Origin of the sequence: Burkholderia metallica, assembly GCF_001718555.1 — a bacterium.
Classification (GTDB): Bacteria; Pseudomonadota; Gammaproteobacteria; order Burkholderiales; family Burkholderiaceae; genus Burkholderia; species Burkholderia metallica.
This window is the reverse complement of sequence record NZ_CP013401.1, coordinates 512,711-570,381: the sequence shown is the minus strand read 5'-3', so window position 1 is coordinate 570,381 and position 57,671 is coordinate 512,711. Positions and strand designations below refer to the sequence as shown.

General features: G+C 65.3%; 48 protein-coding genes, 1 tRNA gene and 2 rRNA genes (1 of these 51 cut by a window edge). 15 read left to right on the top strand and 36 right to left on the bottom strand.

Translation table 11 applies throughout. From position 1 onward, the window contains the following. The 4 genes from WJ16_RS02595 to WJ16_RS02580 form a co-directional block, all read right to left on the bottom strand. Nucleotides 1–2,040, bottom strand: partial view of a ribonucleoside-diphosphate reductase subunit alpha gene (locus tag WJ16_RS02595; protein ID WP_069255709.1) — the 5' portion only. 954 nt of this gene lie to the left of the window's left edge; 2,040 of the gene's 2,994 nt are visible here — the first part of the coding sequence; the start codon lies at nt 2,038–2,040; its stop codon lies off the left edge, out of view. A gap of 451 nt (nt 2,041–2,491) precedes the next feature. Further along, on the bottom strand, nt 2,492–3,082 hold the full coding sequence (ampD, locus tag WJ16_RS02590) for a 1,6-anhydro-N-acetylmuramyl-L-alanine amidase AmpD (protein ID WP_069255708.1): 591 nt from the start codon (nt 3,080–3,082) through the stop codon (nt 2,492–2,494). Then, complete coding sequence (locus WJ16_RS02585) at nt 3,079–3,396, bottom strand: PP0621 family protein (RefSeq protein WP_069255707.1); 318 nt, start codon at nt 3,394–3,396, stop codon at nt 3,079–3,081. The genes ampD and WJ16_RS02585 overlap by 4 nt, the downstream gene beginning before the upstream one ends. A gap of 13 nt (nt 3,397–3,409) precedes the next feature. Next, nucleotides 3,410–4,303, bottom strand: coding sequence for a cytochrome C assembly family protein (locus WJ16_RS02580; protein ID WP_069255706.1), 894 nt, complete (start codon nt 4,301–4,303; stop codon nt 3,410–3,412). A gap of 89 nt (nt 4,304–4,392) precedes the next feature. On the opposite strand from WJ16_RS02580, the gene ffh reads away from it, so the two are divergent. Further along, nucleotides 4,393–5,760: a signal recognition particle protein gene (gene ffh, locus WJ16_RS02575; RefSeq protein WP_069255705.1), complete on the top strand. Its 1,368-nt coding sequence runs from the start codon at nt 4,393–4,395 to the stop codon at nt 5,758–5,760. A gap of 94 nt (nt 5,761–5,854) precedes the next feature. After that, on the top strand, nt 5,855–6,406 hold the full coding sequence (locus tag WJ16_RS02570; RefSeq protein WP_069255704.1) for a hypoxanthine-guanine phosphoribosyltransferase: 552 nt from the start codon (nt 5,855–5,857) through the stop codon (nt 6,404–6,406). An 86-nt stretch (nt 6,407–6,492) separates the two neighbouring features. Here the strand turns inward: WJ16_RS02570 and WJ16_RS02565 are convergent, their stop codons facing one another. Further along, complete coding sequence (locus WJ16_RS02565; RefSeq protein ID WP_040126599.1) at nt 6,493–7,095, bottom strand: MarC family protein; 603 nt, start codon at nt 7,093–7,095, stop codon at nt 6,493–6,495. Nucleotides 7,096–7,116: 21 nt separating this feature from the next. Next, nucleotides 7,117–8,853, bottom strand: coding sequence for a proline--tRNA ligase (locus tag WJ16_RS02560; protein ID WP_069255703.1), 1,737 nt, complete (start codon nt 8,851–8,853; stop codon nt 7,117–7,119). Nucleotides 8,854–9,071: 218 nt separating this feature from the next. Here WJ16_RS02560 and WJ16_RS02555 point away from each other — a divergent pair, with 218 nt between their 5' ends. Further along, nucleotides 9,072–9,719, top strand: coding sequence for an RNA pyrophosphohydrolase (locus WJ16_RS02555; RefSeq protein WP_069255702.1), 648 nt, complete (start codon nt 9,072–9,074; stop codon nt 9,717–9,719). A 13-nt stretch (nt 9,720–9,732) separates the two neighbouring features. After that, nucleotides 9,733–10,341: a CNP1-like family protein gene (locus tag WJ16_RS02550; RefSeq protein ID WP_069255701.1), complete on the top strand. Its 609-nt coding sequence runs from the start codon at nt 9,733–9,735 to the stop codon at nt 10,339–10,341. Between the two features lie 91 nt (nt 10,342–10,432). Here the strand turns inward: WJ16_RS02550 and proB are convergent, their stop codons facing one another. From proB to rplU, 4 genes are all read right to left on the bottom strand, one after another. Then, nucleotides 10,433–11,551, bottom strand: a complete 1,119-nt coding sequence (gene proB, locus WJ16_RS02545) for a glutamate 5-kinase (RefSeq protein WP_069255700.1) — start codon at nt 11,549–11,551, stop codon at nt 10,433–10,435. Between the two features lie 90 nt (nt 11,552–11,641). Next, a complete protein-coding gene (gene obgE / locus WJ16_RS02540) occupies nt 11,642–12,754 on the bottom strand; it encodes a GTPase ObgE (protein ID WP_069255699.1) in 1,113 nt (370 codons plus the stop codon). Nucleotides 12,755–12,941: 187 nt separating this feature from the next. Beyond that, complete coding sequence (rpmA, locus tag WJ16_RS02535) at nt 12,942–13,205, bottom strand: 50S ribosomal protein L27 (protein ID WP_006476999.1); 264 nt, start codon at nt 13,203–13,205, stop codon at nt 12,942–12,944. Between the two features lie 24 nt (nt 13,206–13,229). After that, complete coding sequence (gene rplU / locus WJ16_RS02530) at nt 13,230–13,541, bottom strand: 50S ribosomal protein L21 (protein ID WP_006025184.1); 312 nt, start codon at nt 13,539–13,541, stop codon at nt 13,230–13,232. A gap of 210 nt (nt 13,542–13,751) precedes the next feature. Between rplU and WJ16_RS02525 the strand changes: the two genes are divergently transcribed. The 9 genes from WJ16_RS02525 to WJ16_RS02485 all read left to right on the top strand — a co-directional run bounded on the left by WJ16_RS02525 (nt 13,752) and on the right by WJ16_RS02485 (nt 21,663). Then, a complete protein-coding gene (locus tag WJ16_RS02525; RefSeq protein WP_069255698.1) occupies nt 13,752–14,747 on the top strand; it encodes a polyprenyl synthetase family protein in 996 nt (331 codons plus the stop codon). 176 nt (nt 14,748–14,923) lie between these two features. Further along, nucleotides 14,924–15,000: transfer RNA gene (locus tag WJ16_RS02520), tRNA-Pro, on the top strand. 142 nt (nt 15,001–15,142) lie between these two features. Further along, complete coding sequence (locus WJ16_RS02515) at nt 15,143–16,435, top strand: HlyC/CorC family transporter (RefSeq protein WP_069255697.1); 1,293 nt, start codon at nt 15,143–15,145, stop codon at nt 16,433–16,435. An 83-nt stretch (nt 16,436–16,518) separates the two neighbouring features. Next, nucleotides 16,519–17,796 (top strand): GspE/PulE family protein, encoded by a 1,278-nt coding sequence (locus WJ16_RS02510; RefSeq protein ID WP_069255696.1) that lies wholly within the window; start codon nt 16,519–16,521, stop codon nt 17,794–17,796. Continuing rightward, nucleotides 17,793–19,004: a type II secretion system F family protein gene (locus tag WJ16_RS02505; RefSeq protein WP_069255695.1), complete on the top strand. Its 1,212-nt coding sequence runs from the start codon at nt 17,793–17,795 to the stop codon at nt 19,002–19,004. The genes WJ16_RS02510 and WJ16_RS02505 overlap by 4 nt, the downstream gene beginning before the upstream one ends. A gap of 46 nt (nt 19,005–19,050) precedes the next feature. After that, a complete protein-coding gene (locus tag WJ16_RS02500; protein WP_069255694.1) occupies nt 19,051–19,962 on the top strand; it encodes a prepilin peptidase in 912 nt (303 codons plus the stop codon). Nucleotide 19,963: 1 nt separating this feature from the next. Then, nucleotides 19,964–20,572, top strand: a complete 609-nt coding sequence (coaE, locus tag WJ16_RS02495; RefSeq protein WP_069255693.1) for a dephospho-CoA kinase — start codon at nt 19,964–19,966, stop codon at nt 20,570–20,572. A 109-nt stretch (nt 20,573–20,681) separates the two neighbouring features. Beyond that, a complete protein-coding gene (zapD, locus tag WJ16_RS02490; protein ID WP_069255692.1) occupies nt 20,682–21,437 on the top strand; it encodes a cell division protein ZapD in 756 nt (251 codons plus the stop codon). A gap of 25 nt (nt 21,438–21,462) precedes the next feature. Beyond that, nucleotides 21,463–21,663 carry a DNA gyrase inhibitor YacG gene (locus tag WJ16_RS02485; RefSeq protein ID WP_069255691.1) on the top strand — a complete coding sequence of 67 codons (201 nt, stop codon included), beginning with the start codon at nt 21,463–21,465 and terminating at the stop codon, nt 21,661–21,663. Between the two features lie 60 nt (nt 21,664–21,723). Here the strand turns inward: WJ16_RS02485 and WJ16_RS02480 are convergent, their stop codons facing one another. The 4 genes from WJ16_RS02480 to secA form a co-directional block, all read right to left on the bottom strand. Then, on the bottom strand, nt 21,724–22,182 hold the full coding sequence (locus tag WJ16_RS02480; protein ID WP_069255690.1) for an NUDIX domain-containing protein: 459 nt from the start codon (nt 22,180–22,182) through the stop codon (nt 21,724–21,726). Continuing rightward, nucleotides 22,179–23,048, bottom strand: a complete 870-nt coding sequence (locus WJ16_RS02475; RefSeq protein ID WP_069255689.1) for an ATP-binding protein — start codon at nt 23,046–23,048, stop codon at nt 22,179–22,181. The genes WJ16_RS02480 and WJ16_RS02475 overlap by 4 nt, the downstream gene beginning before the upstream one ends. 19 nt (nt 23,049–23,067) lie before the next feature. Beyond that, nucleotides 23,068–24,309: a bifunctional glutamate N-acetyltransferase/amino-acid acetyltransferase ArgJ gene (gene argJ / locus WJ16_RS02470; protein ID WP_069255688.1), complete on the bottom strand. Its 1,242-nt coding sequence runs from the start codon at nt 24,307–24,309 to the stop codon at nt 23,068–23,070. Nucleotides 24,310–24,453: 144 nt separating this feature from the next. Continuing rightward, nucleotides 24,454–27,252, bottom strand: a complete 2,799-nt coding sequence (gene secA, locus WJ16_RS02465) for a preprotein translocase subunit SecA (protein ID WP_069255687.1) — start codon at nt 27,250–27,252, stop codon at nt 24,454–24,456. 255 nt (nt 27,253–27,507) lie between these two features. Here secA and WJ16_RS02460 point away from each other — a divergent pair, with 255 nt between their 5' ends. Next, a complete protein-coding gene (locus WJ16_RS02460; RefSeq protein ID WP_069255686.1) occupies nt 27,508–27,984 on the top strand; it encodes a DciA family protein in 477 nt (158 codons plus the stop codon). 80 nt (nt 27,985–28,064) lie between these two features. On the opposite strand, the gene lpxC is transcribed toward WJ16_RS02460, so the two are convergent. From lpxC to coq7, 18 genes are all read right to left on the bottom strand, one after another. Beyond that, the gene (gene lpxC, locus WJ16_RS02455) at nt 28,065–28,982 is read right to left on the bottom strand and encodes a UDP-3-O-acyl-N-acetylglucosamine deacetylase (protein WP_069255685.1); all 918 of its coding nucleotides are present in this window, start codon (nt 28,980–28,982) and stop codon (nt 28,065–28,067) included. A gap of 240 nt (nt 28,983–29,222) precedes the next feature. Beyond that, a complete protein-coding gene (locus WJ16_RS02445; protein WP_011544504.1) occupies nt 29,223–29,729 on the bottom strand; it encodes a peroxiredoxin in 507 nt (168 codons plus the stop codon). A gap of 188 nt (nt 29,730–29,917) precedes the next feature. Further along, entirely contained in the window at nt 29,918–31,111 is a 1,194-nt protein-coding gene (gene ftsZ / locus WJ16_RS02440) for a cell division protein FtsZ (RefSeq protein WP_069255684.1), read from the bottom strand. Between the two features lie 117 nt (nt 31,112–31,228). Beyond that, entirely contained in the window at nt 31,229–32,461 is a 1,233-nt protein-coding gene (gene ftsA, locus WJ16_RS02435) for a cell division protein FtsA (RefSeq protein WP_059500905.1), read from the bottom strand. A gap of 26 nt (nt 32,462–32,487) precedes the next feature. Beyond that, a complete protein-coding gene (locus tag WJ16_RS02430; protein ID WP_069255683.1) occupies nt 32,488–33,240 on the bottom strand; it encodes a cell division protein FtsQ/DivIB in 753 nt (250 codons plus the stop codon). Nucleotides 33,241–33,259: 19 nt separating this feature from the next. Continuing rightward, nucleotides 33,260–34,201: a D-alanine--D-alanine ligase gene (locus WJ16_RS02425; RefSeq protein WP_069255682.1), complete on the bottom strand. Its 942-nt coding sequence runs from the start codon at nt 34,199–34,201 to the stop codon at nt 33,260–33,262. Nucleotide 34,202: 1 nt separating this feature from the next. Next, nucleotides 34,203–35,600: a UDP-N-acetylmuramate--L-alanine ligase gene (murC, locus tag WJ16_RS02420; RefSeq protein WP_069255681.1), complete on the bottom strand. Its 1,398-nt coding sequence runs from the start codon at nt 35,598–35,600 to the stop codon at nt 34,203–34,205. 100 nt (nt 35,601–35,700) lie between these two features. Beyond that, nucleotides 35,701–36,804 (bottom strand): undecaprenyldiphospho-muramoylpentapeptide beta-N-acetylglucosaminyltransferase, encoded by a 1,104-nt coding sequence (murG, locus tag WJ16_RS02415; protein ID WP_069255680.1) that lies wholly within the window; start codon nt 36,802–36,804, stop codon nt 35,701–35,703. Next, nucleotides 36,801–38,084 carry a putative lipid II flippase FtsW gene (gene ftsW, locus WJ16_RS02410; protein WP_069255679.1) on the bottom strand — a complete coding sequence of 428 codons (1,284 nt, stop codon included), beginning with the start codon at nt 38,082–38,084 and terminating at the stop codon, nt 36,801–36,803. The genes murG and ftsW overlap by 4 nt, the downstream gene beginning before the upstream one ends. After that, a complete protein-coding gene (murD, locus tag WJ16_RS02405) occupies nt 38,081–39,595 on the bottom strand; it encodes a UDP-N-acetylmuramoyl-L-alanine--D-glutamate ligase (RefSeq protein WP_069255678.1) in 1,515 nt (504 codons plus the stop codon). Before murD ends, ftsW begins: the two co-directional genes overlap by 4 nt. A gap of 28 nt (nt 39,596–39,623) precedes the next feature. Next, nucleotides 39,624–40,793: a phospho-N-acetylmuramoyl-pentapeptide-transferase gene (gene mraY, locus WJ16_RS02400; protein WP_006477019.1), complete on the bottom strand. Its 1,170-nt coding sequence runs from the start codon at nt 40,791–40,793 to the stop codon at nt 39,624–39,626. Between the two features lie 16 nt (nt 40,794–40,809). After that, nucleotides 40,810–42,216 (bottom strand): UDP-N-acetylmuramoyl-tripeptide--D-alanyl-D-alanine ligase, encoded by a 1,407-nt coding sequence (locus tag WJ16_RS02395; protein WP_069255677.1) that lies wholly within the window; start codon nt 42,214–42,216, stop codon nt 40,810–40,812. Continuing rightward, nucleotides 42,213–43,751, bottom strand: a complete 1,539-nt coding sequence (locus tag WJ16_RS02390) for a UDP-N-acetylmuramoyl-L-alanyl-D-glutamate--2,6-diaminopimelate ligase (RefSeq protein WP_069255676.1) — start codon at nt 43,749–43,751, stop codon at nt 42,213–42,215. Before WJ16_RS02390 ends, WJ16_RS02395 begins: the two co-directional genes overlap by 4 nt. Continuing rightward, nucleotides 43,748–45,595, bottom strand: coding sequence for a peptidoglycan D,D-transpeptidase FtsI family protein (locus WJ16_RS02385; RefSeq protein ID WP_069255675.1), 1,848 nt, complete (start codon nt 45,593–45,595; stop codon nt 43,748–43,750). Before WJ16_RS02385 ends, WJ16_RS02390 begins: the two co-directional genes overlap by 4 nt. Then, nucleotides 45,592–45,933, bottom strand: coding sequence for a cell division protein FtsL (gene ftsL / locus WJ16_RS02380; protein ID WP_069255674.1), 342 nt, complete (start codon nt 45,931–45,933; stop codon nt 45,592–45,594). The genes WJ16_RS02385 and ftsL overlap by 4 nt, the downstream gene beginning before the upstream one ends. Then, a complete protein-coding gene (gene rsmH, locus WJ16_RS02375) occupies nt 45,930–46,871 on the bottom strand; it encodes a 16S rRNA (cytosine(1402)-N(4))-methyltransferase RsmH (protein ID WP_069255673.1) in 942 nt (313 codons plus the stop codon). Before rsmH ends, ftsL begins: the two co-directional genes overlap by 4 nt. A gap of 23 nt (nt 46,872–46,894) precedes the next feature. Further along, entirely contained in the window at nt 46,895–47,323 is a 429-nt protein-coding gene (gene mraZ / locus WJ16_RS02370) for a division/cell wall cluster transcriptional repressor MraZ (protein ID WP_069255672.1), read from the bottom strand. A gap of 386 nt (nt 47,324–47,709) precedes the next feature. Further along, complete coding sequence (coq7, locus tag WJ16_RS02365; protein ID WP_069255671.1) at nt 47,710–48,336, bottom strand: 2-polyprenyl-3-methyl-6-methoxy-1,4-benzoquinone monooxygenase; 627 nt, start codon at nt 48,334–48,336, stop codon at nt 47,710–47,712. A 276-nt stretch (nt 48,337–48,612) separates the two neighbouring features. Here coq7 and WJ16_RS02360 point away from each other — a divergent pair, with 276 nt between their 5' ends. Beyond that, nucleotides 48,613–49,764, top strand: a complete 1,152-nt coding sequence (locus WJ16_RS02360) for a porin (protein ID WP_069255670.1) — start codon at nt 48,613–48,615, stop codon at nt 49,762–49,764. A gap of 320 nt (nt 49,765–50,084) precedes the next feature. Here the strand turns inward: WJ16_RS02360 and WJ16_RS02355 are convergent, their stop codons facing one another. From WJ16_RS02355 to WJ16_RS02335, 4 genes are all read right to left on the bottom strand, one after another. Next, nucleotides 50,085–51,758 carry a long-chain fatty acid--CoA ligase gene (locus WJ16_RS02355; RefSeq protein WP_069255669.1) on the bottom strand — a complete coding sequence of 558 codons (1,674 nt, stop codon included), beginning with the start codon at nt 51,756–51,758 and terminating at the stop codon, nt 50,085–50,087. 136 nt (nt 51,759–51,894) lie between these two features. Beyond that, nucleotides 51,895–53,970 carry a molybdopterin-containing oxidoreductase family protein gene (locus WJ16_RS02350; protein WP_069255668.1) on the bottom strand — a complete coding sequence of 692 codons (2,076 nt, stop codon included), beginning with the start codon at nt 53,968–53,970 and terminating at the stop codon, nt 51,895–51,897. A 277-nt stretch (nt 53,971–54,247) separates the two neighbouring features. Then, nucleotides 54,248–54,360: ribosomal RNA gene (gene rrf / locus WJ16_RS02340) — 5S ribosomal RNA — on the bottom strand. A gap of 154 nt (nt 54,361–54,514) precedes the next feature. After that, nucleotides 54,515–57,395 (bottom strand): 23S ribosomal RNA (locus WJ16_RS02335). Between the last annotated feature and the right edge of the window lie 276 nt (nt 57,396–57,671).

Sequence of the window (57,671 nt, the reverse complement as noted above, 5' to 3'; positions counted from 1 at the left end):
CAGCAGGTGCAGGCAGTCCTGGAAGCCCATGATGCCCATGCCGACCGGGCGGTGCTTCAGGTTCGAGTTACGCGCCTTCGGCACCGCGTAGTAGTTGATGTCGATCACGTTGTCGAGCATGCGCATCGCGACGCTGATCGTACGCTTGAGCTTGTCGTGGTCGAGCGCGTAGCTGCCGTCGGCCTGCTTCACCAGGTGGGCGACGAGGTTCACCGAGCCGAGGTTGCACACCGCGATTTCGGTGTCGCTCGTGTTCAGCGTGATTTCCGTGCACAGGTTCGACGAATGAACGACGCCGACGTGCTGCTGCGGCGAGCGCACGTTGCACGGATCCTTGAACGTGATCCACGGGTGGCCCGTCTCGAACAGCATGCCGAGCATCTTGCGCCAGAGCTGCTGCGCCGGGATCTTCTTGAACAGCTTGATCTCGCCGCGCGCGACCTTGTCTTCGTAAGCCGTGTAAGCCTTCTCGAAGTCCGCGCCGAACTTGTCGTGCAGGTCCGGGCAGGTCGACGGCGAGAACAGCGTCCAGTCGGCGCCTTCCATCACGCGCTTCATGAACAGGTCGGGAATCCAGTTCGCCGTGTTCATGTCGTGCGTCCGGCGGCGATCGTCACCGGTGTTCTTGCGCAGCTCGAGGAACTCCTCGATGTCGAGGTGCCACGATTCGAGGTACGCGCAGACCGCGCCCTTGCGCTTGCCGCCCTGGTTCACCGCGACGGCCGTGTCGTTCACGACCTTCAGGAACGGAACCACGCCTTGCGACTTGCCGTTCGTGCCCTTGATATGCGAGCCGAGTGCGCGCACGCGCGTCCAGTCGTTGCCGAGGCCGCCCGCGAACTTCGACAGCAGCGCGTTTTCCTTCAGCGCTTCATAGATGCCGTCGAGATCATCGGCGACCGTCGTCAGGTAGCACGACGACAGCTGCGAGCGGTGCGTGCCCGAGTTGAACAGCGTCGGCGTCGAGCTCATGAAGTCGAAGCTCGACAGCACGTTGTAGAACTCGATCGCGCGCGTTTCGCGGTCGATCTCGTTCAGCGACAGGCCCATTGCGACGCGCATGAAGAATGCCTGCGGCATTTCGATGCGGGTGCCGTCGACGTGCAGGAAGTAGCGGTCGTACAGCGTCTGCAGGCCGAGGTAGCCGAACTGCAGGTCGCGGTTCGCGTCGAGCGCTTCGCCGAGACGCTTCAGGTCGAACTGCAGCAGCTTGTCGTCGAGCAGGCCGGCGTCGACGCCGCGCTTCAGGAACTGCGGGAAGTATTCCGCGTAGCGGGTCGACATCTCGGCCTGGACGACTTCCTCGCCGAGGATCTCGCGACGGATCGTGTGCAGCAGGATGCGGGCCGTGACCTGGCTGTAGGCCGGGTCCTTTTCGATCATCGTGCGCGCAGCCAGGATCGCCGAGTCGTAGACCTGGCTCATCGGCACGCCGTCGTACAGGTTCTTCACCGTTTCCGCGACGATCGGGTCAGGGTTAACCGCAGCGCCGAGGCCGTCGCACGCCGACACGATCAGTGCGCGCAGCGCGTTCAGGTCGAGCGGACGCGTGACGCCGTTGTCGACGACGTTGATGCCGGTGCTCGCGTCGCCGCCCGCTGCCGCGGCTTCCTCGCCCGCATGCTGACGCTCGAGGTGACGCTTCTCGCGATACAGCACGTACGCACGCGCGACGTTGTGCTCGCCGCCGCGCATCAGCGCGAGTTCGACCTGGTCCTGGATGTCTTCGATATGGAACGTACCGCCGTTCGGGCGGCTGCGCACGAGCGCGCGCACGACGTTGTGCGTCAGCTGTTCGACCTGCTCGCGTACGCGCGCCGATGCCGCGCCCTGCCCGCCGTTGACGGCCAGGAAAGCCTTGGTCACCGCGATCGCGATCTTCGAGGGTTCGAACGACACCACGCTGCCGTTGCGGCGGATCACCTTGTAGTCGGCGAACGTGGCCTGCGGCGCGAGCGCCTTCGCGCCCTGTTCGGTCCCGCCGAGCGGACGGCTCGAGGCGCTCTCGTACTGGGACGTCGCGTTGTCGGTGGTTTGCATGTGCAAAGCTCCTGGTGTTGGATGGTGCGGAGAGAACCGCGGATTAAAACGAACGCTGCGCAACGCGGTGCGCGAGCGGTAAGAGGCGAGCGATGCGCCGGGGAAGCCGGTTCGGTCGATGCGCGACAACCGATCCGGTCGTGTGCTTCGTCATGTATACCCTGCCCCGTCGATGTTCGCTGCGCTGATCGCGACGTCCGGACCGCCCGGCCTGACACGTCGCCCTGAGAACCCTGTCCGCCGGCGTTGGCCGCCGGCCGGCGCCGCTCGGGTTTCCCCTGCGACACACACTATATCTAGTACAGAACCGCTCAACTGGCACCAAGTATAGTGGACATTCGGACGAGGTCAAAACGGATAATTTGAGACGAAGGTCTTGACATCGCTCGCGCGCAGACACGGCAAGGCATTGGTCGGAGAAAAAAATTTCTCCGGTCAAAAAACCCCGTGATCAGTGCTGACGGAAAGGAAAGTATTCGGCGGAAAAACCGGCATCGCTCGCGAAGCGTTGCCAATCGAAATGCGGGCCCGGGTCGGTCTTGCGGCCCGGTGCGACGTCCGAGTGTCCCGCGAATGCGTCGACCGGATAGCGGGCGACGAGCGCGCGGGAGAGCGCGGCGAGCGTCGCGTACTGCGCCGCCTCGAACGGCACGTCGTCCGCGCCTTCGAGCTCGATGCCGATCGAGAAGTCGTTGCAGCGCGGCCGGCCGAAGAACTCGGACGAGCCCGCATGCCACGCGCGCTCGTCGCACGACACGAACTGCACGAGCTCGCCGCTGCGGCGGATCAGGAAGTGCGCGGACACGCGTACGCCGCGCAGGTGGCTCTGGTAATAGGGGTGCGCATCGCAGTCGAGGCGATTGAGGAACAGCGCCTCGATCGCGTCGCCGCCGAACTCGCCGGGCGGCAGGCTGATGTTGTGGACCACCACGAGCGTCGGCACCGCGCCCGCGGGCCGCACCTCGAAGTTCGGCGACGGCGCATGGCGCGCTTCGCGCACCCAGCCGTTCGCGTCGACCGACAGCGGCACCGCGTCGCTCATCGCGCGTCGCGACCGCTCGTACGCGCGGCGTGGCGCTGCGCGTGCTCGGCGCTGCAGAAGTAGTCGCCGCCCGCGGCGACGGCGTCGCCCTTCGGCGCATGCACGCCGCATTCGGCACAGCGCACCATCGGCTCGGGCAGCGAGCGCGTGCCGCCGTTCGGGCGCGCGGCGCCCGCGCTACCGGCGCCGGGCATGCCGTCGTCACCCGGGCCGCGGCCGGTGCGCGCCTGCGCGTGCTCCTGGGCCTGGCGCAGCTTGCGCGCGATCCACGAACCCGCGAAGAAAAGAAGAATCAGGAGAAGAATCTGTCGCATCGGAAACCTGCGGTCAAACCACGGAACGGTGCAGCAGCACCTCGAAAACGAACCGGCTGCCGACATACGCGAGCAGCAGCGCGGCGAACGACACGAGCACCCAGCGCGCCGCACCGCGGCCACGCCAGCCCGACGTCTTGCGAGCGACCAGCAGGCCGCCGAACATCAGCCACGACAGGATCGCGAAGACGGTCTTGTGGTCGAGCCGCAGCGCGCGCGCGTCGACCTGCTCGCTGAACAGGATGCCCGACGCGAGCGTCAGCGTGAGCAGCACGAAGCCGGCGCCGATCAGGCGGAACAGCAGCTTCTCGAGCGTGAGCAGCGGCGGCAGCGTTTCGAGCCAGCTCGCGATCCAGCCCGTCGAGCCTTCGCGCCCGCCGCTTCTCAGCGACTGCAGCCGCCGCTCGACCATCAGCATCAGGACCGCGTGCAGCGCGGCGATCGCGAACAGGCCGTACGCGATGTTCGCGATCAGGAAGTGCAGCTTGAACAGCGGCGCTGCGGCATAAGGAAGCACCCGCACGCCGCCGAACACGAGCGGCAGCAGCGACGCGCCGCAGGCGAGCGGCAGCACCAGCAGGCGCAGGCTGTCGAGCGGGAAGAAGAAGCTCTCGATCCAGTAGATGCCGGCGCCGAGCCAGAACATCGCGGACAGCGCGAACGCGAAGCCGAACACCATCGCGTCGTTCGGGAAAATCGTCATGTGGAGCAGCACGCCGTGCGCGACGAGCGCGGCAAACAGCAGCGCGCGGCCGGCCCCGCTCATCCCGGACGCGGCGGACGCGGGAACCGGCACGGCCGGCACGCTCGCGACGAGCGGCGTCGCGCCCTGGCGGTGCGTGCGCCAGCCTGCAACGGCGAGGCCGCCGTACAGGAATGCGGTGAGGGCATACAGTACAATATCCATGTTCGAAGTTTACACTAGGCCCCCTTCCCGCGACGGCTCCCTTTATTCGGTTCCGCCGCGCCTTCGGGCCCCACTGTCCATCGCTCCCCATGCTCGACAATCTCACTCAACGGATGGCGCGCGTCGTCAAGACGCTGCGCGGCGAGGCCCGGCTCACCGAGGCGAACACGCAGGAGATGCTCCGCGAGGTGCGTCTCGCGCTGCTGGAAGCCGACGTGTCGCTGCCGGTCGTTCGCGAATTCATCGCCAAGGTCAAGGAAAAGGCGCTCGGCGAAGAAGTGATCAGCAGCCTGTCGCCGGGCCAGGCGCTCGTCGGCGTGGTCCAGAAGGAACTGACCGCCGTGATCGGCGGCGACTACGAGGGCAAGGCCGCCGAGCTGAACCTCGCGGTCACGCCGCCCGCCGTGATCCTGATGGCCGGCCTGCAGGGCGCCGGCAAGACCACGACCGTCGGCAAGCTCGCGAAGCTGCTGCGCGAGAAGCACAAGAAGAAGGTGCTGACCGTGTCGTGCGACGTGTATCGCCCGGCCGCGATCATGCAGCTGAAAACGGTGAGCGAACAGGTCGGCGCCGACTTCTTCCCGTCCACGCCGGACCAGAAGCCCGTCGACATCGCGGTCGCGGCCGTCGACTGGGCGAAGCGCCACTACCATGACGTGCTGATCGTCGACACGGCCGGCCGCCTCGGCATCGACGAGGCGATGATGCAGGAAATCGCCGCGCTGCACGGCACGCTGAAGCCGGCCGAAACGCTGTTCGTCGTCGACGCGATGCTCGGCCAGGACGCGGTCAACACCGCGAAGGCGTTCAACGACACGCTGCCGCTCACCGGCGTCGTGCTGACCAAGCTCGACGGCGATTCGCGCGGCGGCGCCGCGCTGTCGGTGCGTCACGTCACGGGCAAGCCGATCAAGTTCGTCGGCGTCGCCGAGAAGCTCGACGGCCTCGAGGTGTTTCACCCCGACCGGATGGCGAACCGGATCCTCGGCATGGGCGACATCCTCGCGCTCGTCGAGGAGGCCCAGCGCGGCGTCGACGTGCAGGCCGCGCAGAAGCTCGCCGACAAGGTCAAGAAGGGCGGCGATTTCGACCTGAACGATTTCCGCGCGCAGATCTCCCAGATGAAGAACATGGGCGGCCTGTCGTCGCTGATGGACAAGCTGCCCGCGCAGTTCCAGCAGGCGGCGGCCGGCGCCGACATGGGCCAGGCCGAGAAGTCGATCCGCCGGATGGAAGGCATCATCAGCTCGATGACGCCCGCCGAGCGCGCGAAACCCGAAATCATCAAGGCGACGCGCAAGCGCCGCATTGCAGCCGGCGCGGGCGTGCCGGTGCAGGAAGTCAACCGGATGCTGAACCAGTACGACCAGATGCGTACGATGATGAAGAAGCTGAAGGGCGGCAACATGCAGAAGATGATGCGCGGCCTGAAGGGCATGATGCCCGGCATGCGCTGATTCCGCCCGTCGGCCGGCGCGCGGGTTTTTGCTGTAGCGCGCGCCCGCCGTTCTGCTTCATTCTTATTTGTATACCGACTGCCCGCCAGAACACATGAACCGCGAAGAAGCCCTCCACATTTTCAGCCACTCCGAAGAGATCGTCTCGGCGGACGCCGTCAACGCGTCGATCTCCAAGATGGCCGACGCGATCCGCGCCGAGATCGGCGACGCGTTCCCGCTCGTTCTCTCGGTGATGGGCGGCGCCGCGGTGTTTACCGGGATGCTGCTGCCGCATCTCGATTTCCCGCTCGAATTCGACTACATCCACCTGACCCGCTACCGCAACACGACGCAGGGCAGCCCGGAGATGCACTGGCGCGTCGCGCCGCGCGAATCGGTGAAGGATCGCATCGTGCTCGTGCTCGACGACATCCTCGACGAAGGCGAGACGATGGCCGCGATCCGCGACCGCATCCTCGACATGGGCGCGAAGCGCTTCATGTCGGCCGTGCTGTGCGAGAAGACGCTCGCGAAGGCGAAGCCGCTGCACCCCGACTTCTGCGGCTTCGCGGTGCCGGACCGCTACGTGTTCGGCTGCGGGATGGATGCGAAGGGCTACTGGCGCAACCTGCCGACGATCCGCGCGCTCACCACGAACGTCTGAGCGCCCCGCTGCGCACGATATAAATAGCAAGCGGCGCTCCGGTTTCCCGGAGCGCCGCTTTTTTTACGGACGCGCGCCGCCTTGCCCTACAGCTGGTGCACGAACGCGCGGATGCCGCCCAGCATCATCTCGACCGAAATCGCGACGAGCACGAGGCCCATCAGCCGCTCGAACGCGGCGACGGTCCGCTCGCCGATCCATTGCTGGATGCGCTCGGCCAGCACCAGCGTCACCGCGCAGACGATCATCGTGACGGTCAGCGCGCCGACCCACTCGAGCATCTTGCCCGGCGCTTGCGACGTCAGCAGCATCACCGTCGCGAGCGCGGACGGCCCGGCAAGCGCCGGAATCGCCAGCGGCACGATGAACGGCTCTCCACCGGCACGCGGATCGTTGCCGAGCGCGCCGTCCGGATGCGGGAAGATCATCCGCAACGCGATCAGGAACAGCACGATCCCGCCGCCGAGCCGCAGCGACAGGTCGGTGAGGCTCATCATCCGCAGGAAACGGTCGCCGACCAGCATGAAGAACAGCAGGATCACGAACGCGATCCCCACTTCACGCAGGATCAGCTTCACGCGCCGCTCGCGCGGCACGTCCCGCATCGCCGAGATGAACAGCGGGATGTTGCCGAGCGGATCGGTGATCAACACCAGGAGCACGGTGGCCGACAGGAAGGTGTATTCCACCGCGTTCCCCGGTCGGTGCGCTTAGCGTGCGAGCGCGGCGCGGATCTTCTCCGCGACCGTCGCCGCGGCCGCATCGGCCGGCAGCAGCGTCGCTTCGGCGTCGCGGCGGCCCTGATACTCGATCTTGCCTTCCTTCAGGCCTCGCTCGCCGATCACGAGGCGATGCGGCACGCCGATCAGCTCCCAGTCGGCGAACATCACGCCCGGGCGCTCGCCGCGATCGTCGAGGATCACGTCGATGCCGGCGGCGACGAGTTCCGCGTACAGCTTGTCGGCGGTCTCGCGCACCATGTCGCTGCGGTCATAGCCCATCGGGCACAGCACGACCTCGAACGGCGCGATCGACTCGGGCCAGATGATGCCGCGGTCGTCGAAGTTCTGCTCGATCGCCGCGCCGAGAATACGCGTGACGCCGACCCCGTAGCAGCCCATCAGCATCGGCTGCGGCTTGCCCGACTCGTCGAGGAACGTCGCGCCCATCGCTTCCGAATACTTGGTGCCGAGCTGGAACACGTGGCCCACCTCGATGCCGCGGCAGATGTCGATCACGCCCTTGCCGTCCGGCGACGGGTCGCCCTTCTTCACGTTGCGCACGTCGGCGACGTCCGGCTCCGGCAGGTCGCGGCCCCAGTTCACGCCCGCGATGTGATAGTCGACCTCGTTCGCGCCGACGACGAAGTCGCTCATGTTCGCGACCGTGCGATCGGCGATCACCTTCACCGGCTTCTTCGTGCCGACCGGGCCGAGATAGCCCGGCGGCGTGCCGAACCACTCGACGATTTCCTGCTCGGTCGCGAAGCGATGGTTCTTCAGGCCCGGCAGCTTCGACACCTTGATCTCGTTCAGGTCGTGGTCGCCGCGCAGCATCACGAGCCAGATGGTCGGCTCGGCGCCTTCGTTGTCGGTGGCGAGCACGATCGACTTGATCGTGCGCTCGAGCGGGATCGCCAGCAGCTCGGCGACGGCTTCGCACTTCGCCTTGCCGGGCGTCGCGACCTTCTCCATCGCTTCGGCCGGCGCCGCGCGCCGGGCGATCAGCGGCAGCGCTTCGGCCGCTTCGACGTTCGCCGCGAAGTCGGACGTCGGGCAGTAGGCGATCGCGTCTTCGCCGGTATCGGCGATCACGTGGAATTCATGCGAGAAGTTGCCGCCGATCGAGCCGCTGTCGGCCGCGACCGCACGGAATTCGAGGCCGAGGCGCGTGAAGATGCGCACGTACGCGTCGTACATCTTGCGATACGACTCGTTCAGGCCGGCCGCGTCCTTGTCGAACGAATACGCGTCCTTCATGATGAATTCGCGGCCGCGCATCACGCCGAAGCGCGGACGGATCTCGTCGCGGAACTTCGTCTGGATCTGGTAGAAGTTCACCGGCATCTGCCGGTAGCTCTTGATCTGGTTGCGCGCGATGTCGGTGATGACTTCCTCGTGCGTCGGTCCGATCACGAAGTCGTTGTCCTTGCGGTCCTTGAAGCGCAGCAGCTCGGGGCCGTACTGTTCCCAGCGGCCCGATTCCTGCCACAGCTCGGCCGGCTGCACGGCCGGCATCAGCAGCTCGATGGCGCCCGCCCGGTTCATTTCCTCGCGCACGATCGCCTCGACCTTGCGAATCGAACGCAGGCCGACCGGCAGGTAGTTGTAGATGCCGCCGGCGACACGACGGATCATGCCGGCGCGCACCATCAGCTTGTGGCTGACGATCTCTGCGTCGGCGGGTGCTTCTTTCAGGGTGCCGATAAAGAAACGGGAAGCTTTCATGCGGACGGTTCCAAAAACGGCGCCCCCAGGCGGGGCGCCCGAAAAAGTTTCAAGGTGAAAAAGCTGCGCGCGACGAACGACGATGGCGCAGATGACGTAGCAGACTAATCAGGGACAATTCAGCCGGTGCCCCCCGTGCGGATTCGCTCCGTCACGGTGCGCAGCGCCCGTTATCTGTTTATAATCAAAGCAATTTTAAAGGATTCGAAGGTGGTTGTATGCTGGATCGTGAAGGCTTTCGCCCGAACGTCGGCATCATCCTCTTGAACGCGCGCAACGAGGTGTTTTGGGGCAAGCGGCTCCGCGAGCATTCCTGGCAGTTTCCTCAAGGTGGGATCAAGTACGGTGAGACCCCCATGCAGGCGATGTACCGGGAGCTGCACGAGGAAACGGGCCTGCATCCGGAACACGTCAAGATAATCGGCCGCACTCGCGACTGGTTGCGTTACGAGGTGCCTGACAAGTTCATCAAACGCGAAGTACGCGGTCATTACCGCGGCCAGAAGCAGATCTGGTTCCTGCTGCGGATGGTCGGACGCGATTGCGACATTTGCTTGCGCGCGACCGACCACCCGGAGTTCGATGCGTGGCGCTGGAACGAGTACTGGGTGCCGCTCGATGCGGTGATCGAGTTCAAGCGGGATGTCTATCAGTTGGCGCTGACGGAACTGTCGCGCTTCCTGCGCCGCCCGGCGCAGCGAGCCGAGAAGCCGCGCGGGCCGCGTGTGTCGCGCTATCCGCGCGTCATCGGCGCACAGGCCCAGCAAACGCTGACGATTGTCGACACATCGGTAGTCTGTTCGGAGATCGAAGTGGAAGCGAGCACGCTCGACGAGATGCCGCCCCGCGAGATCGTCGGCAAATGACGAATCGAACTGCATGACCGGGCGCGACCTTGGTGTCGCGCCCTTTTTTTACGAGGAATGCATATTGAAAGCGATTGCTCTCGCGCTCGCATCGATTGCCGCGGCGGCCACGCTGGCAGGTTGCGCGAATTCGAAGACGCCGACCAACAAGGATGACAGCGAGTTCGTGTATCTGCTGGACCGCCAGGGCACCTGGAAGGAGAACACGGTCGACACGCTGCCGCCGCTGCCGCAGACGGCCGACCTGCTGCCGTTCAACGTGTCGCAGAACACGCCGCTCCAGTTCTTCGTCGATGCGAAGTCGCTCGCGGTCGGCACCGACGGCGTCGTGCGCTACGCCGTCGTCATCACGAGCCCGGCCGGCGCGCGCAACGTGAACTACGAGGGCATCCGCTGCGACACCTACGAATGGCGCCAGTATGCCGGCCTGAATTCGGAACACGACGGCTGGGATCGCACGGTCGAGAACGACTGGCGACGCATCGAGAACGGCGAGTTGAACGCCTACCACTCGGCGCTCTATCAGGACTACTTCTGCGCGAACAAGATGCCGCAGGGCTCGACCCGGCAGATCCTGGAGAACATCCGTTTTCATCGTACCGCAATGAGCCAGTTGCGCTGACGGCGCGCGCTGCACACACTGTCCGCCGCACGAAAAAGCCCGCATCGCGCGGGCTTTTTCATTTGACGACCGGCACCGGCACCGCGAAGGACTACACCAGCACCAGGTTGTCGCGATGGATCAGTTCGGGCTCCAGCATGTAGCCGAGTACGGATTCGATCTCGCCGCTCGGCTTGCGGTGAATCAGTTTCGTCTCCGCACTGCTGTAGTTCGTGAGCCCACGCGCCACTTCGCGCCCGTCGGGGCCGACACACGCGATGACTTCGCCGCGCGCAAACGCGCCCTGCACGTCGATCACGCCGATCGGCAGCAGGCTCTTGCCGCCGGCCGTCAGCTTCTCGACCGCGCCCGCGTCGAGCACGACATGGCCGCGCACCTGAAGATGGTCGGCCATCCACTGCTTGCGCGCCGCCATCCGCGCGGTACGCGCGATCAGCTGCGTGCCGATCGCCTCGCCGGCCGCCAGACGCACGAGCACGTCGGCCTCCCGGCCGCTCGCGATCACCGTATTCGCGCCGCTGTGCGCCGCGCGCTTCGCCGCGAGGATCTTCGTCAGCATCCCGCCGCGGCCGAGGCTCGAGCCCGCGCCGCCCGCCATCGCCTCGAGTTCCGGCGCGCCCGCATTGGCCTCCGCAACCAGCGTCGCGTTCGGATCCTTGCGCGGATCGGCCGTGAACAGCCCCGACTGGTCGGTCAGGATGATCAGCGCATCGCCTTCGATCAGGTTGGCGACGAGCGCACCGAGGGTATCGTTGTCGCCGAACTTGATTTCGTCGGTGACGACCGTGTCGTTCTCGTTGATGATCGGCACGACGCCGAGCCGCAACAGCGTCAGCAGCGTCGAGCGCGCATTCAGGTAGCGCTCGCGGTCCGCCAGGTCGGCATGCGTCAGCAGGATCTGCGCGGTGCGGATGTCGTGCTCGGTGAAGCGGCTCTCATAGACCTGCGCGAGCCCCATCTGGCCGACCGCGGCCGCGGCCTGCAGCTCGTCGATTTCCCGCGGCCGCTTGCTCCAGCCGAGCCGCTGCATCCCTTCGGCAATCGCACCCGAGCTGACGAGCACGACCTCCTTTCCCTGGGCGCGCAACGCCGCGATCTGGGCCGCCCAGCGACCGATTGCGGCATGATCGAGCCCCTTGCCGTCGTTGGTCACGAGGCTGGAGCCCACCTTCACCACCAATCGCTTCGAATCCGCGATGATCGAACGCATCCTGCACTGTCTCCTGTATCTGATGCCTGCCCGGCCGGGTACGACTGAACGCCGGCGCCGGGCGGCACGCCCGGCGCGTGACGGAACCGCTCAGGCGTCGTCGTCCGGCGCTGCATCGCCCTTCGCAGGCGGCGCGTCGCGGAAACGCACGTCTGCCGCGAGATCTTCCGCCTCCGCCGCGCGATGCGCGTCCGAATGTTCGGAGAGGTAGTCGTAGATCGCGTAGCACAGCGCTTCACAGCCCTGACCCGTCAGCGCCGAGATCTCGAACACCGGGCCGTCCCACTCGAAGCGCTCGAGGAAATCCGCGACGCGCGCCTTGCGCTCGTCTTCCGGCACCATGTCGAGCTTGTTGAGCACGAGCCAGCGCGGCTTCTCGTAGAGCGCCTCGTCGTACTTGCGCAGCTCGCCGACGATCGCCTTCGCTTCCGCGACCGGATCGACGCTTTCGTCGAACGGCGCGAGATCGACCAGATGCAGCAGCACGCCGGTGCGCTGCAGGTGGCGCAGGAACTGATGGCCGAGGCCCGCGCCTTCGGCGGCGCCCTCGATCAGCCCCGGAATGTCGGCGATCACGAAGCTCTTGCTCGGGCCGACACGCACCACGCCGAGATTCGGCGCCAGCGTCGTGAACGGGTAGTCGGCGATTTTCGGCCGCGCGTTCGACACCGACGAAATGAAGGTCGACTTGCCTGCGTTCGGCATGCCGAGCAGGCCGACGTCGGCGAGCACCTTCAGCTCGAGTCTCAACATGCGACGCTCGCCGGGCTTGCCGTCCGTCTTCTGGCGCGGCGCGCGGTTCGTGCTCGACTTGAAATGCAGGTTGCCGAGACCGCCGGCGCCGCCCTGCGCGAGCATCACCTGCTGGTCGTGCTCGGTCAGGTCGGCGATCAGCTCGCCGGTATCCATGTCGGTGATGATCGTGCCGACCGGCATGCGCAGCGTGACGTCGTCACCACCCTTGCCATAGCAATCGGAGCCGCGCCCGTTTTCGCCGTTGCGAGCGAGGTGCTTCTTCGCGTAACGGTAGTCGATCAGCGTGTTGATGTTGCGGTCGGCGATCGCGTAAACGCTACCGCCCCGGCCGCCGTCGCCGCCGTCCGGCCCGCCGAACGGGACGAATTTCTCGCGGCGCATCGACGCACTGCCATCGCCTCCGTCGCCGGCGATGACTTCGATTCGTGCTTCGTCAATGAACTTCATTCGTCACTCCGCCCAGTATTTCCGCTATTGTGCCGCGCGCCGGCACGCTTGAACAATCTGCCGATCGGCCGATCGTACGCCGGTTGCGCGAGGGTCGCCGATGCGCATGTACGCCCGGCGACCCAATAAAAAAGGCCCCGCGAAGACTGCGGGGCCTTTCGGCTACGAAGCCCGTAGGTGCCTGAACTTAGGCAGCCGCCGGGACGACGATGACCAGATGCTTCTTGTCCGCGCCCTTCGTCGCGAACTTGACGTGACCGTCGACCAGCGCGAACAGGGTGTGATCCTTGCCCATGCCGACGTTCTCGCCTGCGTGCATGCGCGTACCGCGCTGACGCACGATGATGCCGCCGGCATTGATTGCCTGGCCGCCGTACACTTTCACGCCGAGACGTTTCGACTCGGAGTCGCGGCCGTTCCGGGAAGAGCCGCCTGCCTTTTTGTGTGCCATCTGATTGCTCCTTTACCGAGGCGCTTACGCGTTGATCGCGTCGATGCGCAGCTCAGTGTAGTTCTGGCGGTGGCCGCCGTGCTTTTGGTAGTGCTTCCGGCGACGCATCTTGAAGATGGTGACCTTGGCATGACGACCGTGCGACACAACGGTGGCCTTGACGGAAGCCCCACTGACCAGCGGCGTACCGAACTTAATCGATTCGCCTTCGCCCACTGCGAGAACCTGGTCGAGCGTGATTTCAGCGTCAATGTCAGCCGGTATCTGTTCTACTTTGAGTTTTTCGCCAACGGCAACCTTGTACTGCTTGCCGCCGGTTTTTATGACCGCGTACATTGAGAACCTCACTCTGGATCCAATTTTTCCGCACACCACGCGCGGAAAACACGTGATTATACATGGGGTTAGCACCCAAGTCAAAACCGATCGACGATTGCCGCGCGCGGGCCTCGGCCGAACGGCCAAATTCGCAGCCGCGGCACGCGTGACAGACCGGGATATCGCGGATTCGACTTATAATCCGCGGCATCACCCAATTCCATCATCATGTCGTCGTCCACCGCCTCCCCCACCCTCAGCGCCGCCCATCTGCTCGCTCCGATCACCAGTGACATGGAGCAGGTGAATCGCGTTATCCGGCAAAGCCTCGCGTCCGACGTGCTGCTGATCAACCAGATCGCCGAGTACATCATCGGTGCGGGCGGCAAGCGGCTGCGTCCGGCGTTGCTGCTGCTCGTCGCCGGCGCGCTCGGCGAGACGTCGCACCAGCGGCACGTGCTGGCGGCCGTCGTCGAGTTCATCCACACGGCCACGCTGCTGCACGACGACGTCGTCGACGAATCCGAGCTGCGCCGCGGCCGCCAGACCGCCAATGCGCTGTTCGGCAACGCGGCGAGCGTGCTGGTAGGCGACTACCTCTATTCGCGTTCGTTCGAGATGATGGTCGGCGTGGGCAAGATGCGCGTGATGGAGATCCTGTCCGAAGCGACGACCATCATTTCCGAAGGCGAGGTGCTGCAGCTCCTGAACATGCATGACGCGGACGTCGACGAAACGCGCTACATGCAGGTGATCCGCTACAAGACGGCCAAGCTGTTCGAGGCGTCCGCCCGCCTGGGCGCGGTACTCGCGGGCGCCGATGCGCCGACCGAAGCCGCCGCCGCCGAATACGGCCGCCGGATCGGCACCGCATTCCAGATCATGGACGACTGGCTCGACTACGCAGGCACCGCCGAGGCGATGGGCAAGAACGCCGGCGACGACCTTCGCGAAGGCAAGCCGACGCTGCCGCTCATCCATCTGATCGAACGCGGCACGCCCGAACAGTCGGCGCTGGCGCGCGAGGCGATCGAACAGGGCGGCACCGATCGCTTCGACACGATTTTCGAAGCAATCACGCGCTCGGGCGCACTGGATCACACGCTCGAATGCGCACGCCAGGAAGCACAGGCGGCCGCAGCGGCGATCGCCGCGTTCCCCGATTCGACGTACAAGGAAAGCCTGCTCGGGTTGTGCTCGTACTCGACGTCGCGGCAGTCTTGATTGCATCGCGTCGTCGCGATGGTTGCGACGACATACGTTCGATACGGGAAAATCGCCCGTCTCGAAAAATTTCTTCTCCAAGGCCTTCCCTTTTTGAAGAAACGTCGTTATAGTTATGTTCTTGCTCGACGACGCAGCGGTCTTGAAGAAGACTGCACAATCGGAAGAGTCCAAATCGGGGTGTAGCTTAGCCTGGTAGAGCGCTACGTTCGGGACGTAGAGGCCGGAGGTTCGAATCCTCTCACCCCGACCAGATTTGTAAAAAACCGTGCACGATGTGCACGGTTTTTTTTTGCCCGGCCGCCGTGGGCCCCGTCGTATCGTGCACGACACATCGCGGCCGCCGGCCTCTGCTATATTCCCTCCATTCCTGTCCTTCACTGCCCTTCCAACGCGTGGACCAAATTCCCTTATGGGCGCAAATCGGCGCCGTCTTTCTGCTTCTCCTCTGTTCCAGCTTCTTTTCCATTTCCGAGACCGCGATGATGGCGCTCAACCGCCATCGACTGAAGCATCTCGCGAGCCAGGGCGCGCTCGGCGCCAAGACCACGCAGGGGCTGCTGACGCGCACCGACCTGCTGCTCAGCGTGATCCTGATCGGCAACAACCTGTTCAACACGATCATCCCGGTCCTGACGACATCGCTCGCGCTCCATACGTTCGGCCGCAATAATCTTGCACTGTCGATCGCGACCGGCATCGTCGCGTTCCTGATCATCGTGTTCGCCGAAATCGCGCCGAAGATCGTCGGTGCGACGTTCCCCGAGCGCATCGCGCTGCCCGCGAGCCTCGTGATCGCGCCGCTGATGCGGGTGTTCAAGCCGATCGTCTGGTTCGTCAACGCGCTCGCGAACGGCGTGCTGTGGGTGCTGCGCATCAACACGAAGAAGGGTCGCGACCAGCGCATGTCGGCCGACGAGCTGAGGGCGATCGTGCTCGAATCGAGCAGTTTCATGCCGACCAAGCACCGCAGCATCCTGCTCAACCTGTTCGACCTCGAGAACATCACGGTCGACGACGTGATGGTGCCGCGCCGCCAGATCGAGTCGCTCAACTTCTACGCGCCGCTGGACGACATCCTGCACCAGCTCGAAACCTGTTATCACAACCGGCTCGTCGTCTACGAAGGCGACATCGACAAGGTGCTCGGCGTGCTGCATGTCCGCAAGACGCTGACCGCGCTGCACAACCAGGAGTTCGACCGCGAGACGCTGCGCGCACTGCTCGCCGAGCCGTACTACGTGCCGTCCGGCACACCGGTCGTCCAGCAGCTTCAGTTTTTCCAGGAAACGCGGCAGCGGACCGCGCTCGTCGTCAACGAATACGGCGAGCTCGAAGGGCTCGTCACGCCGGAAGACATCATCGAGGAGCTGATCGGCGAATTCACGACGTCGATGCCGCGCAGCGAACGCGCGGGCGGCTGGGACGAGAAAGGCGAATGCATCGTGTCGGCGAGCATGCCGCTGCGCGAACTGAATCGCTGGCTGCACCTGAAGCTGCCGACCGACGGGCCGAAGACGCTGAACGGACTCGTGCTCGAAATCCTCGAGGAAATTCCGGAAGACGACGTGTGCGTGAAGATCGGCGACGTGATGCTCGAGGTGATGCGCAGCGACGATCAGGCCGTGCGCACCGTCAAGCTCTTCAAGCCGCGCGGCTCGCGCACCGCACGCACGGCCACGCGCTAGCCGAACGGCCGACTGCCGGCGCCGCCCGAGACGCGCGACCATCTGTCGGTCACGGTCAACAGGCGGCCCGCGGGCCGGCTCACATGCATTTCCCTCCTCCCGGGGCGCAGGCGCGCACGCAGCCGCTCCCCACCCACTCCGACGCATCGTCCGCCCCCGCCCCGCGTGCGCTCGACGCGGCCCAGCTCGACGATGCGCCCGCCGTGCGGCTGCTGACGGACACACTCCACGCAGCACGCGTGCGCGACGCGTCCGACATCCACATCGAGCCGTTCGAGGCCGGCTGGCGCATCCGGCTGCGCATCGACGGTGTGCTGCACGAACATGTGCGGCCGCCGCTGCACCTGCGCGACGCGCTCGTCACGCGGATCAAGGTGCTCGCGCGCATGGACATCGCCGAGCGGCGGCTCCCGCAGGACGGCAGGCTGCGCATCGCGATCGACGGCGGCACGCGCGGCGACTACCGGGTCAGCTCACTGCCCACGTTGTTCGGCGAAAAGCTCGTGCTGCGGCGCCTCGAAACGCTGCCGCCCGACCTCACGCTCGCTCGCCTCGGCTTCGACGCACGGCAGGCGGCCACGGTGGAGGCCGCGATACGCGCACCGCACGGTCTCGTGCTCGTCACGGGCCCGACCGGCAGCGGCAAGACGCTGTCGCTCTATTGCGCGCTGCAGATGCTCGATCGCGACGCGCACAACGTCTGCACGGTCGAGGACCCCGCCGAGATCCAGCTCGACGGCATCAGCCAGGTCGGTGTCGCCGAAAAGGCGGGGCTCACGTTCGCGACCGCACTGCGCGCGCTGCTGCGGCAGGATCCGGACATCCTCATGGTCGGCGAGATTCGCGATGCGGAGACGGCCGACGTCGCGATCAAGGCCGCGCAGACCGGCCATCTCGTCCTGTCGACGCTGCACACGAACGACGCGCCCGCCGCCGTCGCGCGGCTGCTCGACATCGGCGTCGCCCCGTACAACCTCGCGGCCGCGCTGCACCTCGTCACCGCACAGCGCCTCGTCCGGCGGCTGTGCACCGCGTGCCGCGCGCCCTCGGACGCACCCGAACCCGTCCTGCGCGAAGCCGGCTGCGACCCGGCGGCCCTCGCGGCCGGATGGCGGCCGTTCGTCGCGCGAGGCTGTTCAGCCTGCCACGGCATCGGCTATCGCGGCCGTATCGGCCTGCATCAGACGATGCCGGTATCGTCCGGGCTGGCGGAACGCATCGTCGCACGGGCGAGCGTCGGCGAACTCGCGCAATGCGCGGCGGCCGAAGGCGTGCGCAGTCTGCGCGACGCCGCACTCGCGCGCGTCCACGACGGCACGACGAGCATCGCGGAAGCCCTCGCCGCGACACCAGCAGCATGAGTATGCGCACACCGCCGCGCGAAACCCGCTTCGCGTGGCGCGGCCGTCGTCGCGACGGCGTGGCGCGCCGGGGAATCGTCATCGCGTTCGACGCCGCGAGCGCACGCTCGGCACTCGCGCGCGACGGCGTCGCGGTGCTGTCGCTCGACGTCCGCGGGCCGGCCCGGCCACCGACGGCCGGTGCGCGCGACGTCACGCGCTTTACGCGCCAGCTCGCGAGCCTGCTGCAAGCCGGGTTGCCGCTCGCACCGTCGCTCGAGATGCTCGCACGTACGCGGCCATACGACGGCCTGCCGCGCATCGCCGCGGGGCTCGCCCGCGAGATCGTCGGCGGCCGGCGCTTCGCCGATGCGCTCGCGCGCTATCCGGCGCAGTTCGGCACGCTGTATCGGCAACTGATCGAGGTCGGCGAGGCGTCCGGCTCGCTCGGCGTCGTGCTGACACGGGTCGCGGAACATCGCGAGCGCGCCGACGCGCAATGGCGCAAACTGCGTGCCGCGCTCGCGTACCCGGCAGCAGTGATCCTGTTCGGACTCGCGATCTCGGCCGCGCTGATGGTGTGGGTCGTACCGACGTTCCGCCAGATCTTCGACGGTTTCGGCGCCGCACTGCCGGCGCCGACCCGCGCGCTGCTCGCATTGTCCTCCGTGCTGTCCGCATGGGGCGGCGTGCTCGTTGCCGGTACGGTGGCAGCCGGGCTGGCCGCCCATCGCGCGCTGCGGCGCTCGGCCCCGCTGCGCCATGCCGTCGCCCGGCACCTGCTGCGTGCGCCGCTCGCAGGTAACGCGCTGACGCGGTTCGCGACTGCACGCTGGTGCCGCTCGCTTGCGACCCTGCTCGGCGCGGGCGTACCGCTCGCCGATGCGTTCGCCACGCTCGAGCGCACGGCCGGCCATCCGGTGTTCGAGCGCGCCACCGCGCACATCGCGGCCCGCGTGCTGCACGGCGCGCGTCTCGCCGACGCGATGCAGGCGGCCGGCTGCTTTCCGGACGACGTCGTGCAGCCGATCGCCGTCGCCGAGGAAACTGGTGCGCTCGATACGATGCTCGCCGACATCGCCGCGCTGTGCGAACGCCAGCTCGACGCGCGTCTCGATGCGCTCGCCGCGCTCGGCGAACCGCTGATCGTGATCGTGCTGGGCGCACTCGTCGGCGGCCTCGTGATTGCGATGTACTTGCCCATCCTTCAGCTCGGCAACGTGGTGTAGCATCGCAACCGATTCTGTCGCCTTTTTAGTCCGAACCGTGAGCCTCATGACGCCAGCGCCCCTGTCCGCCGTTACCGATTCGTCCGAGAGCACGCTGCTCGCGCTGACGATGCTGCCGCCTGCGCTGCAGTATGCGTTCGCGGTCGTCATCGGCCTTTGCGTCGGCAGCTTCCTGAACGTGGTCGTGCACCGGCTGCCCGTGATGATGCAGCGCGCGTGGCAGGCCGAGATCGACGAGGCGACCGGCAACGCGAGCGCGCCCCCCGACGACGGCTATCCGCCGCGCTACGATCTGTGGCACCCGCGCAGCGCCTGTCCGCACTGCGGCCACGTGCTGCGAGCATGGGAAAACATCCCGCTCGTCAGCTACCTGATGCAGCGTGGCCGCTGCCGCCGCTGCGGCCACGCGATCAGCATCCGCTACCCGCTCGTCGAGCTCGTGTGCGCACTGCTCGCCGCCGGCTCGCTCGCGGCATTCGGGCCGACCGTCGCCGCGCTTGCCGCGTTCGCGCTGTGCGCCGCGCTGCTCGCGATGAGCGCGATCGACATCCGGACGGGCTACCTGCCCGACTCGATGACGCTGCCGCTCCTCTGGGCGGGGCTCGCGCTGAACCTCGGCGGCACGTTCACGTCGCTGCGCTCGGCCGTGATCGGCGCGATGGCCGGCTATCTGTTCCTGTGGTCGATCTACTGGCTGTTCAAATGGCTGCGCGGCATCGAGGGCATCGGTTTCGGCGACCTGAAGCTGCTCGCCGCGCTCGGCGCATGGATGGGCTGGGCCGCATTGCCGCAGGTCGTGCTGTTCGCCGCGGTGACGGGGGCGATCGTCGGGCTCGTTGCGACCTGGCGCGGCCGCATGCGCTTCGAGGAGCCGATTCCGTTCGGCCCGTTCCTCGCGGCAGGCGGCGCCGCGACACTGTTTTTCGGCACCCCTTTCTATACGGCGCTCGGAGGCTGACATGTTCGCAATCGGACTCACGGGCGGCATCGGCAGCGGCAAGACGACCGTCGCCGATCTGTTCGCCGCCCGCGGCGCGTCGCTGGTCGATACCGACCTGATCGCCCATCGCATCACCGCACCGGGCGGGCTTGCGATGCCCGCGATCGAACAGGCATTCGGCCCCGCGTTCGTTGCCGCCGACGGCTCGCTCGACCGCTCGGCGATGCGTGCACTGATTTTCAGCGACGACGCCGCGCGCCGGCGCCTCGAAGCGATCACGCACCCGCTGATCCGCACGGAGACCGATCGCGAAGCGCGCGAAGCACAGGGCCCGTACGTGATGTTCGTCGTGCCGTTGCTCGTCGAATCCGGCAACTGGAAGGCGCGCAGCGATCGCGTGCTCGTCGTCGATTGCCCGGTCGAAACGCAGATTGCGCGCGTGATGCGACGCAACGGCTTCACGCGCGAGCAGGTCGAAGCGATCATTGCAAAGCAGGCGACGCGCGAGGCCCGTCTCGCGGCGGCCGACGACGTGATCGTCAACGACGCGACGACGCCCTCCGCGCTCGCCGCGCAGGTCGATGCACTGCACCAACGCTATCTCGGGTTTGCAGCCGCCGCGCGCTGAGCGTCGCGCCCGATCGTGATGGTGTACGAAATTGGCGCGTTGCTAGGGTAGAGAGTGAGCATTAGAATGTCCTGCATTGTTTCCATCCCTACCCAAGAGGCGAGCGCGCTTGATTCTTTACGAGTATCCGTTCAACGAGCGAATTCGCACGCTGTTGCGCCTCGAAGATCTCTTCGAGCGCTTCGCGTTCTTTTTGGCTCAGGAGGACCCGCGTGAACATCACGTCGCGCTGACGACGCTGTTCGAAATCGCCGAGGTAACGGGCCGCGCGGACCTGAAATCGGATCTGATGAAGGAGCTCGAACGTCAACGCCAGACGCTCGCCCCTTTTCGCGGCAATCCGGGCATCGAGCAGAACGCGCTCGAAGCCGTGCTCGGCGAAATCGAGCAGACGCTCGCGAATCTCGCGCAGATGCAGGGCAAGACCGGCCAGCACCTCGTCGACAACGAGTGGCTCGCCAGCATCCGCAGCCGTGCGGTGATTCCCGGCGGCACGTGCAAGTTCGACCTGCCGTCTTACTATGCATGGCAACAATGGCCGGCCGAGCAGCGCCGCCAGGACATCACGAAGTGGATCCTGCCGATGCTGCCGCTGCGCGACGCCGCGACGATCGTCCTGCGGCTCGCACGCGAATCGGGTCAGGCGTCGAAGGTCATGGCGATGCAGGGCAGCTACCAGCAGATGCTGTCCGGCCGCACCTACCAGTTGATGCAGGTGCGCGTGCCGCCGGAGCTGCGCGTCATCCCCGAGGCGAGCGCCAACAAATACATGCTGTGGGTACGGTTCACCATGCAGGACGGCGACGTGCGGCCGCGCGCGGTGGACATCGACGTGCCGTTCCATCTGACACTGTGCAATCTGTAACGGCCGCGCGCCGGATCGCTTTCGTATGACTACCGTTGTGAAATGCCCGTCGTGCGGCGCTCAAGTGCGCTGGACGCCCGAAAATCAGTTTCGTCCGTTCTGCTCGGCCCGCTGCAAGCAGCTCGACCTCGGCGCATGGGCCGCGGAAAAGTACCGGATCGGTGGGTCGTCCGACGAGGGCCCGTCGTCGGAAGAAGACGGCACGGACGACCGCCGCGACAGCTGAGCGGCGCGCAGCCCCGCCCGCCGGCGATATGGCCCGCCTTTGCGGCGCGCCAGCGTCGCGTCAGTTCGACGCGGCTTCCTTCTCGAGCAGTTCGAGCACCGGCAGCGCGGCCGGCAGCAGCGGCGCGACGGCCACCGGCAACTGCTGCCACACGAACGCCTGCCCTTCCTTGCTGTGCGGCTCGCCCGTCCAGCCGGTCACCTTGCAGAAATAAAGCCGCACGTATGCGTGCGGATAATCGTGCTCGAGCGTGTGCCAGCGATGGCTGGCCGTGACTTCGATGCCGAGTTCCTCGTGCAGTTCGCGCGCCAGCGCGTCCTCGACGCTTTCGCCGGCCTCCAGCTTGCCGCCCGGAAACTCCCAGTAGCCTTCATACGGCTTGCCCTGCAACCGCTGCGCGAGCAGGTAGCGGCAGCGGCCGACCGTGCCGTCCTCCTGCACCATCACGCCGACCGCGACTTCCGTCACCTTTCGGCCATCGGGCGCGCGCACGGCGCCTTGTGCGAGATCTGCGCTCATGCCTGCTCCTTGCGTCCCGACCAGTCGCGCGCAAACTGCCACGCGACGCGCCCCGACCGCGATCCGCGCTCGAGCGCCCACACGAGCGCGTCGCCGCGTGCGGACTCGATCTCCGCATCCGGGCAGCCGAAATGGCGCAGCCAGTGCCCGACGATGTCGAGGTAGTCGTCCTGCTTGAACGGATAGAAGCTGACCCACAGGCCGAAGCGCTCCGACAGCGAGATCTTTTCCTCGACGACTTCGCCGGGGTGAATCTCGCCATCCGGGAGATGCTTGTACGACTCGTTGTCGCTCATGTACTCGGGCAGCAGATGGCGGCGATTCGACGTCGCGTAGATCAGCACGTTGTCCGACTGCGCGGCAATCGAGCCGTCGAGCGCGACCTTCAGCGCCTTGTAGCCCGACTCGCCGTCCTCGAACGACAGGTCGTCGCAGAACACGATGAAGCGCTCGGGACGCTGCGAGATCAGGTCGACGATGTCGCCGAGATCGTGCAGGTCGTCCTTGTCGACTTCGATCAGGCGCAGCCCGTCCTTCGCATAGGCGTTCAGGCATGCCTTGATCAGCGACGACTTGCCGGTGCCGCGCGCACCGGTCAGCAGCACGTTGTTGGCCGGTTTGCACTGGACGAACTGCCGCGTGTTCTGGTCGATCAACGCTTTCTGGCGATCGATGTTGTGCAGGTCGTCGAGCGTGATCGACGACACGGCCGGCACCGGCTGCAGGTAGCCGCGCCCCTGGCGCTTGCGCCAGCGGAATGCGTGAGCGGCATTCCAGTCGACCGCCGCCGCCGCGGGCGGCAGCATCCCTTCGAGACGGCCGAGCAACGCTTCGGCACGCGTCAGAAACTGTTCGAGCTTGTCCATGTCGTTCGAGCGCTCCCGATCAGGAGCGGTAATCCGCGTTGATGCTCACATAGTCGTGCGACAGGTCGCACGTCCAGATGGTGGCCTGCGCATCGCCGCGGCCGAGCAGCACGCGGATCGTGATTTCGCTCTGCTTCATCACGCGCTGGCCGTCCTCTTCCTGGTAGGCCGGGTTGCGGCCGCCCGCCTTCGCGACGAGCACGTCGTCGAGATAGAGGTCGATCTTGTCGACGTCGAGATCCGCGACACCCGCATAGCCGATCGCCGCGAGAATCCGGCCCAGGTTGGGGTCGGATGCGTAGAAGGCCGTCTTCACGAGCGGCGAATGGCCGATCGCATACGCGATCTGCCGGCATTCCGCGACGTTCTTGCCGCCCTCGACCTGCACCGTCATGAACTTCGTCGCGCCTTCGCCATCGCGCACGATCAGTTGCGACAGCACCTGCGCGACTTCCGTCACCGCATCGCGCAGCGCCGCATAGGCCGGCGAATCGGTCGACGTGATCGCGGGCAGCGTGCTCTTGCCCGACGCGATCAGGATGAACGAGTCGTTCGTCGACGTGTCGCCGTCGATCGTGATGCAGTTGAACGAGCGGTCGGCGACTTCCTTCACGAGCGTGTCGAGCACCGGCTGCGCGACGTTCGCGTCGAACGCGAGGAAGCCGAGCATCGTCGCCATGTTAGGCTTGATCATGCCCGCGCCCTTGCTGATGCCCGTCAGCGTGACCGTGTGGCCGTCGATCGTCACCTGGCGCGACGTGGCCTTCGGCAGCGTGTCGGTCGTCATGATCGCCTGCGCGGCGTCGAACCAGTTCGCGGCCTTGCGGTTCGCGAGCGCGGCCGGCAGCCCGGCCTTCAGGCGCTCGATCGGCAGCGGCTCGAGGATCACGCCGGTCGAGAACGGCAGCACCTGCGCGGGCTCGATGCCCGCGAGGCGCGCGAGCTCCGTGCAGGTTTCGCGCGCGTTCACGAGGCCCGGCTCGCCGGTGCCCGCATTCGCATTGCCCGTATTCACGACGAGCGCGCGAATGGCCGCGCCGCCCGCGCGCACCTTCGCCAGATGCTCGCGGCAGACGGTGACCGGCGCCGCGCAGAAACGGTTTTCGGTGAATACGCCCGCGACCGTCGCGCCTTCGTCGACGGAGATGACCAGCACGTCCTTGCGATTCGGCTTGCGGATGTTCGCTTCCGCCCAGCCGAGCGTGACGCCGGCGACGGGATGCAGTTGGGCGGGATCGATCGACGGAAAATTGACAGCCATGGGGCACACCTGCCGGATGGAAAATGCCGGCATAGGCCGGCATCGATTGGAAGAACCGGCGGCCGCACGCGCGGGCCGCCACAACTCACATCACTGATTCGAAGCTGCGAACGAAGCGGCGCGCACGATGCGCGCCGCCGTCGATCATGACAGCTTCCCGTGACATTGCTTGTACTTCTTGCCGCTGCCGCACGGGCACGGATCGTTGCGGCCGACCTTCGGCATTTCGCCGCCGGGGCCGCTGTGCGTCATCGCGCTGCCGACCATGTCGGCCGTCGCCGTAGCCGCCGCGGCAGTTGCGACGTTCGCCACCGGTGCGCCGGCTTCCGCGTAATCGGCGTGCTGATATTCGACGTTCTCGAGATGACCGCCGCGTTCCTCGATCTGCTCGGCCGCTTCCTCGAGCTGCTCCGGCGACTGGATCTGCACGTTCATCACGATGCGCGTGACTTCCTGCTTGATCGCGTCGAGCATCGCGGCGAACAGTTCGAACGCTTCGCGCTTGTATTCCTGCTTCGGATTCTTCTGCGCATAGCCGCGCAGATGGATGCCCTGACGCAGGTGGTCGAGCGCCGCGAGGTGCTCGCGCCACAGGCGGTCGACCGTCTGCAGCATCACCGAGCGCTCGAACGCGCTGAACGATTCGCGGCCGACCATCGCGACCTTCGCCTCGTACTGCTCGTCGGCGGCCGTCATCACGGCGTCGAGAATCTCCTCGGCCGTGATCGACGACGACTCGTTCACCATTTCCTGGATCGCGAGGTCGAGCTGCCAGTCGTTGCGCAGTGCTTCCTCGAGTTCGGGCACGTCCCACTGCTCTTCGATGCTGCCTTCCGGCACGAACTGGCGGACGACTTCGGTAATCACGCCATGACGCATCGCGGTGATCGTCTCGGTGATGTCGTGCGCTTCGAGCAGCTCGTTACGCTGCTGGTAGATCACCTTGCGCTGGTCGTTCGACACGTCGTCGTATTCGAGCAGCTGCTTGCGGATGTCGAAGTTGCGCGCTTCGACCTTGCGCTGCGCGGATTCGATCGAGCGCGTGACGATGCCGGCCTCGATCGCCTCGCCTTCCGGCATCTTCAGGCGGTCCATGATCGATCGCACGCGATCGCCCGCGAAGATGCGCAGCAGCGGATCGTCGAGCGACAGGTAGAAACGCGACGAGCCCGGATCGCCCTGACGGCCCGCACGGCCGCGCAGCTGGTTGTCGATCCGGCGCGACTCGTGGCGCTCGGTGCCGATGATGTGCAGGCCGCCCGCAGCCTTCACCTGCTCGTGCAGCGTTTCCCACTCGTCGTGCAGCTTCTGGATGCGGCGCGCCTTTTCGTCGGCCGGAATCGCGTCGTCGGCTTCGATGAACGCCGCCTGCTTCTCGGCGTTGCCGCCGAGCACGATGTCGGTACCGCGGCCGGCCATGTTGGTCGCGATCGTGATGCGGTTCGGACGGCCGGCCTCGGCGACGATCGCCGCTTCGCGCTCGTGCTGCTTCGCGTTCAGCACCTCGTGCGGCAGCCCGGCCTGCTTCAGCAGGTGCGACAGCAGCTCCGAGTTCTCGATCGACGTCGTGCCGACCAGCACCGGCTGGCCGCGCTCGTGGCAGTCGCGGATGTCGCGGATCACCGCGTCGTAGCGCTCCTTGGCCGTCTTGTAGATCTGGTCCTGCTTGTCGATCCGCTTCGGCGGACGGTTGGTCGGGATCACGACCGTCTCGAGACCGTAGATCTCGTTGAATTCGTACGCTTCGGTGTCTGCCGTACCGGTCATGCCGGCCAGCTTCGCGTACATCCGGAAGTAGTTCTGGAACGTGATCGACGCGAGCGTCTGGTTCTCGCTCTGGATCTTCACGTGCTCCTTCGCCTCGACCGCCTGGTGCAGACCGTCGGACCAGCGGCGACCGGCCATCAGGCGACCCGTGAATTCGTCGACGATCACCACTTCGCCGTTCTGCACGACGTAGTGCTGATCCTTGTGGAACAGCGTGTGCGCGCGCAGCGCCGCGTACACGTGGTGCATCAGCGTGATGTTCTGCGGTGCGTACAGGCTCTCGCCCTCGCCGATCAGGCCCCATTCGGCGAGCAGGCGCTCGGCCTTCTCGTGGCCCGATTCCGTCAGGAACACCTGGCGCGCCTTCTCGTCGAGCGTGTAGTCGCCCGGCTTCTCGACGCCCGTGCCGTCGGCCTTCTCTTCGCCGATCTGGCGCTCGAGCAGCGGCGGCAGTGCGTTCATTCGCACGTACAGCTCGGTGTGATCCTCGGCCTGACCCGAAATGATCAGCGGCGTACGCGCCTCGTCGATCAGGATCGAGTCCACTTCGTCGACGACCGCGAAGTTCAGGGCCCGCTGCACGCGCGCGTCGGTCTCGTAGACCATGTTGTCGCGCAGGTAGTCGAAGCCGAATTCGTTGTTCGTGCCGTACGTGATGTCCGCTGCGTAAGCCTGCTGCTTCTGGTCGTGCTCCATGCCGGACAGGTTGATGCCGACCGACAGACCGAGGAAGTTGTAGAGGCGCGCCATCCATTCGGCGTCACGCTGTGCGAGGTAGTCGTTGACGGTCACCACGTGCACGCCGCGGCCTGCGAGCGCATTCAGGTAGACCGGCAGCGTCGCGACGAGCGTCTTGCCCTCGCCGGTGCGCATTTCCGCGATCTTGCCGTAGTGAAGCACCATGCCGCCGATCATCTGCACGTCGAAGTGCCGCATCTTCAGCACGCGGCGGCTCGCCTCGCGGCAGACCGCGAACGCCTCGGGCAGCAGCTTGTCGAGCGACTCGCCGGCCGCGACCCGCTGGCGGAATTCGTCCGTCTTGGCGCGCAACTGGTCGTCCGTCAGCTTTTCGATCTGCGTTTCGAGCGCATTGATCGTCGCGACGGTCTTTTGGTATTGCTTGACGAGCCGCTGGTTGCGGCTGCCAAAAATTTTCTGGAGAAAACCGGTTGTCATCGGATCGGATCCTGCGTCGCAGCACCGGCGCCCGGCGCGTGTCGCGCGCCCCGGCGCCGAGCCTCGGCGGCTTAGCGAATTAGTGGACTCAAACGTCGAATTTTAGCACGCGGGAACGCGTCCGCCCGTGTCTCGGCCGGACGGACGCCGCGCGCCGACGGCGGGGCCGACAGGGCGAAAGCCGCCCGTGCGCAGGCTCGCGCGGGTACAATCGGCATCAACGTCCGCGCGCGTGCGCGCCCGAAGAATGTCTCGATGAACCGATTTTCCAAGCGTTTCGGCCCGCTCGCCGCCTATCGCCCGCAACCCGTGTCCGAAGTGCTCGGTCGTACCGACGCTTTCGCGGCGCTGCGCGCCGGCGTCGAGCAGATCGCGTCGCTGCAGCGCGACCTTGCCGCGCTCCTGCCCGACTATCTGGCGAACCACGTCGAGCCCGGCTTCGTGAAGGACGGCACCCTGACCCTCTTTGCCGCGCACAACGCACTGGCCGCACGGCTGCGGCAAGTCGAACCGCGGCTGCTCGCCGATCTGCAAAAGCGCGGCTGGCCGGTCTCGACGCTGCGCGTGCGCGTGCGTCCGAAGGATGCGCCGGAGCCACCGCACGTGAAGCAGGCACGGATGACCTCGGTCGGCGCGGCCGCCTTGCGCGACCTGGCCGATCATCTCGAGCCGTCGCCGCTGCAGGCCGCGCTCGCGCGGATGGCGGCCCGGCATGGCGCGAAGCCGCGCTGACGGCCCGCGCCGCCGACAGCGCCCGGTCAATAAAAAAGCAGCCCGAAGGCTGCTTTTTTATTGACTGCACGGAACGCGGGTCACGCGAAGGCCGTCTGCATGTCGAACGCGAAGCCCTTCGGCGCGGCCTGCGGATCGTCGAACGTAACGATCTCGTACGCGTCTTCGTGCGCGAGCAGTTCGCGCAGCAGCGCGTTGTTCAACCCGTGGCCCGACTTGTACGCCGTGTACGACGCGAGCAGCGGATGACCGATCACGTACAGATCGCCGATCGCGTCGAGCATCTTGTGCTTCACGAATTCGTCGTCGTAGCGCAGCCCGTCGTTGTTCAAGATGCGGTACTCGTCGAGCACGATCGCGTTTTCCATGCTGCCGCCGCGGGCGAGGCCCATCTCGCGCAGCATCTCGGCCTCGTGTGCAAAGCCGAACGTGCGCGCACGCGCGATCTCGCGCACGTACGAGGTATTCGCGAAATCGACCTCGAGCTCCTGGCCGGTCTTGTCGACGGCCGGGTGACGGAAGTCGATCGAGAATTTCAGCTTGAAACCGAAGTACGGATCGAGACGCGCGAACTTGTCGCCGTCGCGGATTTCGACCGTCTTCTTCACCTTCACGAAGCGCTTCGGCGCGTTCTGCTCCTCGATCCCGGCGGACTGGATCAGGAACACGAAGGTCGCCGCGCTGCCGTCCATGATCGGGATTTCCTCGGCCGTCACGTCGACGTAGAGGTTGTCGATGCCGAGGCCGGCACACGCCGACATCAGGTGCTCGACGGTCGACACGCGCACGCCGTCCTTCTGCAGCACCGACGCGAGCCGCGTGTCGCCGATCGACGTCGCCGCGGCCGGAATGTCGACGGGCGTGGGAAGGTCGACGCGCGTGAAGACGATGCCCGTACCCGGCGCGGCAGGACGGAGCGTCAGCTCGATCTTGCGGCCCGAGTGGACACCGATACCGACGGTCTTCACGATGGACTTGATGGTGCGCTGCTTCAGCATGATGTTCTTCGTCTTGATTGAAGATATCAATCAGGAGTTATATTCGATAGGGGAGATTATAGCGTAATTCCCTATTCAACGTCGTTCGATACTGCGTATCAATCTGTTTCGACTGTTTACCCGCGCCGATACGGGACGGGCCGATGCCCGGAACGGAGGCGTTTCCGGTCATCAGCCCGTGTTACAACTGCCCTGAGGCCGGTGAGCAGCGTTGCCGGAAGGCAACGGCGCACCGCACGATCAGGACGTCAACGTCGCGAGAACACTCGCCGCATCGCTCACTTCGAATTTGCCCGGCGCCTCGACGGCCAGCGTCTTGACCACACCGCCGTCAATCACCATCGCGTAGCGCAGGGAACGGATTCCCATGCCACGCGCGGACAAATCCTGCGTCAGCCCCAGCGCATGAGTGAAAGCCGCGCTGCCGTCCGCCATCATGCGCACCTTGCCCGCGGTGTGCAGATCACGTCCCCATGCGCCCATCACGAATGCGTCGTTGACGGACACGCACCAGATCTCGTCGATACCCGCCGCGCGCAGTTGCTCGGCGTGTTCGACATAGCCCGGCACATGCTGTGCCGAGCAGGTCGGCGTGAAAGCGCCCGGCAATCCGAAGATCACCACCCGCTTTCCCGCAACCTGATCGCGCACGCTGTAAGCGTTCGGCCCCAGCGTGCACCCTTCGCGCGCGTCGTCGATGAACTCGAACAGTTGCGCGTCGGGCAGCGCGTCGCCCACTTGAATCATGGCTGGTCCCTCATAGCGATACGGTTTTTCAGCGTGTCGCGGACAGCACGTCCCACCCGGCCTCGCTCACGCGAAGAGGGCACGTTTCCCGGCCCGGCGTCGCAGCCGACGCGGCCTGTCGTGGTCCGTAGCATCCGTCACGCCGGCGATACCGCGGCAGTTTCGCCGCGGCTTCGCCTGTGTTTGCGTCAGTCGGCCTGCTTGCGCAGGAAAGCCGGGATGTCGTAGGTGTCGACACCCTTCTCCTGCAGCGCCTGCACGTGCGATGCCGCGGTTTCGCGCGAATTGCGCCACACCGCCGGCGTATCGAGCGCGCCGTAGTCGGCCGTGCTGACGTGCGGCTGCGCATAGCCGTGCGACACCGCGCTGACCGGCTGGTTGTCCGTACCGGTGCGCAGCAGCGTCATCGGAGCCGATTGCTGCTTCTTCGCCGCACGGCCCAGACCCGTCGCCACGACCGTCACGCGCAGTGCATCGCCCATCGCGTCGTCGTACACCGCACCGAAGATCACCGTGGCATCTTCCGCCGCGTAGCTCTTGATCGTGTTCATCACTTCGCGCGTTTCCGACAGGCGCAGCGAACGGCTCGACGTGATGTTGACCAGCACGCCGCGCGCGCCCGACAGATCGACGCCTTCGAGCAGCGGGCTCGCCACGGCCTGTTCCGCCGCGAGGCGTGCGCGATCGACGCCGGCAACCGTCGCCGTGCCCATCATCGCCTTGCCCTGCTCGCCCATCACCGTCTTCACGTCTTCGAAGTCGACGTTCACGAGGCCGTCGACATTGATGATTTCAGCGATGCCTGCCACCGCGTTGTTCAACACGTCGTCCGCGCACTGGAAGCACTTGTCCATCTCGGCGTCGTCGCCCATCACGTCGAACAGCTTGTCGTTCAGCACGACGATCAGCGAGTCGACGTGATCCTCCAGTTGCTGCGAGCCGGCTTCAGCGACGCGCATGCGCTTGCCGCCTTCGAACTCGAACGGCTTGCTGACGACACCAACCGTCAGGATGCCCATCTCCTTCGCGATCTGCGCGACCACCGGGGCCGCGCCCGTGCCCGTGCCACCGCCCATGCCGGCCGTGATGAACACCATGTGCGCGCCGCGCAGTGCGTCGGCGATGCGCTCACGCGCCTCTTCCGCTGCCGCACGACCCATTTCCGGCTTCGCACCGGCGCCAAGACCCGTGTTGCCGAGCTGGATCACCGACGATGCGCGCGAACGCGACAGCGCCTGTGCATCCGTGTTCATCACGATGAAGTCGACGCCCTGCACGCCACGGTTGATCATGTGCTGGACGGCATTGCCGCCAGCGCCGCCAACGCCGACCACCTTGATGATGGTGCCGTTGGTTTCGGTTTCCAGCATTTCGAATTCCATTGTTGCCTCCGTCAAGAGAATGACTGCTACTCGGCCGTTATTCGGCAGGAGATCGGGCAACCCCCTGTCGCGCGCCAGCCGCCGGCACCAGCGCGAATTTCGATTCTGTTCGGTTCGTCAGAAGTTGCTCAGGAACCATTCCTTCATCCGCGAGAACACCTGCCCCGCGTTGCCGGACTGCACGGCGACCTTGCGGCCGCGCATGCGCTGAGCGCTGCCTTCGACGAGCAGCCCCATCGCCGTCGAGTAGCGCGGATTGCGCACGACGTCGGCGAGGCCGCCTGCATACTCCGGCGCGCCGATGCGCACCGGTTTCAGGAAAATGTCTTCGCCGAGCTCGACCATGCCGGGCATCATCGATGCACCGCCGGTAATGACCACGCCGGAGCTCAGCAGTTCTTCGTAACCCGATTCGCGCACGACCTGCTGCACGAGCGAGAACAGTTCCTCGACGCGCGGCTCGATCACGGCCGCAAGCGCCTGGCGCGACAGCGTGCGCGGGCCGCGTTCGCCGAGGCCCGGCACTTCCACCATTTCGTCCGGATCGGCGAGCGCCTGCTTCGCGATCCCGTAGCCGACCTTGATGTCTTCCGCATCCGGCGTCGGCGTGCGCAGCGCCATCGCGATGTCGCTCGTGATCTGGTCGCCGGCGATCGGAATCACCGCGGTGTGACGAATCGCGCCTTCCGCGAAGATTGCGATGTCCGTCGTGCCGCCGCCGATGTCGACCAGCACCACGCCGAGATCCTTCTCGTCCTCCGTCAGCACCGCCAGCGACGACGCGAGCGGCTGCAGGATCAGGTCGTTCACTTCCAGCCCGCAGCGGCGCACGCACTTGACGATGTTCTGCGCGGCGCTCACCGCGCCCGTCACGATGTGCACCTTCACTTCCAGCCGGATGCCGCTCATCCCGATCGGCTCGCGCACGTCTTCCTGGCCGTCGATGATGAATTCCTGCGTCAGAATGTGCAGCACCTGCTGGTCGGTCGGGATGTTGATCGCCTTCGCGGTCTCGATCACGCGCGCGACGTCCGTCTGCGTGACCTCCTTGTCCTTGATCGCGACCATCCCGCTCGAGTTGAAGCTGCGGATGTGGCTGCCCGCGATCCCCGTGAACACGTTGGTGATCTTGCAGTCGGCCATCAGCTCGGCTTCCTCAAGCGCGCGCTGGATCGACTGCACGGTGGCCTCGATGTTGACCACCACACCTTTCTTCAGACCCTTCGACTCGCTCTGGCCGAGACCGATCACCTCGTAGTGGCCTTCGCCCTTCAGCTCGGCGACGATGGCCACCACCTTCGACGTGCCGATGTCGAGGGAAACCAGCAGATCCTTGTAGTCTTTGCTCATAAAGTGCTCTTGCGTGTGATCTCTCGTTACTTCTTGCGCTTGTCGGTATCGGTCAGGAACCGCATGCCTGCCGCGCGAATCGCGAATCCGTTCGGATAGCGCAGGTCCGCGTACTCGATGTCGTTGCCCCAACGCTCCGTGACGGCCGGCCAGGCCGCGACCAGGCGCTGGCTCCGGTCATGCAGCGATTCGCTGTTGCGTTCCTTGCCCAGTTCGACCTGCATCCCGTTCGACAGCTTCACCGTCCACGCGTACCGCGCCGACAGCGTCACTTCTTCCGGCGCCGCCTTCAGCGGCGCAAACCATTTCCCGAAGTCGCGATACCGCGTGACGACTTCCTTCGCACTGCCCTCCGGGCCGTCGAACGCCGGCAGCGCCTGATCGAGCTCGCCCTGGTTCGCGGTGAACAGCTCGCCGTCGACGCTCACGAGCTGGTCGCTGCCCCAGGTCCCGAGCGGTTTGTACTCCTCGAGCGTGACAGCCAGCGCATTCGGCCACACCCGGCGCACGCTCGCGTGACGCACCCAGGGCATCTGCTCGAACGCGGCGCGCGCCGCATCGAGATCGACCGTGAAGAAATTGCCCTTCAGCCGGCCGACCACGCCCGCACGCACCGTCGGCGAATTGATGTGCTCGGTGTCGCCGTCGATCCGGATTTCCCGCAGCGCGAACATCGGGCGCTGGATCAGCCAGTAGCAACCGGCCGCCGCCAACACGAGCAGCAGCAGCGCGTACAGCGCGCTGGCGGCAAGGTTGAGTTGGCGAACGTTGTTCCACATACGTCGTTCCGTTCCTGCGTCAGTCGTTGAGCGTGAGCGACAGCACCTTCACGACCAGCTCCGAATAGCTGATGCCGACCGCGCGCGCGGCCTTCGGCGGCAGCGAGTGGTCGGTCATGCCCGGCGCGGTGTTCACTTCCAGGAAATACGCGTTGCCGTCGGCGTCGAGCATGAAATCCGCGCGGCCCCAGTCGGTGCAGCCGAGCACGTCGAACGCGCGCCGCGCGATGCGCTTCAGCTCCGCTTCCTTGTCGGCCGGCAGCCCGCACGGAATCAGGTATTGCGTGTCGTCGGCGATGTACTTCGCGTGATAGTCGTAGAACTCGCCGGCCGGCACGATCTTGATCACTGGCAGGTCGAGATCGCCGGCGATGCACGCGGTGTATTCGCCGCCGCCCTCGATGCTCTTCTCGACGATCACAATCGGGTCGTGCGTCGCGGCTTCCTCGAGCGCGGCCGGCAGAGCGTCGGCCGTCTTCACCTTCAGCACCGCGACGCTCGAGCCTTCGCTCGCCGGCTTCACGAACAGCGGCAGGCCCAGCTTCGCGACGATGTCGGTCGCGCGCGCGGCCAGGTCGTCGCCGCGCATCACCGTCTCGAACGGCGGCGTCGGCACGCCCGTCTGCTGCCACACGAGCTTCGTGCGGAACTTGTCGAGGCCGAGCGCCGATCCGAGCACGCCGCTGCCCGTGTAGCGAATGCCGTAGAAATCGAGCGCGCCCTGGATCTGGCCGTTCTCGCCGTAGCCGCCGTGCAGCGCGTTGAACGCGCGCACGAACCCTTCTTCCTTCAGCGCGGACAGCGGCCGCTCGGCCGGGTCGAACGGATGCGCATCGACGCCCGCGTCGCGCAGGCCCTGCAGCACGAGGCGGCCCGAGGTGAGCGACACCTCGCGCTCGGCGGATTCGCCGCCGAACAACACCGCCACCTTGCCGAAACGTTTCGGATCGATCCCGCTCATGTCATGCCTTCTGTTGAATGTGTTGCGCGACCTTCGCCGGCACGCCGCCGATCGAACCCGCGCCCATCGTGATCACCACGTCGCCGTCCTGCGCGACCTTCGCCAATGCGTCCGGCACGTCGTCGACCGTCGCGACGAACACCGGGTCAACCTTCCCGACCGCGCGCAGCGCACGCGACAGCGCGTCGCCGCTGGCCGTCGAGATCGCCGCTTCGCCGGCCGCGTAGACTTCCGTCAGCACCAGCGCATCGACCGTCGACAGCACGTTGACGAAATCGTCGAAGCAGTCGCGCGTGCGCGTGTAGCGGTGCGGCTGGAACGCCAGCACGAGACGGCGGCCCGGGAACGCGCCGCGCGCGGCCGCGATCGTCGCGGCCATCTCGACCGGGTGATGGCCGTAGTCGTCGATCAGCGTGTAGCGGCCGCCGTCCGCGGTCGGCACGTCGCCGTAGCGCTGAAAGCGCCGGCCGACGCCGTTGAATTCCGCCAGCGCCAGCTGGATCGCGTCGTCCGACACGCCGAGATCGGTCGCGATCGCGATCGCTGCGAGCGCGTTCTGCACGTTGTGCAGGCCCGGCATGTTCAGCACGATCGCGAGCGGCGCGCGCCCTTCGCGGATCACCGTGAAATGCATGCGGCCGTCACGCGCGTCGATGTCTTCCGCGCGCACCTGCGCGTCCGGCGACAGCCCGTAGCGCACGACCGGCTTCGAGATGAACGGGATGATCTGCCGCACGTTCGGATCGTCGACGCACACGACCGCGCTGCCGTAGAACGGCAGGCGCTGCGTGAATTCGATGAACGCCTGCTTGAGCCGCGCGAAATCGTGGCCGTAGGTGTCCATGTGGTCGGCGTCGATGTTCGTGATGACTTCGATCACCGGATACAGGTTCAGGAACGACGCGTCCGACTCGTCAGCCTCGGCGACGATGAAGTCGCCCGTGCCGAGCCGCGCGTTCGCGCCGGCGCTGATCAGCCGGCCGCCGATCACGAAGGTCGGATCGAGCCCGCCCGCGGCGAGCACGCTCGCGACGAGGCTCGTCGTCGTGGTCTTGCCGTGCGTGCCGGCGATCGCGATTCCCTGCTTCAGGCGCATCAGCTCCGCGAGCATCACCGCGCGCTGCACGATCGGCACGCGCTTCGCGCGCGCGGCCAGCACTTCCGGGTTGTCCGAGCGCACGGCCGTCGACACGACGACCGCGTTCGCGCCCTCGATGTTCGCCGCGTCGTGGCCGATCGCGATCCGTGCGCCGAGCGCCTGGAGACGATCGGTCACCGCGTTGCGCGACAGGTCGGAGCCGCTGACCGCGTAGCCGAGGTTGACGAGCACTTCGGCGATGCCGCTCATGCCCGCGCCGCCGATCCCGACGAAATGAATGTGTTTGACGATGTGTTTCATGTCAGCCTCCGCCGGGCCGCTCCGTGCTTCGATGGAAGCGCCCGCGGGAGACGGGGGGGCTGAGCCCGCCCGAGCGAACGAAGTGAGCGTGGGGGTTGTTTCATTTCAGTGTTTCCAGGTTCGCGCCGGCCGCCTTCGCGCACACGCGCGCGACTTCGTCGGTGGCCTCGGGCTTCGCGAGCGAGCGCGAACGTTCCGCCATGTCCGCGAGCGATGCCCGCGACTGGCCGCGCAGCCAGTCGGCGAGCAGTTCCGCCGACAGGTCGCGTTGTTGCACCAGCACGGCCGCGCCCGCATCGGCGAGGAACGCGGCGTTGCTCGTCTGGTGATCGTCGACCGCGTACGGGAACGGCACGAACAGCGCCGCCACGCCCACCGCCGCGATCTCCGACACCGTCATCGCGCCCGACCGGCAGATCACCAGATCCGCCGCCGCATACGCGGCTGCCATGTCGTCGATGAACGGCACGAGCCGCACGTCTTCGCCGGCCGCGAAACCGGCCGCTTCGTAATTCGCCTTCAATGCGTCGATGTGCTTCGCGCCGGCCTGGTGCACGACGCGCGGGCGTTCGCCCGGCGCCAGCAGCGCCAGCGCGCGCGGCACGACTTCGTTCAGCGCGGCCGCCCCGAGGCTGCCGCCGACGACCAGCACGTTCAGCGGGCCGCTGCGCGATGCATAGCGTGCTTTGGGCGCTTCCGTGCCGGCAAGTTCCGCGCGAATCGGGTTACCCGTCCATTCCGCGTGCGGCAGCGCGCCGGGGAACGCGACGAGCACGCGTTTCGCGAATTTCGCGAGCACCTTGTTCGTCAGGCCCGCGATCGAATTCTGTTCGTGCAGCACGAGCGGACGCCCCGACAGCGCGGTCATCACGCCCGCCGGGAACGTGATGTAGCCGCCCATTCCGAGCACGACGTCGGGCCGCACGCGCCGCAGCGCGGCAAGGCTCTGCCCGCATGCGCGCAGCAGGTTGAACGGCAGCGTCAGCTTGGTCTTCAGGCCCTTGCCGCGCAGCCCGCCGAACCGAACGTACTCCATCGGAATGCCGTGCTTAGGCACGAGCGTCGCTTCCATGCCGGCCGGATTGCCGAGCCAGACGACGCGCCAGCCCGCCGCTTCCATCCGGTGCGCGACCGCGAGCCCCGGGAACACGTGGCCCCCGGTGCCGCCTGCCATCACCATCAGCGTGCGTTGCGACGCGGTCATACCTTCCCTCCGCGCATCAGCACCCGGTTTTCGTAGTCGACCCGCAGCAGCACCGCGAGCGCGACGCAGTTCAGCAGAATGCCCGAACCGCCGTAGCTCACGAGCGGCAGCGTCAGGCCCTTGGTCGGCAGCAGCCCGAGGTTCACGCCCATGTTGATGAAGGTCTGCGCGCCGAACCAGATGCCGATACCCTTCGCCATCAGGCCCGCGAACGTGCGATCGAGCGCGAGCGCCTGGCGGCCGATCTCGAACGCGCGGCGCACGATCCAGTAGAACAGCAGGATCACGACCAGCACGCCGACGAAGCCGAGCTCCTCGCCGATCACCGCGAGGATGAAGTCGGTATGCGCTTCCGGCAGGTAGTTCAGCTTCTCGACGCTGCCGCCGAGGCCGACGCCGAACCACTCGCCGCGACCGAACGCGATCAGCGAGTGCGTGAGCTGGTACGCCTTGCCCTGCGCGTAGCGCTCGTCCCACGGATCGAGGTACGCGAAGATCCGCTCGCGCCGCCACGGCGACAACCACACCAGCATCGTGAAGGTGCCGATCGCCGTCGCGACGAGGCCGCCGAACAGCTTGCCGTTCACGCCGCCGAGGAACAGCACGCCCATCGCGATCGCGGCGACCACCATGAACGCGCCCATGTCCGGCTCGAGCAGCAGCAGCGCGCCGACCAGGCCGACCGCGAACGCCATCGGCAGGAAGCCCTTCGCGAAGCTCTGCATGTACTCCTGCTTGCGCACCGTGTAGTTCGCCGCGTAAATCGTCACCGCGAGCTTCATGATTTCCGACGGCTGCATGTTCGTGATGCCGAGCGGAATCCAGCGGCGCGCACCGTTCACGCCCTTGCCGACGTGCGGGATCAGCACGATCACGAGGCCGACCAGCGCGATCAGGAAGAGCTGCGGCGCGTACTTGTCCCACGTCGACACCGGCACGCGGAACGCGATCACCGCCGCGACGAAGGCGACCGCGAGCGAAATGCAGTGGCGCATCAGGAACGCGTAATCGTGATACGACGCGTATTTCGGCGAATCGGGCATCGCGATCGACGCCGAATACACCATCACGACGCCGAGCCCGAGCAGCGCGATCGCGACCCACAGCAGCGAGTAGTCGAAGTCGAGCATCCGCGAACGGCTCGGGCGCACGCCGTTGACGACGCTCGCGAGGCCGCCCGTCGCGGCGCGCGTGGCCGATGCGACGCGGCCGCCCGCGGCATTGCCGCCGGTGTCGCGCCGGTCGTTGAAACGGGAGACGAGGCGATCGGACCAGCTCATGGCGTCGCTCCTTTGTCGATGGCGATTTCGTCGACCGCCGCGCGGAACACTTCCGCGCGATGGGCGTAGTTCCTGAACATGTCGAGGCTCGCGCACGCGGGCGACAGCAGCACCGCATCGCCCGGTTCGGCGAGTTCGGCCGCCGCGTGCACCGCGCCTTCGAGCGTCGCGTGATCGACGAGCGGCACGCCCGTTTCGGCGAGCGTGTCGCGGATCGCCGGGGCGTCGCGGCCGATCAGCATCACCGCGCGGCACCAGCGCGCGACCGGCGCGACCAGCGGCGCGAAGTCCTGGCCCTTGCCGTCGCCGCCGGCGATCAGCACGGCCTTCTGCGCCAGCCCGTCGAGTGCGGCCACCGTCGCGCCGACGTTCGTGCCCTTGCTGTCGTCGACGTAGTCGACGTCGTCGATCGTCGCGATCACTTCGACGCGATGCGCTTCGCCGCGGTATTCGCGCAGCGCATGCAGCAGCGGCGCAGCCGGCAGGTCGATTGCGCGGGCGAGCGCGAACGCGGCCAGCGCGTTCGCGGCGTTGTGCAGCCCGCGGATGCGCAGCGCGTCGGCCGGCATCAGGCGCTTCTGCGCGATGTCGGGCGTATGCGCGGCGTCGCGCTTGCGCCGGCGGGTCGTCGGCGCCGCTTCGTCCGGCGCGTCGCGATCGACGGCTTCGACCAGCCACGCGATGCCGTTGTCGCGCGACAGCCCGTAGTCGCCGTCCTGCACCGGTTCGTTCAGCCCGAACGTGACCGTGCGCGGCGCATCGGCCGCGCCGGCTGCCGGCGCGAATTTCATCACCGCCGCATCGTCGCGGTTCAGCACGCGCGTCGTCGTCGCGCCGAAGATCCGGCCCTTCGCTTGCGCATACGCGTCGAAGCTGCCGTGCCAGTCGAGGTGGTCCTGCGTGATGTTGAGGATCGCGGCCGCATCGGGCGCGAACGTGCGCGCGGTTTCGAGCTGGAAGCTCGACAGTTCGAGCACCCACACGTCGGGCAGCGCGGTTTCGTCGATCGCGTTCGCGAGCCGGTCGAGCATCGCCGGGCTGATGTTGCCCGCGACCGCGACCTTCTTGCCCGAGCGCTGGCACAGCAGGCCCGTGAGGCTCGTCGTCGTGGTCTTGCCGTTGGTGCCGGTAATCGCGAGCACCTTCGGCTGGTAGCCGCTCGTGCCGAGCGCGCGCAGCGCCTGCGCGAAGAATTCCAGTTCGCCCCACACCGGGATGCCGCGCTCGTTCGCGGCCGCGACCAGCGCCGCGAGCGCAGGCTCGAGCGGCGACAGCCCGGGGCTCAGCCCGACGATCTCGACGCCGCCGTCGAGCAGCGCGGGCGTGAACGCCCCGCCGACGAATTCCGCATCGATGCCTTCGGCCTGCAGCGCGGCAAGGTTCGGCGGCGCTTCGCGGGTATCGGCAATGCGCAGCCGGCACCCGTGCCTCGCGCACCATCGCGCGATCGCGAGACCCGATTCCCCGAGCCCCAGTACGAGCACCATCGGCCGTTGCCGATCTCCAAACATCTCGCCAGACATCCTTGTTACCTTTCCTTTACCGCAGCTTGAGGGTGGTCAGACCGAACAGGCACAGCATCAGCGTGATGATCCAGAAACGCACGACCACCTGCGTTTCCTTCCAGCCGGACAATTCGAAATGGTGATGCAGCGGCGCCATCTTCAACAGGCGGCGCCCTTCGCCATAGCGCTTTTTCGTGTACTTGAACCACGAAACCTGCAGCATCACCGACAGCGTTTCCGCGACGAAGATGCCGCCCATGATGAACAGCACGATTTCCTGGCGCACGATCACCGCGACCGTGCCGAGCGCGCCGCCGAGGGCCAGCGCGCCGACGTCGCCCATGAACACCTGCGCGGGGTGCGTGTTGTACCAGAGGAACGCGAGCCCTGCCCCGCCCATCGCGGAACAGAAGATCAGCAGTTCGCCCGCGCCCGGGATGTGCGGGAACAGCAGGTATTTTGAATAGACCGCGCTGCCCATCACGTACGCGAACACACCCAGCGATGCGCCGACCAGCACGACCGGCATGATCACGAGACCGTCGAGGCCGTCGGTCAGGTTCACCGCGTTGCTCGCGCCGACGATCACGAAGTAGGTCAGCACGATGAAGCCCCATACGCCGAGCGGATAGCTGATCGACTTCAGGAACGGCAGCATCAGGTCGGCGCGTGCCGGCAGGCCCATCGACAGCCCGCTCCTCACCCACGCCATGAACAGGTCGAACACGCGCACGTTGTTCGCCTCGGACACGCTGAACGCGAGGTACACGGCCGCGAACAGCCCGATCACCGATTGCCAGAAATACTTCTCGCGCGACGACATCCCGCGCGGGTCCTTGTGGACGACCTTGCGGTAATCGTCGACCCAGCCGATCACGCCGAAGCCGAACGTGACGAGCATCACGATCCAGATGAAACGGTTCGTCAGGTCGCCCCACAGCAGCGTCGCGACCGCGATGCCGATCAGGATCAGCACGCCGCCCATCGTCGGCGTGCCGGACTTGACGAGGTGGGTCTGCGGGCCGTCCTTGCGCACGGCCTGCCCGACCTTCATTTGCGTCAGCTTGCGGATCACCCACGGTCCGCACACGAGCCCGATCCCGAGCGCGGTGATGGTGGCCATCACCGCACGGAACGTGAGGTACGTGAACAAGCGCAAAAAGCTTGCGTCGCCTTGCAGCCATTGCGCCAGCGCCAGCAGCATGCTTCCTTCCTTCTACTCAGTGTGCAGCGGGCGTCGTGCCCGCTGCGGGTTGGTTCGTCAGCGCGTCGACCACGCGCTCCATCTTCATGTACCGCGAGCCCTTCACGAGCACCGTCGCCTGCGCGCCGTAGCCCGCCGCGAGCAGCGCGCCGACCAGCGCGCCGACGTCGTCGAAATGGCGTGCCGTGTCGCCGTACGCCGTGCAGGCGTCGCGCGACGCGTCGCCGAGCGCGAACAGCGCGTCGATCCCGCGCTCGCGCGCATAGGCACCGACTTCGCGATGGAAGGCCGGACCTTCGTCGCCGACCTCGCCCATGTCGCCGATCACCAGCACGCGCGGCGCCGGTTGCGCGGCGAGCACGTCGATCGCGGCGCGCATCGAATCGGGATTCGCGTTGTACGTATCGTCGACGATCGTGGCACCCGCGAGGCTGCCTGCGATCGCCTGCTTCACCTGCAGCCGGCCCTTGACCGGCTCGAACGATTCGAGGCCCTGCTTGATCGCCGACAGCGCGACGCCGGCGCCGAGCGCCGCGGCCGTCGCGGCCAGCGCGTTGCGTGCGTTGTGCTCGCCGAGCGCGCGCAGCCGCACCGCGACGGCGCCCGCGGGCGTATCGATCGCGAGTTCGCCGCCGTGAAGACGGCCCGTGACCTGCGCGTCGTTCTGCCGTTGGGCATCGTGCAGCGCGAAATCGAGGATCCGGCTGCCGGTCGCCGCGACGCGCCAGATGCCCGCATATGCATCGTCGGCCGGGAACACCGCAACGCCGTCCGGCGGCAGCGCGTGAATCACGGCAGCGTGTTCGAGCGCGACGGCTTCGACCGTCGCCATGAACTCCTGGTGCTCGCGTTGCGCGTTGTTGACGAGCGCGACCGTCGGCGCCGCGACGCGCGCGAGAACGTCGGTTTCGCCCGGGTGGTTCATCCCGATCTCGATCACCGCGAGACGATGCGCGGCCGACAGGCGCAGCAGCGTCAGCGGCAGACCGACGTCGTTGTTCAGGTTGCCGGCCGTCGCGAGCCGCGCGTCGGCGCCGACCGCCGCCTTGAAGATCGACGCGATCATTTCCTTGACGGTCGTCTTGCCGTTGCTGCCCGTCACCGCGACGAGCGGCAGCGCGAATCGTTTGCGCCAGCCATGCGCGAGAGCGCCGAGCGCGGCACGCGTCTCGCCGCCTTCGATCGCCGGCATCGCGACACCCGCCGGCACGTGCGCGACGAGCGCCGCGGCCGCACCGCGTGCGGCGACGTCGCCGAGGAAGTCGTGCGCGTCGAAGCGCTCGCCTTTCAGCGCGACGAACAGGTCGCCGGGGCCGACCGTGCGGCTGTCCGTCGACACGCGGTCGAACGTGACGCCCGCGTCGCCGTGAACGGTTGCGCCGGGAATCAGGCGAGCGGCTTCGCCGAGACTGAGCATCGTCATTCGGCGCCTCCCTTGCCTTGCGTCGCACGCGCCGCGAGCGCGAGCCGCGCGTGATCCTGGTCGGAGAACGTACGCTTCTTGCCCATGATTTCCTGCGTGGCCTCGTGGCCCTTGCCGGCCAGCACGACGACGTCCTCGCGTGCGGCGCCGCGCACGGCCTGCAGGATCGCGCTCGCGCGATCCTCGATACGGCGCGCGTGATCGGGCGCGGTCATGCCCGCGACGATCTGGTCGATGATGCGCTGCGGGTCCTCGCTGCGCGGGTTGTCGCTCGTGACGACGGTTTCATCGGCGAGCCGCTCCGCGATCGCGCCCATCAGTGGGCGCTTCGTCGCATCGCGATCGCCGCCGCAGCCGAACATGCAGACAAGCCGGCCGCCGCGCGCGGCGGCGATCGGGCGCAGCGCGTCGAGCGTCTTTTCGAGCGCGTCGGGCGTGTGGGCGTAGTCGATCACGACGAGCGGTTCGTCGTTCTGCAGCCGGCCGCCGAGCCGCTGCATCCGCCCGTTGACGGGCTCGAGCCGCGCGATCTCGGCGAGCGCCGCATCGAACGGCACGTCGGCCGCGAGCAGCGCGCCGAGCACGGCAAGCAGGTTGCTGACGTTGAACGTGCCGAGCGTACCGACCTCGACGTCCGCGTCGCCCCACGACGAACGCAGGCGGAACGCGGTGCCGGTCGCGGTGGCGCGCACGTCGATTGCGATCAGTTCGCGATCGGCGTCGGGCGCCGGGGCATCGCCGATTCCGTATGCGATCGTGCGCACGCGGCCGGCGAGCTTCTCGAGCAGGCGCCGGCCGGCTGCGTCGTCGCGATTGACGACGGCCGCGCGCAGGCCGCGCCACGCAAACAGCTTCGCCTTCGCGGCCTCGTACGCGTCGAACGTGCCGTGATAGTCGAGGTGATCCTGCGTGAGATTCGTGAATACCGCGATGTCGAACGCCGTACCGTTCACGCGCCCTTGGTGCAGCGCATGCGACGACACCTCCATCGCCACGGCCTTCGCGCCCGCGTCGCGCAATTGCGCGAGGCTGCGCTGCAGCTGCGACGCGTCGGGGGTCGTGAAACCCGTCGGCACGAGCTGGCCGGGCATCCCGGTGCCGAGCGTGCCGATCACCGCGCACGGCTCGTGCAGCGCCGTCAGCGCGGCGGCGATCCATTGCGTGCACGAGGTCTTGCCGTTCGTGCCGGTCACGCCGATCGCGAGCAGGTTGTCGCTCGGATCGCCGTACCAGCCGCTGGCGATCTCGCCGGCGAGCTGGTCGAGTGCCGGCACCGCGAGCGCGACGGGCACGGCCGGCGCGGCGGCCAGCCCTTCCGGCTGATACAGCACGGCGGCCGCACCGCGTGCGACCGCGTCGGCGATGAAGCCGCGATTGTCTGCCCCGTCGACCGCATACGCGACGAACACGTCGCCAGCCTTCAGGCTGCGCGTGTCGGCATGCAGTTGCGCTGCGGGGGCCACATGCTGACGCAGCCACGCGAGCGCGGCTGCGATCTGCTGATGCGCCGGATGGGAACTGCGGGCGGCGCTCATCGAACAACTCCTGGTGAATTACGCGTCGTGCTGGACACGATCATATGCTTCGCACCGCCACCCGAGGCCAGCTTTTGCGGCCCCGTTGCGGCAGGTGCTGCCGGCGAATCGTCAGACACGACGAGCTGCTTGATCGGCATGTTCGGCGGCACGTTCAGCGCACGCATCGTGTCGCCGGCAATCGCCGAGAATACGGGGCCGGACACCTGGCCGCCGAAGTGGCTGCCGGCGGTCGGCTCGTCGACCGACACCGCGACGACGATGCGCGGATTCGGCATCGGCGCCATCCCGACGAACGACGCGCGGTACTTGCGCGTGTAGCCGTGGCCTTCATGCTTGTACGCGGTACCGCTCTTGCCGCCGACGCGATAGCCCGGCACGGCCGCATCCGGCGACGTGCCGCCCGGCGCGACCACCGTCTCGAGCATCGCGCGCACTTCGCGCGCGGTGGTCGGGTTAAACACCTGCGTGCCCACGATCGGCTGGTTGGGGTCGGTCTTGAAAATCGTCACGGGCATCAGCTCGCCGTCGTGCGCGATTGCCGTGTACGCACGCGCGAGCTGGAACAGCGACACCGACAGGCCGTAGCCGTACGACATCGTCGCCTGCTCGATGCGGCGCCAGCTCTTCCATGGACGCAGGCGGCCGGCCACCGCGCCCGGGAAGCCGACCTTCGGCGCCTGGCCGAGACCGATGCTGGTATACATATTCCACATTTCCTCGGGTCGCATCGTCATCGCGATCTTCGTCGCGCCGATGTTGCTCGACTTCTGGATCACGCCGCCGACCGTCAGCGTGCCGAAACCCGCGTCGTCGGTGATCGGCGCGCCGTCGAGCACGAAATGCCCGTTGCCCGTCTCGACGAGCGTATTCGGCGTCACGCGGTGCAGGTCGAGCGCGAGCGACACCGTAAACGGCTTCATGATCGAGCCCGGCTCGAACACGTCGGTCATGATCCGGTTGCGCAACTGCTCGCCCGTCATGCGCGAGCGGTCGTTCGGGTTGTACGTCGGGTAGTTGACGAGCGCGAGCACCTCGCCGGTACGCACGTCGACGACCACCGCCGCGCCGGCCTTCGCCTTGAACTTCTCGACGGCGGCCTTCAGGTTCGCGTACGCGATGTACTGGATCTTGCTGTCGATCGACAGGTCGACGTCGGTGCCGTTGTGCGGCGGAATCTGTTCGGCGACGTCCTCGACGATGTGCCCCATCCGGTCCTTGATCACGCGGCGCATGCCCGACGTGCCGGACAGCATCTTCTGGTCGCCGAGTTCAACGCCCTCCTGCCCTTCGTCCTCGACGTTCGTGAAGCCGATCAGGTGGGCGGTGATCTCGCCTTCCGGATAGAAGCGCTTGTATTCGTTGCGCTGATAGATACCGGGAATATCGAGCGCAGCGACCTTGTCCGCGACGTCGATCGGCACCTGGCGCTTCACGTAGACGAAACCCTTGTCTTCGGACAATTTCACGCGCAGTTCCTTCGGCGTCATGCCGAGGAGCTTGCCGAGCTGGTTGACCTTGTCGGCGTCGAGATCGTCCGGTACCGCGTCGGGAATCGCCCAGATCGCGCGCACGGGCAGGCTCGTCGCGAGCACGAGCCCGTTACGGTCGAGGATCTTGCCGCGTGTCGCCGGCAGTTCGATCGTGCGCTGGTAGCGGCTTTCGCCCTGCTTCTGGTAGAACGCGTTGCCGGGCCCCTGGATCCAGAACGCACGCGCGGCCAGCGCGACGAACGCCATGAACAGCAGGAATACGACGAGCTTCGAGCGCCACATCGGCAGATGCACGCCGAGCACGGGGCTCGACGAGAACTTCACGTTCTGGCGCTTCGGGGACGGCTTCATCGCGCGCCCCCCTTGCCCTTGCCGACGGTGTCGGCCGAAGCCGGGATCGGCGCATCGATCGCCTTCGCGGCGCCCGGCGGCAACGTCAGGTATTGCGTGCGGCCGGTCGTGATCGGCTGCATCTTCAGCGAATCGTTCGCGAGCTGCTCGATGCGCGACGTCTTCGACAGCGCGCTCTGCTGATACTGAAGCTGCGCGTAGTCCTGCTGGAGCTGACGCTCCTGCGACTGCGCACGCTGCAGCTGGATGAAGATCTGGCGCTGCTGGTTCGTCGAATTGACGACCGACAGCGCGCAACCCATCACGATGATCAGCAGGAAGATGTTGAAGCGGCTCATGGCGTGACGCGCTCCGCGATGCGCATCACGGCCGAGCGGGCGCGCGGATTCTCCGCGATTTCCGTTTCGCTCGGAAACTGGCGGCTGACAATCCTGAGCGGCGGGCTCGGCAGGTCGACGGCACGGATCGGCAGGCGACGATCGACCGCAGGCGCACTCGCGTGCGCCTGCATGAATCGCTTGACGATCCGGTCCTCGAGTGAATGAAAGCTGATGACCACCAGCCGCCCCCCTTGCTCCAGCAACGACAGTGCCGCGTCTAGTACGACTTGCAGGTCCGCAAGCTCTTGATTGACGTGAATCCGTATAGCCTGAAAGGTGCGGGTTGCCGGATCCTTGCCCTTCTCACGGGTTTTGACGACGTGACCCACGATTTGGGCAAGCTCGCCCGTGGTGTCGAGAGGCCCAAGACGGTCGGACTCTGCCCGGCGAGCAACAAGCGCCTTTGCAATCTGAAAAGCAAACCGTTCTTCCCCATAATCCCGTATCACCTCCGTCAATTCCTGCACCGAAGCCCGTGCGAGCCATTCCGCCGCCGACTCGCCGCGCGTCGGATCCATCCGCATGTCCAGCGGACCATCGGCGCGGAAGCTGAAGCCGCGCGCCGGATCGTCCACCTGCGGCGAGGACACGCCCAGGTCGAGCAACACCCCCGACACCTTCTCGACGCCGCGCGCCGCAAGCGCGTCGCGCATCGATGCAAAGCTGTCATGCACGATCGAGAAGCGCGCATCCTCGATGCCCTGCGCCGTCTCGATCGCGCGCGGATCCTTGTCGAACGCGATCAGCCGCCCGGCCGGCGCCAGCCGCGCGAGCACCGCGCGGCTATGGCCGCCGCGCCCGAACGTGCCGTCGACATACACGCCGTCCGGCCGCGTCACGAGCGACTCGACCGCTTCATCCAACAGCACCGTCCGATGCCGCAATTCGTTTCCCATCGCGGGCGTCTCCGTCACCGCAATCAGAACGTGAAATTCTTCAGCGCGTCGGGCATGCCCTGCGCCATCGCTGCCTGCTCCTTCGCGTTGTAGGTCTGCGAATCCCACAGCTCGAAGTGACTACCCATTCCCAACAACATGACTTCCTTTTCCAGTCCGGCTGCCATGCGCAGCTCCGGCGATACGAGAATCCGGCCCGCGCCGTCGAGATCGACGTCCATCGCATTGCCGAGAAAAATGCGCCGCCACCAGTGCGCGTCCATCGGCAGCGCGGCGATCTTGGCGCGGAATACTTCCCATTCAGGGCGCGGAAACAGCAACAGGCAGCCGTCCGGGTGCTTGGTCACAGTCACCCGTCCTTCTGCCTGTCCTTGCAGCGCTTCGCGATAGCGAGCCGGCACCGACATCCGCCCTTTCGCATCGAGCGTCAGCGCCGACGCCCCTTGGAACACTTTCCGCTCTCCCGTTCAGGGCACCGAAGCACCCGCTCCATGCTGAGAATTTAGCCGGAATAGCCCGCCAAATCACACAAAAATACACTTTCTCACACTGTCTCCCACTTTAGAGGAAGGGTGTGGCACGGTCAAGGGAGCGGCCCGCTTTTTTGACGAATTTTGTTAGTTAGAACAAGGACTTACGCGCACATGCTCATACGGCCCCTCATCCCAAAAACCGTTATAAATGAATGAGCTAGTGCAACTTGTGAAGGTGATACGTGAGAAAGGCGAGCCAGACGGGTGTGCGGGCGGGGCTTTCGGGGGCGGGAAAACGAGGAATAAACGGGCGGTATCGGCGGCGGGGAACCCGGGCGCCGTCACACGTCGCCCGAGTGTGGACCTCACAGATAGTATGCAGTGCTCGTCATGACTTTCGATGCAGCGCGCATCAGCATTCGCGCAGGGAGCGGCAGTTCGATCCCGCCCGCGTCGGCCGCGGCCTTGCCGTGCTTCACTTCGTCGAGCCGCATCTGGTCGACGATCGCACGCGACGCGGTATCCGTCGCCGGCAGCTCGGACATATGGCCTTCGAGATGGCTCTCGACCTGCCGTTCGGTCTCGGCCATGAAGCCGAGGCTGACCTTGTCGCCGAGCGCGCCGGCCGCCACGCCGATCGCGAGCGAACCCGCATACCACAGCGGGTTCAGCAGGCTCGGACGCGAGTCCAGCTCCTTCAGGCGATGCGCGGTCCACGCGAGGTGGTCCTCCTCCTCGCGCGCGGCTTCCTCGAACATCGCCTTCGCCGACCCCGTGCGCGCGGTGAGCTTCTGCGCCTGGTAGAGCGCCTGGGCACAGACCTCGCCGACGTGGTTCACGCGCATCAGTCCGGCCGCATGCTTACGCTCCGCCGGCGTCAGTTCGACGGCCGGCGCGTCGGCCGGCGCGGGCACCGGGCGGCTCATCCGGCTAATGCCGGTCAGCGATCGCAGGCCGCGATCGAATTCGCTGATCAGTTCATCAAACACCATCCTGTTCTCCTGGCTGCAGGTGCTGCCGCGAGCGGCAAGGGCACGAGTCCGCTGCGTAACCGACTTGATTATTCAGCGGAAATTGCGGTTAACCCGTGATTTTAACCATTGTTGCATAAAGGAAACATGGCGGCCTTGAGCTGCGGCATTTCGCTTTGTGGCAAAAACCGGTTTTGCTACATTACGTGCGACTTCTTGCGAAGTTGATGGGGCCCGTCAACAGAACATAACTATCCGCCCCGCCAGAAAAATTCAGTGATTCTTGGAGATCCGTTAATGAAAAAGTCGCTTCTCGCGCTCGTCGCGCTGGGCGCGTTCGCTGGCGCTGCCCATGCGCAAAGCAGCGTGACGCTTTACGGCATCATCGATGAAGGCCTGCTCTTCAACAACAATGCGGGCGGCAAGCACCTGTACAGCATGGCCAGCGGCGTGATGCAAGGCAGCCGCTTCGGTCTGCGCGGCACCGAAGATCTCGGTGGCGGCCTGAAGGCGATCTTCACCCTCGAAAACGGTTTCGACGTGAACAGCGGCAAGCTCGGTCAGGGCGGCCTGATGTTCGGCCGTCAGGCTTACGTCGGCCTGTCGAGCAACTTCGGTACGGTCACGCTGGGTCGTCAGTACGACTCCGTCGTCGACTTCGTCGGCCCGCTCGAGGCAGGCGACCAGTGGGGCGGCTACATCGCCGCTCACCCGGGCGACCTCGACAACTTCAACAACGCCTATCGCGTGAACAACGCGGTCAAGTTCACGAGCGCGAACTACGGCGGCCTCACGTTCGGCGGCTTGTACAGCTTCGGCGGTCAGGCGGGCCAGTTCTCGAAGAACCAGGTCTGGTCGCTCGGCGCAGGCTACACCAACGGCCCGTTGGTGCTGGGTGTCGGCTACTTGAACGCACGTACGCCGAACCAGTTCGGCGGCATGTTCAACAACGGCTCCGCGTCGTCGTCGGTTTCGTCGCCGATCTACGGCGGGTACGCGAACAACGCGAACACGTACCAGGTCATCGGTGCAGGCGGCGCCTACACGTTCGGCGCAGCGACGATCGGCGCGACGTACTCGAACACGAAGTTCAAGGGCTTCTCGGCAGGCCCATTCGTGAACCAGACCGCGACGTTCAACAACGGCGAAATCAACTTCAAGTATCAGCTGACCCCGGCGCTGATTCTCGGCGCAGCGTACGACTACACGCAAGGCAGCAAGATCGACGGCAATTCGGCAGCCAAGTACCACCAGGGCTCGCTGGGCGTCGACTACTTCCTGTCGAAGCGCACGGACGTCTACGCGATCGGCGTGTATCAGCATGCATCGGGCAACGTGCTCGACGCGAACGGCGACATCCTGAAGGCAACGGCAGCGATCAACGGTCTCGCAGGTTCGAGCACCAGCAACCAGGTCGCAGCACGCGTCGGTATCCGTCACAAGTTCTAATCAGCTTGCCTGACAAGCCGCAGCATATTGAAGGCGCCTTCGGGCGCCTTTTTCTTTGGGCGTTCGTGCGCCCGGCACGGGCACATTCCTGCGCGTGAATGTCTGGCCGTGAGTCGACCACGGCGAATGAAGCGAAGCGCAACCGCGTGACGGTGGGCGCCTGGCAGGAAGGTCGGCGGATCGGTCAGCATCGCGCCGGAATTTGACCGCTCGGCGCAGGATGTACAACGCCAACCCTCAAAAACAAAAATGCCGTTCAGCTGCTTGGCTGAACGGCATGCCGGCGCGAGCCGTGCTTTTTCTTTCGGTCGACCGCGCCGTTACGCGCGTCCGTCGCGCAGTTCGCGCCGCAGGATCTTGCCGACGTTCGTCTTCGGCAGCTCGGTACGGAACTCGACCAGCTTCGGCCGCTTGTAGCCGGTGAGCCGCTCCTTGCAGTACGCGAGGATGTCCTTGTCGGTGAGCGCCGGATCCTTCTTCACGACGAACAGCTTCACCGCTTCGCCGGAATGCTCGTCGGGTACGCCGACCGCCGCCACCTCGAACACGCCCGGATGCGACGCCACGACGTCCTCGACCTCGTTCGGATACACGTTGAAGCCCGATACGAGGATCATGTCTTTCTTCCGGTCCACGATCTTCACGTAACCGCGCGCATCCATCACGCCGACGTCACCCGTCTTGAAGAAGCCGTCCGCGAACATGACCTTCGCGGTCTCGTCCGGCCGGTTCCAATAGCCTGCCATCACCTGCGGCCCGCGAATGCAGATTTCGCCCGGTTCGCCGAGCGCGACGTCGTTGCCGGCATCGTCGCGAATCACCACTTCGGTCGACGGCAGCGGCAGGCCGATCGTGCCGCTGTATTCGGTCGCCGTCACCGGGTTGCAGGTCGCCACCGGCGACGTTTCGGACAGCCCGTATCCTTCGATGATCGCGGTATGGGTCTTTTCATACCAGCGTTTCGCGACGCCTTCCTGGATCGCCATGCCGCCGCCGTTGGCGATCACGAGCTTCGACAGGTCGAGCTGATTGAAATCGGGGTGGTTCAGCAGTGCGTTGTACAGCGTGTTGACCGCGGGAATGGTCGAGATCTGGTAGCCCTTCAGTTCCTTGATCATGCCGGCGATGTCGCGCGGGTTCGGGATCAGGATGCCCATGCCGCCCGTGCGCATCGTCAGGAAACCGCAGACGGTCAACGCGAACACGTGGTACAGCGGCAGCGCGACAACGGTCACGAACTGTTTCACGTCCGGATATTTCTCGTGAGCCGGCTGGTGCCAGGCACCCGCCTGCAGCACGTTCGACACGATGTTCCGGTGCAGCAGCGTCGCGCCTTTCGCGACGCCGGTCGTGCCGCCCGTGTATTGCAGGAACGCGACGTCGTCGGGACCGATCTTCTGCGCGTTGAAAGTCTGGCGCGCGCCTTCCGACATCGCGGCCTTGAAACGCGTGAACGACGGCAGCTGCCACGCAGGCACCATCTTCTTCACGTTGCGCACGACGTAGTTGACGAGCCATCCCTTGATGCCCAGCAGATCGCCCATCGATGCGACGACGACATGCTTGACGCCCGTATTCGCGATGACGGCCTGCAGCGTCGACGCGAAATTCTCGAGGATGACGATCGCTTCCGCACCGCTGTCCTTCAGCTGATGTTCGAGCTCGCGCGGCGTGTAGAGCGGATTGACGTTGACGACGGTGTAGCCCGCGCGCAGTACCGCGGCGATCGCCACCGGATACTGCAGCACGTTCGGCATCATGATCGCGACGCGCGCCCCGCGCGCCAGCCCGCGCGATTGCAGCCATGCGCCGAACTGGCGCGACAGCGTGTCGAGTTCGCCGTACGTGATGCCCTTGCCCATGCAGACGAACGCCGTGCGGTCGCGATACTGGCGGAAGCTTTCGTCGAGCAGGTCCGGGACGGAAGGATAAGGAGACGCGTCAATTTCGGCTGGAACGCCGGGCGGGTACGATTTCAGCCAAATTTTGTCCATACTGCGCGTCTCCTCACAGATTTTCGAATGGTCGTGCTAAAACGCATCGTAACGGCTCGCACGTCCCGAGACAACAGGGTTAGATGTCCACTTCGAACTTCCGTGGAAATTCGTCCGATCATACGGCGATATTCGATCAAATGCGTTCAACTTCCACAAGGCAATCGTAGAACGTCGCCGAGTTGCCGAGATCGGTGAGCGCCTGGCTCGTCACCTCGTTCGCGTTTCTGCCGTCCGGCGACAGCTTTTTCCACCAGATCGACAACCCGACGACGAGCCCGGCACGTGCGCGATCGGTAATTCTCGCGCGTGCCTGCATCGATCCGCGGTCGTTGAAGATGCGTACGACGTTACCGTCGGCAATGCCGCGCGCCTCGGCGTCGAACGGATGGATGTCCAGATGCGGCTCGCCTTCGGTATGACGCAGGCTGTCGACGTTCACGAACGTGCTGTTCAGGAAGTGGCGGGCCGGCGGCGAAATCATCGAGAGCGGATATCGCGCGGCGAGCTCCGGGGCCGCCTCGGCCGATTCGAACGGCGGCAGGTAGTCGGGCACGGGGTCCGCGCCCATCTGCTCGAGCCTGGGGCTATGGAACTCGCACTTGCCCGACGGCGTACGGAAACCGCCGTTTGCAAAGGGCGCCTCCGGCAGCTTCAGCTTCAGCCAGCCGGCGCGCTTCAGCGTGTCCCAGTCGCTGTCGAGCACCGGATCGTCCCAGCGAAGCGCCGCGCGCGCGACCTCTTCGTCGCTGTGATAGAGCGCGGGCTCGTCGAGCCCCATGCTGCGCGCGATGCCGCGGAAGATCTCCGTATTCGGCCGCGCGTCACCCACCGGCGGAATCGCGGGCAGGTTCGCCATCACGTAGGTGTGACCGTACGATTTGTGGATGTCCAGATGCTCGAGTTGCGTGGTCGCCGGCAACACAATGTCTGCGAAATCGACGGTATCTGTCTTGAAGTGCTCGAGAACGACCGTAAACAGATCGTCACGCGCGAACCCTTGGGCGACCTTCGAAGAATCCGGTGCAACGGCCACCGGATTCGAGTTGTAGACGATCACCGCTTCAACTTTCGGCCCGAAGGTGGCATCGCCGGGGTGCAGCAGCGCGTCACCGATCGCGTTCATGTTGATGATGCGCGGCAGCCTGTGCGGCCAACCCGGCATCAAGTCCGGGCGCAGCAGCGCCGCCTGGTTCACCGGCGCGGATTCCGACGACGAGAGCAACAGGCCGCCGGCCCGGTCCCGCCATGCGCCCGTCAGCGCCGGCAGACTTGCAATCGCGCGTACCGCGTTCCCGCCGCCGCGCACGCGCTGCATGCCGTAGTTGAGGCGGATCGATGCCTTGCGGGTAGCGCCGTAACGACGCGCAAGGTCGATCAGCTCCGACGCGTCGATGCCGCAGATCTGCGCAACGCGTTCCGGCGGGTAGGACATCGCCCGCTCCTTGAGCGCGTCGAAGCCGAGCGTATGGTTGGCAATATAGTCGTGATCGAGCAGGTTCTCGGTAATCAGCACGTGCATCATGCCGAGCGCGAACGCGCCGTCGGTGCCCGGTTTCAACGCGATGTGCTGGTGACATTTCTCCGCCGTCAGCGAACGGTACGGATCGATCGCGACAAGGCGCGCGCCCCGGCGCTTCGCTTCCTGCGCACGCGTCCAGAAGTGCAGGCTCGACGCGATCGGGTTTGCTCCCCAAATCAGAATCAGTTCGCTTTCCTCGAAATACTCGAGGTGCATGCCGAGACTGCCGCCATAGGTGTAACGCAATCCGGCTGCCCCGGCGGCCGCGCAAATTGTGCGCTCGAGCCGCGAGGCGCCGAGCTTGTGAAAGAACCGCTGGGCGATGCCTTCCCCCTGCACGAGCCCCATCGTGCCTGCATAACTGTACGGCACGATCGCTTCCGGCGCGCGCGCCACGATTTCACCGAGACGACGACCGATCTCGTCGAGCGCTTCATCCCAGCCGATCGGTACGAAGCGCCCTTCCCCTTTCGCGCCGATGCGCTTGAGCGGAACGGTGAGGCGGTCGGGGTGATGAACGCGCTCGGCGTATCGGCTGACTTTCGTGCACAACACGCCTTGTGTCGGCGGATGGTCGGGATCGCCCGTGACCTTGATCGCTCTGCCGTTTTCGACGGTCACGCGCATTGCACACGTGTCCGGACAATCGTGCGGGCAAACGGCCCGGGCTACCTGTATGGCGGCGTTCATCGTTTTGAGTGCGGAGGTGGGGATTCGCAAATTTTACGTGGACACGCCGTATCAAGCGTTTATTTCGTGCGATCGAAAGCGGTTGGTGGAGGTGGAGGCGTTTCGATTGTTGGATGCGTGTCTGTCGGGGAGCGCGCGGAAGCGCTATCGACGGCTAACGTGCCAGCTCCGCGTCGGTGGCAATGTCCTGGCGCATCTGCAAAATGCTGCTGCATGCATTTCCGCCGCTGAAATGCAAAAACCCCCGCCTTTCGGGCGGGGGTTCTTGGCTTAGGGAGCCTGACGATTACCTACTTTCACACGGGAATCCGCACTATCATCGGCGTAGAGTCGTTTCACGGTCCTGTTCGGGATGGGAAGGGGTGGGACCGACTCGCTATGGTCATCAGGCAAAGAGGGTTGTTGTGCTGGCTTGGCAGCACAACCAATCCGGGAAGAAGCAGTAATTTTGGGTTGTGTGTATCACACACGAGAATCCAACATGTCGCTTTGGATCGCGGCCAGTGCTTGCGCACGGCGCCGATCCATAAGGCAGACTTGTTATAGGATCAAGCCTTACGGGCAATTAGTATCAGTTAGCTGAACGCATTACTGCGCTTACACACCTGACCTATCAACGTCCTGGTCTCGAACGACCCTTCAAGGAGGTCTAGCCTCCAGGGATATCTCATCTTAAGGCGAGTTTCCCGCTTAGATGCTTTCAGCGGTTATCTCTTCCGAACATAGCTACCCGGCGATGCCACTGGCGTGACAACCGGTACACCAGAGGTTCGTCCACTCCGGTCCTCTCGTACTAGGAGCAGCCCCCTTCAAATATCCAACGCCCACGGCAGATAGGGACCAAACTGTCTCACGACGTTTTAAACCCAGCTCACGTACCTCTTTAAATGGCGAACAGCCATACCCTTGGGACCGGCTACAGCCCCAGGATGAGATGAGCCGACATCGAGGTGCCAAACACCGCCGTCGATATGAACTCTTGGGCGGTATCAGCCTGTTATCCCCAGAGTACCTTTTATCCGTTGAGCGATGGCCCTTCCATACAGAACCACCGGATCACTATGACCTGCTTTCGCACCTGCTCGACTTGTCGGTCTCGCAGTTAAGCACGCTTATGCCATTGCACTATCAGCACGATTTCCGACCGTACCTAGCGTACCTTCGTACTCCTCCGTTACGCTTTGGGAGGAGACCGCCCCAGTCAAACTGCCTACCATGCACTGTCCCCGACCCGGATCACGGGCCAAGGTTAGAACCTCAAACAAACCAGGGTGGTATTTCAAGGACGGCTCCACCGAAACTAGCGTTCCGGTTTCATAGCCTCCCACCTATCCTACACAGATCGGTTCAAAGTCCAATGCAAAGCTACAGTAAAGGTTCATGGGGTCTTTCCGTCTAGCCGCGGGTAGATTGCATCATCACAAACACTTCAACTTCGCTGAGTCTCGGGAGGAGACAGTGTGGCCATCGTTACGCCATTCGTGCAGGTCGGAACTTACCCGACAAGGAATTTCGCTACCTTAGGACCGTTATAGTTACGGCCGCCGTTTACCGGGACTTCAATCAAGAGCTTGCACCCCATCATTTAATCTTCCGGCACCGGGCAGGCGTCACACCCTATACGTCCACTTTCGTGTTTGCAGAGTGCTGTGTTTTTATTAAACAGTCGCAGCCACCAGTTTATTGCAACCCCTTCACCCTCCTGGCGCAGGCCAGTCAAGCTACAAGGGCGTACCTTATCCCGAAGTTACGGTACCAATTTGCCGAGTTCCTTCTCCCGAGTTCTCTCAAGCGCCTTAGAATACTCATCTCGCCCACCTGTGTCGGTTTGCGGTACGGTCATCGTTAGACTGAAGCTTAGAGGCTTTTCTTGGAACCACTTCCAATTGCTTCGCTCCCGAAGGAGCTCGCGCCACACCCTTGAATTGCGCACCCGGATTTGCCTAAGTGCCTTCTCCAATGCAGCGACCGGGACTTCCAACACCCGGACAACCTTCCGCGATCCGTCCCCCCATCGCATCTAACAATGGTGCAGGAATATTGACCTGCTTCCCATCAGCTACGCATTTCTGCCTCGCCTTAGGGGCCGACTCACCCTACGCCGATGAACGTTGCGTAGGAAACCTTGGGCTTACGGCGAGGGGGCCTTTCACCCCCTTTATCGCTACTCATGTCAGCATTCGCACTTCCGATACCTCCAGCACCCTTTACAAGGCACCTTCGCAGGCTTACGGAACGCTCTCCTACCATGCGTGCTAAGCACGCATCCGCAGCTTCGGTATATAGCTTAGCCCCGTTACATCTTCCGCGCAGGACGACTCGATCAGTGAGCTATTACGCTTTCTTTAAAGGGTGGCTGCTTCTAAGCCAACCTCCTGACTGTTTTAGCCTTCCCACTTCGTTTCCCACTTAGCTATATTTGGGGACCTTAGCTGGCGGTCTGGGTTGTTTCCCTCTTGACACCGGACGTTAGCACCCGATGTCTGTCTCCCGTGATTGCACTCTTCGGTATTCGGAGTTTGCTATGGCGGGGTAATCTGCAATAGACCCCCAACCATGACAGTGCTCTACCCCCGAAGGTGAGACACGAGGCACTACCTAAATAGTTTTCGGAGAGAACCAGCTATTTCCAGGTTTGTTTAGCCTTTCACCCCTATCCACAGCTCATCCCCTAACTTTTCAACGTTAGTGGGTTCGGACCTCCAGTACGTGTTACCGCACCTTCATCCTGGCCATGGATAGATCACCTGGTTTCGGGTCTACGCCCAGCAACTGAACGCCCTATTCGGACTCGCTTTCGCTACGCCTGCCCTATACGGTTAAGCTTGCTACTGAACGTAAGTCGCTGACCCATTATACAAAAGGTACGCCGTCACCCCTTACGAGGCTCCGACTGTTTGTATGCATGCGGTTTCAGGATCTATTTCACTCCCCTCCCGGGGTTCTTTTCGCCTTTCCCTCACGGTACTGGTTCACTATCGGTCGATCACGAGTATTTAGCCTTGGAGGATGGTCCCCCCATCTTCAGACAGGATTTCACGTGTCCCGCCCTACTTGTCGCACACCTAGTTCTTTCATACTGTTTTCGCCTACAGGGCTATCACCTGCTATGGCCGCACTTTCCAGAGCGTTCGGCTAACAATACAAATAAAGAGTGCAAGGCTCATCCCATTTCGCTCGCCACTACTTTGGGAATCTCGGTTGATTTCTTTTCCTGCGGTTACTTAGATGTTTCAGTTCACCGCGTTCGCTTCGCATGGCCTATGTATTCAGCCATGGATACTCCAAAAGGAGTGGGTTTCCCCATTCGGACATCTACGGATCAAAGCTCGTTTGCCAGCTCCCCGTAGCTTTTCGCAGGCTACCGCGTCCTTCATCGCCTGTGATCGCCAAGGCATCCACCACATGCACTTGTTCGCTTGACCCTATAACGAGTCTGTCTCGTTACAGGTTGAGTTCTCGCGTTGTGCCGTATTCCAATTGAGTCGAACATAGAGTTCGAATCATCTTGAGATACATCGATACAATCACAACCCGGATAGTTTTCACGTCCATCTCAAGACGCTTCCGCTATCCAAATTACTTACTTCTTCCAGATTGTTAAAGAACGACAGCCGATACGTACTACGTACCGCTCTGACTGGCTCAATCGCCAATGCAAAATTCTCGGTTCAATGTCTGAACCAAGCCCTTAGCGTTGG

What these genes read in the sequence shown, in the direction of transcription:
- ampD (WP_069255708.1), bottom strand. Translation starts at nt 3,082, where the DNA reads ATGAGCGACGCGGTGCCGCTGTCGGTCGACGCGAACGGCTGGGTGCGC.
- WJ16_RS02585 (WP_069255707.1), bottom strand. Translation starts at nt 3,396, where the DNA reads ATGCGACAGATTCTTCTCCTGATTCTTCTTTTCTTCGCGGGTTCGTGG.
- WJ16_RS02580 (WP_069255706.1), bottom strand. Translation starts at nt 4,303, where the DNA reads ATGGATATTGTACTGTATGCCCTCACCGCATTCCTGTACGGCGGCCTC.
- ffh (WP_069255705.1), top strand. Translation starts at nt 4,393, where the DNA reads ATGCTCGACAATCTCACTCAACGGATGGCGCGCGTCGTCAAGACGCTG.
- WJ16_RS02570 (WP_069255704.1), top strand. Translation starts at nt 5,855, where the DNA reads ATGAACCGCGAAGAAGCCCTCCACATTTTCAGCCACTCCGAAGAGATC.
- WJ16_RS02560 (WP_069255703.1), bottom strand. Translation starts at nt 8,853, where the DNA reads ATGAAAGCTTCCCGTTTCTTTATCGGCACCCTGAAAGAAGCACCCGCC.
- WJ16_RS02555 (WP_069255702.1), top strand. Translation starts at nt 9,072, where the DNA reads ATGCTGGATCGTGAAGGCTTTCGCCCGAACGTCGGCATCATCCTCTTG.
- WJ16_RS02550 (WP_069255701.1), top strand. Translation starts at nt 9,733, where the DNA reads ATGACCGGGCGCGACCTTGGTGTCGCGCCCTTTTTTTACGAGGAATGC.
- proB (WP_069255700.1), bottom strand. Translation starts at nt 11,551, where the DNA reads ATGCGTTCGATCATCGCGGATTCGAAGCGATTGGTGGTGAAGGTGGGC.
- obgE (WP_069255699.1), bottom strand. Translation starts at nt 12,754, where the DNA reads ATGAAGTTCATTGACGAAGCACGAATCGAAGTCATCGCCGGCGACGGA.
- rpmA (WP_006476999.1), bottom strand. Translation starts at nt 13,205, where the DNA reads ATGGCACACAAAAAGGCAGGCGGCTCTTCCCGGAACGGCCGCGACTCC.
- rplU (WP_006025184.1), bottom strand. Translation starts at nt 13,541, where the DNA reads ATGTACGCGGTCATAAAAACCGGCGGCAAGCAGTACAAGGTTGCCGTT.
- WJ16_RS02525 (WP_069255698.1), top strand. Translation starts at nt 13,752, where the DNA reads ATGTCGTCGTCCACCGCCTCCCCCACCCTCAGCGCCGCCCATCTGCTC.
- WJ16_RS02510 (WP_069255696.1), top strand. Translation starts at nt 16,519, where the DNA reads ATGCATTTCCCTCCTCCCGGGGCGCAGGCGCGCACGCAGCCGCTCCCC.
- WJ16_RS02505 (WP_069255695.1), top strand. Translation starts at nt 17,793, where the DNA reads ATGAGTATGCGCACACCGCCGCGCGAAACCCGCTTCGCGTGGCGCGGC.
- WJ16_RS02500 (WP_069255694.1), top strand. Translation starts at nt 19,051, where the DNA reads ATGACGCCAGCGCCCCTGTCCGCCGTTACCGATTCGTCCGAGAGCACG.
- coaE (WP_069255693.1), top strand. Translation starts at nt 19,964, where the DNA reads ATGTTCGCAATCGGACTCACGGGCGGCATCGGCAGCGGCAAGACGACC.
- WJ16_RS02485 (WP_069255691.1), top strand. Translation starts at nt 21,463, where the DNA reads ATGACTACCGTTGTGAAATGCCCGTCGTGCGGCGCTCAAGTGCGCTGG.
- WJ16_RS02480 (WP_069255690.1), bottom strand. Translation starts at nt 22,182, where the DNA reads ATGAGCGCAGATCTCGCACAAGGCGCCGTGCGCGCGCCCGATGGCCGA.
- WJ16_RS02475 (WP_069255689.1), bottom strand. Translation starts at nt 23,048, where the DNA reads ATGGACAAGCTCGAACAGTTTCTGACGCGTGCCGAAGCGTTGCTCGGC.
- argJ (WP_069255688.1), bottom strand. Translation starts at nt 24,309, where the DNA reads ATGGCTGTCAATTTTCCGTCGATCGATCCCGCCCAACTGCATCCCGTC.
- secA (WP_069255687.1), bottom strand. Translation starts at nt 27,252, where the DNA reads ATGACAACCGGTTTTCTCCAGAAAATTTTTGGCAGCCGCAACCAGCGG.
- WJ16_RS02460 (WP_069255686.1), top strand. Translation starts at nt 27,508, where the DNA reads ATGAACCGATTTTCCAAGCGTTTCGGCCCGCTCGCCGCCTATCGCCCG.
- lpxC (WP_069255685.1), bottom strand. Translation starts at nt 28,982, where the DNA reads ATGCTGAAGCAGCGCACCATCAAGTCCATCGTGAAGACCGTCGGTATC.
- WJ16_RS02445 (WP_011544504.1), bottom strand. Translation starts at nt 29,729, where the DNA reads ATGATTCAAGTGGGCGACGCGCTGCCCGACGCGCAACTGTTCGAGTTC.
- ftsZ (WP_069255684.1), bottom strand. Translation starts at nt 31,111, where the DNA reads ATGGAATTCGAAATGCTGGAAACCGAAACCAACGGCACCATCATCAAG.
- ftsA (WP_059500905.1), bottom strand. Translation starts at nt 32,461, where the DNA reads ATGAGCAAAGACTACAAGGATCTGCTGGTTTCCCTCGACATCGGCACG.
- WJ16_RS02430 (WP_069255683.1), bottom strand. Translation starts at nt 33,240, where the DNA reads ATGTGGAACAACGTTCGCCAACTCAACCTTGCCGCCAGCGCGCTGTAC.
- WJ16_RS02425 (WP_069255682.1), bottom strand. Translation starts at nt 34,201, where the DNA reads ATGAGCGGGATCGATCCGAAACGTTTCGGCAAGGTGGCGGTGTTGTTC.
- murC (WP_069255681.1), bottom strand. Translation starts at nt 35,600, where the DNA reads ATGAAACACATCGTCAAACACATTCATTTCGTCGGGATCGGCGGCGCG.
- murG (WP_069255680.1), bottom strand. Translation starts at nt 36,804, where the DNA reads ATGACCGCGTCGCAACGCACGCTGATGGTGATGGCAGGCGGCACCGGG.
- ftsW (WP_069255679.1), bottom strand. Translation starts at nt 38,084, where the DNA reads ATGAGCTGGTCCGATCGCCTCGTCTCCCGTTTCAACGACCGGCGCGAC.
- murD (WP_069255678.1), bottom strand. Translation starts at nt 39,595, where the DNA reads ATGTTTGGAGATCGGCAACGGCCGATGGTGCTCGTACTGGGGCTCGGG.
- mraY (WP_006477019.1), bottom strand. Translation starts at nt 40,793, where the DNA reads ATGCTGCTGGCGCTGGCGCAATGGCTGCAAGGCGACGCAAGCTTTTTG.
- WJ16_RS02395 (WP_069255677.1), bottom strand. Translation starts at nt 42,216, where the DNA reads ATGACGATGCTCAGTCTCGGCGAAGCCGCTCGCCTGATTCCCGGCGCA.
- WJ16_RS02390 (WP_069255676.1), bottom strand. Translation starts at nt 43,751, where the DNA reads ATGAGCGCCGCCCGCAGTTCCCATCCGGCGCATCAGCAGATCGCAGCC.
- WJ16_RS02385 (WP_069255675.1), bottom strand. Translation starts at nt 45,595, where the DNA reads ATGAAGCCGTCCCCGAAGCGCCAGAACGTGAAGTTCTCGTCGAGCCCC.
- ftsL (WP_069255674.1), bottom strand. Translation starts at nt 45,933, where the DNA reads ATGAGCCGCTTCAACATCTTCCTGCTGATCATCGTGATGGGTTGCGCG.
- rsmH (WP_069255673.1), bottom strand. Translation starts at nt 46,871, where the DNA reads ATGGGAAACGAATTGCGGCATCGGACGGTGCTGTTGGATGAAGCGGTC.
- coq7 (WP_069255671.1), bottom strand. Translation starts at nt 48,336, where the DNA reads ATGGTGTTTGATGAACTGATCAGCGAATTCGATCGCGGCCTGCGATCG.
- WJ16_RS02360 (WP_069255670.1), top strand. Translation starts at nt 48,613, where the DNA reads ATGAAAAAGTCGCTTCTCGCGCTCGTCGCGCTGGGCGCGTTCGCTGGC.
- WJ16_RS02355 (WP_069255669.1), bottom strand. Translation starts at nt 51,758, where the DNA reads ATGGACAAAATTTGGCTGAAATCGTACCCGCCCGGCGTTCCAGCCGAA.
- WJ16_RS02350 (WP_069255668.1), bottom strand. Translation starts at nt 53,970, where the DNA reads ATGAACGCCGCCATACAGGTAGCCCGGGCCGTTTGCCCGCACGATTGT.